General features: G+C 70.5%; 56 protein-coding genes, 1 pseudogene and 1 riboswitch (2 of these 58 only partly in view). Of the genes and pseudogenes, 31 read left to right on the top strand and 26 right to left on the bottom strand.

Annotated elements, in window-relative coordinates; translation table 11 throughout:
* From OOK40_RS31120 to OOK40_RS31130, 3 genes are all read left to right on the top strand, one after another.
* Positions 1-387, top strand: partial view of a 6-phosphofructokinase gene (locus OOK40_RS31120; protein WP_266488207.1) — the final stretch only. The gene continues 639 nt to the left of window position 1, outside the view; only the last 387 of its 1026 coding nucleotides appear in the window; the start codon falls outside the window, past its left edge; the stop codon is at positions 385-387.
* 97 nt (positions 388-484) lie between these two features.
* Complete coding sequence (locus OOK40_RS31125) at positions 485-1438, top strand: cytochrome c oxidase assembly protein (protein ID WP_266488209.1); 954 nt, start codon at positions 485-487, stop codon at positions 1436-1438.
* A gap of 74 nt (positions 1439-1512) precedes the next feature.
* Positions 1513-1671: a hypothetical protein gene (locus OOK40_RS31130; protein ID WP_266488210.1), complete on the top strand. Its 159-nt coding sequence runs from the start codon at positions 1513-1515 to the stop codon at positions 1669-1671.
* 430 nt (positions 1672-2101) lie between these two features.
* On the opposite strand, the gene OOK40_RS31135 is transcribed toward OOK40_RS31130, so the two are convergent.
* Complete coding sequence (locus tag OOK40_RS31135) at positions 2102-2644, bottom strand: ATP-binding protein (RefSeq protein WP_266488211.1); 543 nt, start codon at positions 2642-2644, stop codon at positions 2102-2104.
* A gap of 293 nt (positions 2645-2937) precedes the next feature.
* Between OOK40_RS31135 and OOK40_RS31140 the strand changes: the two genes are divergently transcribed.
* On the top strand, positions 2938-3645 hold the full coding sequence (locus OOK40_RS31140; RefSeq protein WP_266488213.1) for a 1-acyl-sn-glycerol-3-phosphate acyltransferase: 708 nt from the start codon (positions 2938-2940) through the stop codon (positions 3643-3645).
* A 283-nt stretch (positions 3646-3928) separates the two neighbouring features.
* Entirely contained in the window at positions 3929-4987 is a 1059-nt protein-coding gene (locus tag OOK40_RS31145) for an NAD(P)-dependent oxidoreductase (RefSeq protein ID WP_266488214.1), read from the top strand.
* Positions 4988-5070: 83 nt separating this feature from the next.
* Here the strand turns inward: OOK40_RS31145 and OOK40_RS31150 are convergent, their stop codons facing one another.
* The 8 genes from OOK40_RS31150 to OOK40_RS31185 all read right to left on the bottom strand — a co-directional run bounded on the left by OOK40_RS31150 (position 5071) and on the right by OOK40_RS31185 (position 11965).
* The gene (locus OOK40_RS31150) at positions 5071-6648 is read right to left on the bottom strand and encodes an alpha/beta hydrolase (protein WP_266488217.1); all 1578 of its coding nucleotides are present in this window, start codon (positions 6646-6648) and stop codon (positions 5071-5073) included.
* Positions 6649-6797: 149 nt separating this feature from the next.
* Complete coding sequence (locus tag OOK40_RS31155; RefSeq protein WP_266488220.1) at positions 6798-7538, bottom strand: urease accessory protein UreD; 741 nt, start codon at positions 7536-7538, stop codon at positions 6798-6800.
* The gene (gene ureG / locus OOK40_RS31160; protein ID WP_266488222.1) at positions 7535-8212 is read right to left on the bottom strand and encodes an urease accessory protein UreG; all 678 of its coding nucleotides are present in this window, start codon (positions 8210-8212) and stop codon (positions 7535-7537) included. Before ureG ends, OOK40_RS31155 begins: the two co-directional genes overlap by 4 nt.
* A gap of 19 nt (positions 8213-8231) precedes the next feature.
* Positions 8232-9005, bottom strand: coding sequence for an urease accessory protein UreF (locus OOK40_RS31165; RefSeq protein ID WP_266488223.1), 774 nt, complete (start codon positions 9003-9005; stop codon positions 8232-8234).
* Positions 9006-9007: 2 nt separating this feature from the next.
* Positions 9008-10729 (bottom strand): urease subunit alpha, encoded by a 1722-nt coding sequence (locus OOK40_RS31170; protein WP_266488225.1) that lies wholly within the window; start codon positions 10727-10729, stop codon positions 9008-9010.
* Positions 10722-11033 (bottom strand): urease subunit beta, encoded by a 312-nt coding sequence (locus OOK40_RS31175; protein ID WP_266488227.1) that lies wholly within the window; start codon positions 11031-11033, stop codon positions 10722-10724. Before OOK40_RS31175 ends, OOK40_RS31170 begins: the two co-directional genes overlap by 8 nt.
* Before the next feature lie 14 nt (positions 11034-11047).
* Positions 11048-11350 carry an urease subunit gamma gene (locus tag OOK40_RS31180; RefSeq protein ID WP_266488229.1) on the bottom strand — a complete coding sequence of 101 codons (303 nt, stop codon included), beginning with the start codon at positions 11348-11350 and terminating at the stop codon, positions 11048-11050.
* A 333-nt stretch (positions 11351-11683) separates the two neighbouring features.
* Positions 11684-11965, bottom strand: a complete 282-nt coding sequence (locus OOK40_RS31185; protein ID WP_266488231.1) for a type II toxin-antitoxin system Phd/YefM family antitoxin — start codon at positions 11963-11965, stop codon at positions 11684-11686.
* A gap of 72 nt (positions 11966-12037) precedes the next feature.
* Between OOK40_RS31185 and OOK40_RS31190 the strand changes: the two genes are divergently transcribed.
* The 3 genes from OOK40_RS31190 to OOK40_RS31200 all read left to right on the top strand — a co-directional run bounded on the left by OOK40_RS31190 (position 12038) and on the right by OOK40_RS31200 (position 13967).
* Complete coding sequence (locus OOK40_RS31190; RefSeq protein ID WP_266488233.1) at positions 12038-12673, top strand: ATP-dependent Clp protease proteolytic subunit; 636 nt, start codon at positions 12038-12040, stop codon at positions 12671-12673.
* Positions 12674-12680: 7 nt separating this feature from the next.
* A complete protein-coding gene (locus OOK40_RS31195; protein ID WP_266488236.1) occupies positions 12681-12989 on the top strand; it encodes a hypothetical protein in 309 nt (102 codons plus the stop codon).
* Positions 12990-13303: 314 nt separating this feature from the next.
* A riboswitch (cyclic di-AMP (ydaO/yuaA leader) is annotated at positions 13304-13487 on the top strand.
* A 3-nt stretch (positions 13488-13490) separates the two neighbouring features.
* Positions 13491-13967: a C40 family peptidase gene (locus OOK40_RS31200; RefSeq protein WP_266488238.1), complete on the top strand. Its 477-nt coding sequence runs from the start codon at positions 13491-13493 to the stop codon at positions 13965-13967.
* A gap of 77 nt (positions 13968-14044) precedes the next feature.
* On the opposite strand, the gene OOK40_RS31205 is transcribed toward OOK40_RS31200, so the two are convergent.
* Positions 14045-14674: a LysE family translocator gene (locus tag OOK40_RS31205; protein ID WP_266488240.1), complete on the bottom strand. Its 630-nt coding sequence runs from the start codon at positions 14672-14674 to the stop codon at positions 14045-14047.
* Between the two features lie 84 nt (positions 14675-14758).
* Between OOK40_RS31205 and OOK40_RS31210 the strand changes: the two genes are divergently transcribed.
* The gene (locus tag OOK40_RS31210; protein ID WP_266488245.1) at positions 14759-15664 is read left to right on the top strand and encodes a LysR family transcriptional regulator; all 906 of its coding nucleotides are present in this window, start codon (positions 14759-14761) and stop codon (positions 15662-15664) included.
* 53 nt (positions 15665-15717) lie between these two features.
* On the opposite strand, the gene OOK40_RS31215 is transcribed toward OOK40_RS31210, so the two are convergent.
* Positions 15718-16149: an ATP-binding protein gene (locus OOK40_RS31215; RefSeq protein WP_266488247.1), complete on the bottom strand. Its 432-nt coding sequence runs from the start codon at positions 16147-16149 to the stop codon at positions 15718-15720.
* Between the two features lie 225 nt (positions 16150-16374).
* Entirely contained in the window at positions 16375-17520 is a 1146-nt protein-coding gene (locus OOK40_RS31220; RefSeq protein ID WP_266488249.1) for an 8-amino-7-oxononanoate synthase, read from the bottom strand.
* Positions 17521-17665: 145 nt separating this feature from the next.
* Here OOK40_RS31220 and bioB point away from each other — a divergent pair, with 145 nt between their 5' ends.
* From bioB to OOK40_RS31245, 5 genes are all read left to right on the top strand, one after another.
* Positions 17666-18847: a biotin synthase BioB gene (gene bioB, locus OOK40_RS31225; RefSeq protein WP_266488250.1), complete on the top strand. Its 1182-nt coding sequence runs from the start codon at positions 17666-17668 to the stop codon at positions 18845-18847.
* Positions 18840-20135, top strand: a complete 1296-nt coding sequence (locus OOK40_RS31230) for an adenosylmethionine--8-amino-7-oxononanoate transaminase (protein ID WP_266488252.1) — start codon at positions 18840-18842, stop codon at positions 20133-20135. Before bioB ends, OOK40_RS31230 begins: the two co-directional genes overlap by 8 nt.
* Positions 20136-20382: 247 nt before the next feature.
* Positions 20383-21096 carry a dethiobiotin synthase gene (bioD, locus tag OOK40_RS31235; RefSeq protein WP_266488255.1) on the top strand — a complete coding sequence of 238 codons (714 nt, stop codon included), beginning with the start codon at positions 20383-20385 and terminating at the stop codon, positions 21094-21096.
* A 5-nt stretch (positions 21097-21101) separates the two neighbouring features.
* A complete protein-coding gene (locus OOK40_RS31240) occupies positions 21102-21440 on the top strand; it encodes a VOC family protein (protein WP_266488257.1) in 339 nt (112 codons plus the stop codon).
* Between the two features lie 50 nt (positions 21441-21490).
* Positions 21491-22177, top strand: coding sequence for a class I SAM-dependent methyltransferase (locus tag OOK40_RS31245; protein ID WP_266488259.1), 687 nt, complete (start codon positions 21491-21493; stop codon positions 22175-22177).
* Here OOK40_RS31245 and OOK40_RS31250 read toward each other — a convergent pair whose 3' ends face one another.
* Positions 22178-22549, bottom strand: a complete 372-nt coding sequence (locus OOK40_RS31250) for a fic family toxin-antitoxin system, toxin component (protein ID WP_266488261.1) — start codon at positions 22547-22549, stop codon at positions 22178-22180.
* 34 nt (positions 22550-22583) lie between these two features.
* Complete coding sequence (locus tag OOK40_RS31255; RefSeq protein ID WP_266488262.1) at positions 22584-22838, bottom strand: antitoxin; 255 nt, start codon at positions 22836-22838, stop codon at positions 22584-22586.
* Positions 22839-23001: 163 nt separating this feature from the next.
* Here OOK40_RS31255 and OOK40_RS31260 point away from each other — a divergent pair, with 163 nt between their 5' ends.
* From OOK40_RS31260 to OOK40_RS31280, 5 genes are all read left to right on the top strand, one after another.
* The gene (locus OOK40_RS31260) at positions 23002-23784 is read left to right on the top strand and encodes an ABC transporter ATP-binding protein (RefSeq protein ID WP_266488264.1); all 783 of its coding nucleotides are present in this window, start codon (positions 23002-23004) and stop codon (positions 23782-23784) included.
* Between the two features lie 7 nt (positions 23785-23791).
* A complete protein-coding gene (locus OOK40_RS31265) occupies positions 23792-26356 on the top strand; it encodes an ABC transporter permease (RefSeq protein WP_266488266.1) in 2565 nt (854 codons plus the stop codon).
* Positions 26357-26468: 112 nt separating this feature from the next.
* Positions 26469-26897, top strand: coding sequence for a GNAT family N-acetyltransferase (locus OOK40_RS31270; RefSeq protein WP_266488268.1), 429 nt, complete (start codon positions 26469-26471; stop codon positions 26895-26897).
* A gap of 168 nt (positions 26898-27065) precedes the next feature.
* Positions 27066-28403 carry a hemolysin family protein gene (locus OOK40_RS31275; protein WP_266488270.1) on the top strand — a complete coding sequence of 446 codons (1338 nt, stop codon included), beginning with the start codon at positions 27066-27068 and terminating at the stop codon, positions 28401-28403.
* A complete protein-coding gene (locus OOK40_RS31280; RefSeq protein WP_266488272.1) occupies positions 28400-29413 on the top strand; it encodes a hemolysin family protein in 1014 nt (337 codons plus the stop codon). Before OOK40_RS31275 ends, OOK40_RS31280 begins: the two co-directional genes overlap by 4 nt.
* Here the strand turns inward: OOK40_RS31280 and OOK40_RS31285 are convergent.
* Positions 29410-29679: a holin gene (locus OOK40_RS31285; protein WP_266488275.1), complete on the bottom strand. Its 270-nt coding sequence runs from the start codon at positions 29677-29679 to the stop codon at positions 29410-29412. The two genes, OOK40_RS31280 and OOK40_RS31285, sit on opposite strands and share 4 nt — an antisense overlap.
* Positions 29680-29763: 84 nt before the next feature.
* Positions 29764-30768 (bottom strand): maleylpyruvate isomerase family mycothiol-dependent enzyme, encoded by a 1005-nt coding sequence (locus tag OOK40_RS31290; protein ID WP_266488277.1) that lies wholly within the window; start codon positions 30766-30768, stop codon positions 29764-29766.
* Between the two features lie 59 nt (positions 30769-30827).
* Between OOK40_RS31290 and OOK40_RS31295 the strand changes: the two genes are divergently transcribed.
* The 3 genes from OOK40_RS31295 to mug are packed head-to-tail and all read left to right on the top strand — an operon-like array spanning position 30828 to position 33642.
* Positions 30828-31607, top strand: coding sequence for an SGNH/GDSL hydrolase family protein (locus OOK40_RS31295; RefSeq protein ID WP_266488279.1), 780 nt, complete (start codon positions 30828-30830; stop codon positions 31605-31607).
* Between the two features lie 59 nt (positions 31608-31666).
* A complete protein-coding gene (purB, locus tag OOK40_RS31300; RefSeq protein ID WP_266488281.1) occupies positions 31667-33100 on the top strand; it encodes an adenylosuccinate lyase in 1434 nt (477 codons plus the stop codon).
* Positions 33097-33642: a G/U mismatch-specific DNA glycosylase gene (gene mug / locus OOK40_RS31305; protein ID WP_266488544.1), complete on the top strand. Its 546-nt coding sequence runs from the start codon at positions 33097-33099 to the stop codon at positions 33640-33642. Before purB ends, mug begins: the two co-directional genes overlap by 4 nt.
* Before the next feature lie 45 nt (positions 33643-33687).
* On the opposite strand, the gene OOK40_RS31310 is transcribed toward mug, so the two are convergent.
* Positions 33688-34107 carry a hypothetical protein gene (locus OOK40_RS31310; protein WP_266488289.1) on the bottom strand — a complete coding sequence of 140 codons (420 nt, stop codon included), beginning with the start codon at positions 34105-34107 and terminating at the stop codon, positions 33688-33690.
* A gap of 153 nt (positions 34108-34260) precedes the next feature.
* On the opposite strand from OOK40_RS31310, the gene OOK40_RS31315 reads away from it, so the two are divergent.
* Positions 34261-35418: an ROK family transcriptional regulator gene (locus OOK40_RS31315; RefSeq protein ID WP_266488290.1), complete on the top strand. Its 1158-nt coding sequence runs from the start codon at positions 34261-34263 to the stop codon at positions 35416-35418.
* A gap of 64 nt (positions 35419-35482) precedes the next feature.
* Here OOK40_RS31315 and OOK40_RS31320 read toward each other — a convergent pair whose 3' ends face one another.
* Positions 35483-36247, bottom strand: a complete 765-nt coding sequence (locus OOK40_RS31320; RefSeq protein WP_266488292.1) for a GntR family transcriptional regulator — start codon at positions 36245-36247, stop codon at positions 35483-35485.
* A 248-nt stretch (positions 36248-36495) separates the two neighbouring features.
* Positions 36496-37380 carry an RNA polymerase sigma-70 factor gene (locus OOK40_RS31325; RefSeq protein ID WP_266488295.1) on the bottom strand — a complete coding sequence of 295 codons (885 nt, stop codon included), beginning with the start codon at positions 37378-37380 and terminating at the stop codon, positions 36496-36498.
* 174 nt (positions 37381-37554) lie between these two features.
* On the opposite strand from OOK40_RS31325, the gene OOK40_RS31330 reads away from it, so the two are divergent.
* Positions 37555-38385 carry an alpha/beta fold hydrolase gene (locus tag OOK40_RS31330; protein ID WP_266488297.1) on the top strand — a complete coding sequence of 277 codons (831 nt, stop codon included), beginning with the start codon at positions 37555-37557 and terminating at the stop codon, positions 38383-38385.
* A gap of 36 nt (positions 38386-38421) precedes the next feature.
* On the opposite strand, the pseudogene OOK40_RS31335 reads toward OOK40_RS31330, so the two are convergent.
* Positions 38422-39261 (bottom strand): annotated as a pseudogene (locus OOK40_RS31335) (DMT family transporter); the annotation flags it as partial.
* 46 nt (positions 39262-39307) lie between these two features.
* On the opposite strand from OOK40_RS31335, the gene OOK40_RS31340 reads away from it, so the two are divergent.
* The 3 genes from OOK40_RS31340 to OOK40_RS31350 all read left to right on the top strand — a co-directional run bounded on the left by OOK40_RS31340 (position 39308) and on the right by OOK40_RS31350 (position 43971).
* Positions 39308-40756 (top strand): PLP-dependent aminotransferase family protein, encoded by a 1449-nt coding sequence (locus OOK40_RS31340; protein WP_266488302.1) that lies wholly within the window; start codon positions 39308-39310, stop codon positions 40754-40756.
* Between the two features lie 94 nt (positions 40757-40850).
* Positions 40851-42428: an alkaline phosphatase gene (locus OOK40_RS31345; protein ID WP_266488306.1), complete on the top strand. Its 1578-nt coding sequence runs from the start codon at positions 40851-40853 to the stop codon at positions 42426-42428.
* 145 nt (positions 42429-42573) lie between these two features.
* Positions 42574-43971, top strand: coding sequence for a GNAT family N-acetyltransferase (locus tag OOK40_RS31350; RefSeq protein WP_266488308.1), 1398 nt, complete (start codon positions 42574-42576; stop codon positions 43969-43971).
* Here OOK40_RS31350 and OOK40_RS31355 read toward each other — a convergent pair.
* Positions 43907-45106, bottom strand: coding sequence for a PLP-dependent aspartate aminotransferase family protein (locus tag OOK40_RS31355; RefSeq protein ID WP_266488315.1), 1200 nt, complete (start codon positions 45104-45106; stop codon positions 43907-43909). The genes OOK40_RS31350 and OOK40_RS31355 overlap by 65 nt on opposite strands.
* 59 nt (positions 45107-45165) lie before the next feature.
* On the opposite strand from OOK40_RS31355, the gene OOK40_RS31360 reads away from it, so the two are divergent.
* Together OOK40_RS31360 and OOK40_RS31365 are read left to right on the top strand one after the other, a co-directional pair.
* Positions 45166-45648, top strand: coding sequence for an Lrp/AsnC family transcriptional regulator (locus tag OOK40_RS31360; RefSeq protein ID WP_266488317.1), 483 nt, complete (start codon positions 45166-45168; stop codon positions 45646-45648).
* A 59-nt stretch (positions 45649-45707) separates the two neighbouring features.
* A complete protein-coding gene (locus tag OOK40_RS31365) occupies positions 45708-47390 on the top strand; it encodes a DUF885 domain-containing protein (protein WP_266488318.1) in 1683 nt (560 codons plus the stop codon).
* A 126-nt stretch (positions 47391-47516) separates the two neighbouring features.
* On the opposite strand, the gene OOK40_RS31370 is transcribed toward OOK40_RS31365, so the two are convergent.
* The 3 genes from OOK40_RS31370 to OOK40_RS31380 are packed head-to-tail and all read right to left on the bottom strand — an operon-like array spanning position 47517 to position 52453.
* Positions 47517-50621 carry an SMC family ATPase gene (locus tag OOK40_RS31370; protein WP_266488320.1) on the bottom strand — a complete coding sequence of 1035 codons (3105 nt, stop codon included), beginning with the start codon at positions 50619-50621 and terminating at the stop codon, positions 47517-47519.
* Positions 50618-51784 carry an exonuclease SbcCD subunit D gene (locus tag OOK40_RS31375; protein ID WP_266488322.1) on the bottom strand — a complete coding sequence of 389 codons (1167 nt, stop codon included), beginning with the start codon at positions 51782-51784 and terminating at the stop codon, positions 50618-50620. The genes OOK40_RS31370 and OOK40_RS31375 overlap by 4 nt, the downstream gene beginning before the upstream one ends.
* A 42-nt stretch (positions 51785-51826) precedes the next feature.
* Positions 51827-52453: a YigZ family protein gene (locus tag OOK40_RS31380; RefSeq protein ID WP_266488324.1), complete on the bottom strand. Its 627-nt coding sequence runs from the start codon at positions 52451-52453 to the stop codon at positions 51827-51829.
* 101 nt (positions 52454-52554) lie between these two features.
* Between OOK40_RS31380 and OOK40_RS31385 the strand changes: the two genes are divergently transcribed.
* Positions 52555-52962: a CoA-binding protein gene (locus OOK40_RS31385; RefSeq protein ID WP_266488326.1), complete on the top strand. Its 408-nt coding sequence runs from the start codon at positions 52555-52557 to the stop codon at positions 52960-52962.
* Positions 52963-53485: 523 nt separating this feature from the next.
* Positions 53486-54379 carry a hypothetical protein gene (locus tag OOK40_RS31390; protein WP_266488329.1) on the top strand — a complete coding sequence of 298 codons (894 nt, stop codon included), beginning with the start codon at positions 53486-53488 and terminating at the stop codon, positions 54377-54379.
* Positions 54380-54382: 3 nt separating this feature from the next.
* Here the strand turns inward: OOK40_RS31390 and OOK40_RS31395 are convergent, their stop codons facing one another.
* Together OOK40_RS31395 and OOK40_RS31400 are read right to left on the bottom strand one after the other, a co-directional pair.
* Positions 54383-54571, bottom strand: coding sequence for a hypothetical protein (locus OOK40_RS31395; RefSeq protein WP_266488331.1), 189 nt, complete (start codon positions 54569-54571; stop codon positions 54383-54385).
* Positions 54559-54983: the final stretch of a radical SAM protein gene (locus OOK40_RS31400; protein ID WP_266488333.1), read on the bottom strand. 691 nt of this gene lie beyond the right edge of the window; the window shows 425 of its 1116 coding nt (coding positions 692-1116); its start codon lies off the right edge, out of view; the stop codon is at positions 54559-54561. The genes OOK40_RS31395 and OOK40_RS31400 overlap by 13 nt, the downstream gene beginning before the upstream one ends.

Consider the following 54983-nt stretch of genomic DNA (forward strand, 5'->3'; position numbering starts at 1 on the left):
AAGTTCGCGATCGTCGTGGTGGCGGAGGGCGCCAAGCCGCGCGAGGGCTCGATGAAGTTCAACGAGGGCGGCAAGGACATCTACGGGCACGAGCGCTTCGCAGGCGTGGCCCAGCAGCTCGCTGTCGAGCTGGAGCAGCGGCTCGGCAAGGAGGCTCGTGCGGTGATCCTCGGCCATGTCCAGCGCGGCGGAACCCCGACCGCGTACGACCGAGTGCTCGCCACGCGCTTCGGCTGGCATGCCGTGGAGGCCGCGCACCGCGGTGAGTTCGGCATGATGACGGCGCTGCGCGGCACGGACATCACGATGGTGCCGCTGGCCGAGGCCGTGGAGACGCTGAAGACCGTCCCGGCCGAGCGTTATGCCGAGGCGGAGTGCGTGCTCTGACTCGGTAGCAAACGACTGGAACCGCCCCCGGCCGCAGCAACGGCCGGGGGCGGTTCTAGTCTGGTCCGGACAACAAGCGCGAATCGGGAGCGAGCGGATGGATCACAGCGGGCACGGCATGACGATGGATCTGCCGCCGTTCACGCTGGGGCGGGGGCTCGAGTTCTCACCGGACCCGTTCTTTCTCGTCGGCTGTCTGCTGGCACTCGGCCTGTACGGCTGGGGCGTGCTGCGGCTGCGCAGGCGCGGGGACAGCTGGCCGGTCGGCCGGACCGTCTGCTTCACGGTCGGCGTGCTGAGCGTGGCCCTGGTGATGTGCACCAAGCTCAATGACTACGGCATGGTCATGTTCAGCGTGCACATGGTGCAGCACATGGTGATCAGCATGCTCTCCCCCATCGTGCTGCTGCTCGGGGCGCCGGTGACGCTGGCGCTGCGCGCGCTGCCGGTCGCCAGCCGTCGCGGCAGCAAGGGGCCGCGCGAGCTGCTGCTGGCCCTGCTGCACAGCCGCTACATGCGGATCGTCACGCACCCGGCCTTCACGATCCCGCTGTTCATCGCGAGCCTGTACGGGCTCTATTTCAGCCCCCTCTTCGACTTCCTGATGGAGTCCAGGCCGGGGCATGTGGCGATGATGGTGCACTTCCTCGCGGTCGGCCTCGTATTCTTCTGGCCGATCATGGGCATTGACCCGGGGCCGCACCGGCCGGGCTATGTGATCCGGATGCTGGAGCTCTTCGCGGGCATGCCGTTCCACGCGTTCTTCGGCATCGCCCTGATGATGGCGACCGAGCCGATGATCAGCGCGTACAGGAATCCGCCGGCCTCGCTCGGCATCGACGCGCTCACCGACCAGAACGCGGCAGGCGGTATCGCCTGGGCCTTCAGCGAGATCCCGTCCGTGCTGGTGCTGATCGCGCTGGTCTTCCAGTGGTACGGCTCCGAACAACGCCAGGCCAAGCGCATGGACCGGGCCGCGGACCGGGACGGCGACAAGGATCTCGCGGCGTACAACGCGTATCTCGCCTCGCTCCAGGCACGCGGACGGTAACCGGGCAGTAGCGCGAGGCCCACTTCACGGGTGACCATGAGGTCGACGGCCGCAGCCGTCGGAGGAGGGCGCGCATGTCCGGATCCACGAAGGCGATGGGAGTGCTCACCGTCGGGACCCTGGTGGTCGTGACGGCGTACACAGCGGCACTCGGAAGCAATGGCTGGCTCTGGTTCGGCTGGGTGGTGCTCGGCCTGGTGACGATCGGAGTGATCGCTTCGCGCGGCAACTGACGGGGAGCACCGGGGACGGAGCCGCTCAGAAGCGGTGGACGTCCCCGGTCGCCGCGTCGAATTCGCAGCCGTTGGCGAAGGTCTTGTGCCAGGCAGTGGGGCGGCCGCGCCAGGTGCCGGTGCGTGCTGGGGCGTGTTTGAGAAGTAGCGCCGTCCGCCCGAAGGGCGGGCCCCGCGGCGTCTGGTGCGTGCAATCGCAAGGCGGTGGGGGCACCCCCGGACGAAGTCTGGGGGAGATCGCCCTCGTACTGGACGTACTTGGGCGACTCCGACAACACCGCGAGTGCGCATGCCAGGCGTCGCGGGGTGGGGGTACCTCCCAGGCGTCTGGGGGAGCGACTTCTCAAACACGCCCCAGGCGCCGCGCGGCCGGACCGCGCGTACGGGCGGTGCGAATCGCCCGTACGGCTCCCGCGCGTGGCCCCTGCCGTCATCCGACCCCGGCGGGCGCGACGGCGCGGTCCGGCTCGCGGACCTTCGCCGGCACCGCGGGCACCTCGTCCTCGGGGAACGCCAGGCTCCTCGGCAGCGGCTTGAACTCGCGGACGGGCGGCATCGAGACCGGCGCGGTACGAAGGACACGCTGGACTTCCTTGACACGACGGCTGAACCAGATCACCTTGCCGGTGGCTGTGCCGCACGTGCCCCAGCTGTCGCTGAGCACGGCGACCGTGGCCAGTCCGCCCTTCTTGGGGGAGGAACTGGTCACCCGCGGCATCCTGCGGTCCTTGTCCGCGACGGATGCGATCAGATGCCTGCCCGTCCAGCGCAGCTCCACCACGCAGGTCTTGTCGCCCTTCACATGGTGGACGACGTTGCCGACGAGTTCGTCGACCGCGCGGCATACCGGTGCAATGTGGTCCTCGAGACTCCAGTACCGAAGATGCGCTGCGAGAATGCGCCGGATCTGGGGAATCCGTTCTGTCGATGCCTGCACTTCCAAGGTGTAGCGGCAGGCGGCCGTGACATGCATGACCGTTACTCCTCACCGCGACCTGGTCAGCTCTTCGGCTAGGGACCCCCGAGTGCGAAGAGTGAGCAAGTGTCGCTTCTGGGTCACCAACAAGATTGACCTCGGGTGGCCGAGACCGCAACACATCGCCCATGCGGAGCAAGCGACAGCGGTGGGCGTCCAGTCGTCACCATTCCGGCCCCGGACGCTTACGCCCGGTAAGACGTGCACCTAGACTGACCCCCCGGCGTGCCCGATGACCTGGCACAACGCAGCCCTGAAGCCGATCCGGACCAAGTGAGGAGCACCCTCAATTGTTCTATTACGTGCTCAAATACGTCATTCTGGGGCCGCTGTTGCGGTTGCTGTTCCGGCCCAGGATCGAGGGACTCGAGCACATCCCCGCAGAGGGCGCGGCCATCGTCGCGGGCAATCACCTGTCGTTCTCGGACCACTTCCTGATGCCCGCGATCATCAAGCGGCGCATCACCTTCCTCGCGAAGGCGGAGTACTTCACCGGGCCGGGCCTGAAGGGCCGGCTGACCGCCGCCTTCTTCCACAGCGCCGGGCAGATCCCGGTCGACCGCTCCGGCAAGGAGGCGGGCCAGGCGGCGATCCGTGAGGGGCTCGGGGTGCTGAGCAAGGGCGAGCTGCTGGGGATCTACCCCGAGGGCACGCGTTCGCACGACGGCAGGCTCTACAAGGGCAAGGTCGGCGTCGCCGTGATGGCACTGCGGGCCGGGGTACCGGTCGTGCCGTGCGCCATGGTGGGCACCTTCGAGATCCAGCCGCCCGGGCAGGTCCTGCCGAAGATCAAGCGGGTCACCGTGCGGTTCGGGGAGCCACTGGAGTTCTCCCGGTACGCGGGCATGGAGAACGAGAAGGCCGCCATCCGCGCGATCACCGACGAGATCATGTACGCGATCCTCGAACTGTCCGGCCAGGAGTACGTGGACCGCTACGCGGCCGAGGTCAAGGCGGAGCTGGAGCCGGTGAAGAAGTTCCCGCGGCGAAGAAGCTGAGAGCGGATCCGCGCTCGGTGAACCGCTCTGGGCCCGGTGTCCGCCCCGCGCCTAGGGCCTGTCGTTTGGATCAGGCCGGATCAGTGAGCGGCCCGCCGCGGAGCGGCTGATGTCACTGTGGTGCGTGCGATCGCAAGGCGGAGGAAGGAGCCGACGCGGAGCGTCGGCGACTGACGCAACGCAGCATGGGGGCACCTCCCGTGCCCGAAGGGCTACGGGGGAGTGCGTGCCAGGGGCACGCGAACCCGGCAAGATCCGAACGACAGGCCCTAGCGTGCCTCGTATGACCAAGGGAAGCGCAGTTGTACTGGGAGCGACAGGACAGGTGGGGCGGGCCGCGGTGCGCGCCCTCGCCGCGGACGGCTGGGAGGTACGGGCGCTCTCGCGCGGCGGCGGCCGGGACGGGAGCTGGCCGGAGGGGGTGCGCGCGGTGCGCGCCGACCGGGAGGACGACGCGGCGCTGGCCGCGGCGCTCGGCGACGGCTGCGACGTGCTGGTGGACATGGTCGCCTACGGGAGCGGCCACGGACGGCAGTTGAAGGGTTTCGCGGACCGGATCGGTTCGGCGGTCGTGATCTCCAGTGGCGCGGTGTACGCGGACGACGAGGGACGCAGCTTCGACACCCAGGGCGAGCCGGGCGGCTTTCCCCGCTACCCGGTGCCGATCCCGGAGACCCAGCCCATCGTCCCGGCCGGGGAAGCGAGTTACAGCACCCGCAAGGTGGCCCTGGAGCAGGAGCTGCTGGCGGCGGGCGCGGCTCTGCCGACGACGCTGCTGCGCGCGGGCGCGATCCATGGACCGTACTGCCGCACCCCGCGTGAGCTGTACTTCGTGAAGCGGGCACTGGACGGCCGCCCGGTACGGGTGCTGGCGTACGGCGGCCGCAGCCGGTTCCATCCGGTGCATGTCGCCAATCTCGCCGAGCTGATCCGGCTCGCGGCCCGGACGCCGGGCTCGCGGGTGCTCAACGCCGGTGATCCCGAGTCGCCGACGGTCGCCGAGATCGGCGCGGCCATCGACCGGGTGCTCGGCCACCGGAGCGAGAGCGTACTGCTGGAGGGCGGCCCGCCCAGCGACTCCGTCGGCAAGACGCCCTGGACGGCAGAGCATTCGGTCGTGTACGACATGGCGGCAGCCGAACTCGAGCTGGGCTACCGGGCCGTGACGAGCTACGAAGACTCCCTGCCCGCGACCGTCGAGTGGCTCGCCGGGCAGCTGAGCGGCAGGGAATGGACGGACGCCTTCCCGAAGATGGCCGCGCAGTACGCTCCGCACGGCGACCTCTTCGCGTATGCGGAGGAGGACGCGTGGCTGGGGGAACACGGCCGGGGAGCGAACTGATCGCGTAGCACCACGCCTTGGGCAGGTCGATCGAAAGGAGGGGCGGCCGGAACCGGCCGCCCCTCCTCCGTATCGGCTGTGACCTACGGCTTCGGCGTGGCGTGCGGGGTGCACGTCACGTCGCTGCTGTCCAGCGTGCCGCTGACCAGGTAGGCGTCCACCCGCTGGTTGATGCACGGGTTGACCAGACCGGTCACACCGTGCGAACCGGCGTCCTTCTCGATGATCAGACGCGAGCCCTTGAGCCGCTTGTGCAGCTCGACGGCGCCCTCGAAGGGAGTGGCGGCGTCACGGGTCGACTGCACGATGAGCACCGGCGGCAGACCCTTGCCCGTCTTCACGTGCAGCGGGTTCTGCTGCTTGGACGACCACGTGGCGCACGGAAGGTTCATCCAGGCGTTGGCCCACGTCATGAACGGGTAGTCCTTGTGGAGCCGGGTGTTGTCCCGGTCCCACTTCTTCCAGCTGGTCGGCCACTTGGCGTCCGCGCACTCGACGGCCGTGTAGACGGCGTTGCCGTTCTCCGAGGCGATGTTGCCCTTGGTGTCGGACAGGTCGGGCGCCGCGGCGTCGACCAGTGCCTGGGTGTCACCCGCGAGGTACTTGCTCCAGGTCTGGGTGACGGGCACCCAGGAGGAGTCGTAGTACGGCGCGCTCTGGAAGAAGCTGATGAGCTCCGCCGGTCCGACGACCCCGCCGAGGGGGCTCTTCTTGGCGGTGGCCCGCAGCTTCAGCCACTGCTGCTCGACCTTCTCGGGGGTGTCCCCGATGTGGAAGGTCGCGTCATTCTTGGCGACCCAGGCCTTCCAGTCGTTCCAGCGCATCTGGAAGGCGACGTCCTGGTCGAGGTTGGCCTCGTACCAGATCTTCTCCCGCGAGGGGTTGACGACGCTGTCGACGATCATCCGGCGCACATGGCCCGGGAAGAGCGTCGCGTAGACCGCGCCGATGTAGGTGCCGTAGGAGACGCCCAGGAAGTTGAGCTTCTTCTCACCGAGGGCGGCCCGGACAACGTCCAGGTCGCGCGCGGTGTTCGGCGTGGTCATGTGCGGCAGCATCCAGCCGCTGCGCTCGGCGCACCCGTCCGCGTACTCAGCGGCAAGCTTGCGCTGGGCGCGCTTGTCGGCCTCGCTGTCGGGCACCGGGTCGGCCTTCGGCGCCTTCACGAACTCCTGCGGGTCGACGCAGGAGATGGGGGCCGAGTGGCCCACACCCCGAGGGTCGAAGCCGACGAAGTCGTACGCCTTGGACGCGTTGACCCAGAGCGGGTTCTTGTTGGTGACCCGGGTCGGGAAGCGCATGCCCGAGCCGCCGGGGCCGCCCGGGTTGTAGATCAGGGCTCCCTGGCGCTCGGCCTTGGTGCCGGTGTTGCCTATTCGGTCGACGGCAATCTTGATCTGCTTGCCGTTGGGGCGTGCGTAGTCGAGCGGCACGCTCACCCATCCGCACTGGATGGGTTTGGCAAATCCCCAGTCCGCCGGGCAGTCCGCCCAGTCGATCCCCTTCTTCGCAGCCCGCTCCGCGGCGACCTGAACACCACGTGCCTCGGACCAACCGCTGTGACTGCCGGTGGCGTTGGCTGCCGGAGCGGTGATCGCGCCCGTGATGAGGGTGCCCGCGATCAGAGTGCCGGCCGAGCCGAGCACTGCTGTGCGTCTCACGTAGAACTCCCCCTTCTGTTGTCGAGTTCTCCGGGGGATCCTTTCGTCTGTGGGGCTGCCGGGAACAGGTCGTACTGGTGTTTCTTTACCGAACCAATACCGGTAAGTAGTGTCCCGTTCAGCGGTACAGCGAAATCACCTGGTTCGCCCTACTCGGGCAGCACCGTGCTCAGCACTTCGTCGAGTACGGACCGGAGTTGGCGGGCGTCCGGCGCGACGGCCGTGACCAGGTAGGCCGGACCGGCAAGCGGTGTGAGCACCGCGCTCTCGCCCAACAGCCGCCGCTGGGCGGGCTTCTCATCGAACTCGGGGTCCACGACGAGGAGTTGGCCCACGGCGCGGTGTCCCGCCAGGACCGCGCCACCGTCCCAGCCACCAGGCGCGCCGGGACCGTAGGCCAATTCCTGGTCCAGCAGCGGACGTCCGGCGCGGTGGACGGTGAGGCGGGTCGCGAGGGTGCCGGGCTCTTCGCCGTGGCGGCCGAGGATCTGTTCCTCGCGCAGCACCAGCCGTGCGCTCGCCGCCAGTTCGACGCGCGTACGCATCCGCAGATCGCTGCCGGACGCGGAGATGAGCTGCTCCGGCAGCCAGCGCAGTTCGGCGTCCTCGCCGACCGTCAACGACACGTCGTAGTGGGCCTGTTCGGGGGTGCGGCCGGGCAGGGCGATGGTCGCGGCGGCGGAGTCGACGCGGAGCCGTGCCCCGTCGGCCGCCTCCGCCTCGACGGCCAGCCGGTCGCCGCCGAGCGGTGCGCTCATCGCGCCGACGACGGTGACACGGATATAGGGGCCGGCGGCGCGCGTGCGGCGCAGGGCGAGCGGTCCGTCGCTCGTCAGTACCGGCAGGCCGTCGCGGGTGGCGACGATGCGGGCCGTGGCCTCGATGCTCATGCGTTCCAGGCGGCCAGCTGGGCGCGCACCCAGTCGGCGACCGGGCGCACGCCGTCCTCGCCCCTCAGCGAGGTGAAGGCGACGGGGAGTTCACCGCGCTGTTCCTTGGCGTCGCGTGCCATCCGGCCGAGGTCGGAGCCGACATGGGGCGCGAGGTCGGTCTTGTTGACGACGAGCAGATCGGCGGTGGTGACACCGGGGCCGCCCTTGCGCGGGATGTCGTCGCCGCCCGCGACGTCGATGACGAAGATCTGTGCGTCGACGAGGCCCTTGGAGAAGGTCGCGGTGAGATTGTCGCCGCCGGACTCGACCAGGATCAGATCGAGCGGACCGACGCTCTCCTCCAGGTCTTCGACGGCTTCGAGGTTGGCGGAGATGTCGTCGCGGATCGCGGTGTGCGGGCAGGCTCCGGTCTCGACTGCCTGAATGCGCTCGGGCGGCAGTACGGCGTTGCGGAGCAGGAATTCGGCGTCTTCGCGGGTGTAGATGTCGTTGGTGACGACGGCGATGGACAGCTGGTCGCGCAGGGCTCCGCAGAGTGCGGCGACGGTTGCGGTCTTGCCGGAGCCGACGGGGCCGCCGAGGCCGATGCGCAGTGCGCGCCGGGTGCCGTCGGGGCGTACGGCGTCGGCGCTGACGGCCCCCGGGCCGGAGTGCGAGTGGTCGAGATGCATGGTGCGGCTCCTTGATGTCTTACGAGGCGAAGAGGCGTACGGGCCAGGCGGCGTGCGCCTCCGCCGTGATGTCGAGCATCGGGGCGGACGCGGCGGGCAGCGCGTCGACACCCTCGCGCGCCGCGCGTGCGGCCTGTGCGGCGACTTCGTCCATGGCGGGCGCGAGGCGGGCGAGGACGGCGGTGGCCTCGAAGGGGTCCAGGCTGAGGAGGCGTACCGCTGCGGTGGCCGGTCCGCCGACCGACTCGTACACGGCGCAGTGCGCGGCGTCCTCGGGGCCGAGTCCGGCGGAGCGTGCGGCGAGCCCGAGGACGATCGGCTGGTGGGTGCCGCGCGGGAACGCCGCGGCGAGCGCGTCCAGTTCGGGACTCGGCCAGGTGGAGCGGGCGGCGCGCATCATCTGGCGGCCGAGCTTGCGAGCGGTGGCCCGCAGGGCGGGTGAGGGGGTACGGGCGTCGGCGGCGGCATCGAGCGCGAGGGGGTCGAGGCCGAGGGCGGCCGCGGCGGCGAGCCCCGCCGAGGTGAGACCGGTGGTGTGCAGCCGTCCCCGGCAGAAGGCCTCCAGGTCCCGGGCACCGCGGATGCGGCCCGCCTTGACGGCCGGTTCGGCCCCGCCGGAGTGGGCGTGCCCACCGGCGGGGAACCGGCCGTCGGCGAGAACGAGCAGCGCGGCGCGGGCCGCGGGCGCGGCCGGACCGCCGATCGGACCTGGGTCCGGGACGGCAGCGCGGCCGTCGGCCGTGTTCGTGGCGCCGGGTCCTGCGAAGGCCCGCACGCGGGAGTGATCGTCCATGGTCAGAACAGGAAGTAGCGCTGGGCCATGGGCAACTCCGCCGCTGGGGCCGGTTCGACCGGCTCGCCGTCGATCGTCACCGTGAACGTGTCGGCGTCGACCTCGACGCGCGGGAGCGCGTCGTTCTCCCGCATATCGGCCTTGGTGACCCGGCGCGTGCTGGTGATCGGCACGAATTTCTTGCCCAGGCCGAGGCGTTCGGGCAGATCGTCCTCGATCGCCGCCCGGGAGACGAAGTTGAACGAGTTCGCCGCGGGCGCCTTGCCGAGAGCGCCGAACATCGGCCGCGGCATGACCGGCTGGGGGGTGGGGATGGAGGCGTTCGCGTCGCCCATCTGTGCGTACGCGATCTGGCCGCCCTTGATGACCAGCTGCGGCTTGACGCCGAAGAAGGCCGGATCCCAGAGCACCAGGTCCGCGAGCTTGCCGGTCTCGACCGAGCCGATCTCGTGGTCGAGGCCCTGCGCGACAGCGGGGTTGATCGTGTATTTGGCGACATAGCGACGTGCCCGGTGGTTGTCGGCGCGGCCGTCTCCGGGCAGTGCTCCCCGCCGCTTCTTCATCACATGGGCCGTCTGCCAGGTACGCATGATCACCTCGCCGACGCGCCCCATGGCCTGGGCGTCGGAGGAGATGATCGAGATGGCGCCGAGGTCGTGCAGGATGTCCTCGGCCGCGATCGTGGAGGGCCGGATCCGGGACTCCGCGAAGGCGAGGTCCTCGGGCACGGCCGGGTTGAGGTGGTGGCAGACCATCAGCATGTCGAGGTGTTCCTCGATGGTGTTGACGGTGTGCGGCCGGGTCGGGTTGGTGGAGCTGGGCAGGATGTGCGGCTCGCCGACGACCGTGATGATGTCCGGTGCGTGCCCGCCCCCGGCGCCCTCGGTGTGGTACGCGTGGATGGTGCGGCCCGCGATCGCGGCGAGGGTGTCCTGGACGAAGCCCGCCTCGTTCAGGGTGTCCGTGTGGATGGCGAGCTGGGCGCCTGTGTCCTCGCACACGCTCAAGCAGGCGTCGGTGACGGCGGGGGTCGCCCCCCAGTCCTCATGGATCTTGAACCCGAGCGCCCCGCCGCGCAGTTGGGAGTGCATGGCCTCGCGGGACATCGTGTTGCCCTTGCCGAGCAGGCCGATGTTCACGGGGAAGGAGTCCATCGCCTCGAACATCCGGGCAAGGTGCCAGGGCCCGGGGGTGATGGTGGTGGCCTTGGTGCCCTCGGCCGGTCCCGTGCCGCCGCCGACGAGCGTGGTGACGCCGGTCGCGAGGGCCTGGTCGATGATGGTCGGCGAGATGAAGTGGACGTGCGCGTCGATGGCGCCCGCGGTCACGATCCTGCCGTTGCCCGCGATGATCTCGGTCTCGGGCCCGATGACGAGATCGGGGTGCACGCCGTCCATGGTGTCGGGGTTGCCGGCCTTGCCGATGCCGGTGATGCGCCCGTCGCGGATGCCGATGTCGGCCTTGACGATGCCCCAGTGGTCGATGACGACCGCTCCGGTGATGACGGTGTCGGGTGCGCCTTCGGCACGTGTCGTACGGGACTGGCCCATCGACTCGCGGATCACCTTGCCGCCGCCGAACACGGCCTCGTCGCCCGCGAGTCCGGGCCCGCCGCAACGGTCCTGCTCGATCTCCACGAGAAGGTCGGTGTCGGCGAGCCGGATCCGGTCGCCGGTGGTGGGGCCGAAGAGATCGGCGTAGACGGCGCGATTCAGCTCAGGCATCGAGAGCGCCTCCGACCTCGCCGCGCAGGCCCGCGATGACGCGTCGGCCGGCGAAGGGGACGAGTTCGACATCGACGGGGATGCCGGGCTCGAAGCGCACGGCGGTGCCCGCGGCAATGTTCAGCCGCAGGCCGCGCGCGGCGGCACGGTCGAACTCCAGGCCGGGGTTGGCCTCGGCGAAGTGGTAGTGGGAGCCGACCTGGACGGGCCGGTCGGCGGCGTTGACGACGGGGAGGCGGGTGACCTCACGGCCCTGGTTGAGGGACACGCGGCCCTCGGCGAGCAGGATCTCTCCGGGAATCATCGGCGGCCTTCCCTTCAGACGATCGGGTCGTGGACGGTGACGAGCTTGGTGCCGTCCGGGAAGGTCGCCTCGACCTGAACGTCATGGATCATCTCGGGGATGCCCTCCATGACATCGGCGCGGGTGAGGACCTTGCGGCCCGAGGCCATGAGTTCGGCGACGGTGCGGCCGTCCCTGGCGCCTTCGAGGATGTGCGAAGTGATCAGGGCGACCGATTCGGGGTGATTGAGCCGCACCCCGCGCGCTCGGCGCTTCTCCGCCACGTCGGCGGCCACATGGATGAGCAGTCGTTCCTGCTCGTGCGGGGAGAGTTGCACGCGTCCACCTCACAGTCGTCCGGCCCGCCCGGGTGCAGCGCGAAGCCGACCCACGTCAACACTCTGTTGACCAAAGCGCGGGTGTCTCACGGCGAGCGGTTGAACGTTAGGCGGAGAGTTTTTCCGGCGCGTTAACTGATCTCGGTCTCACGCCGGGACGCACACGGACACGTAGGGACATCAGCGCCTGCGCAGAGGCGATGAGCCCCGCTGCGGTAGTGCTCACCTGCTGGGCTTTCACCCGGCCCATTGGCCCGTAAGGACGAGGACCGAGGTCGTATACGGGCGGGGGCAGTCCGGGGGCGCGCGGCCCTTCTGTGCGCCGGCTCGTGGTCAGCGGCGCTCGTCGGGGCGCCGGTGCTCGGCCGCGAGACCGAAGCGCCCCCGTTCGCCGGTAGCGGATGCGGCCGAGCCGAGCGACGAGACCGAGCTGATCACCTGCTCCTCAGCGGCCTCCTGATCCCGCTCAAGTCGTTGCAGGTCAGCGGCGGACACCAGCGCCACGAGCGGCTTTCCGTGGCGGGTCACGACGACGCGCTCCCCGCCGTAGACGACGCGGTTGATCAGTTCGGCGAGCTCTGCGCGGGCTTGCGTCACCGGAATCTCGTAGGCCATGCTCCCCATCATAACGGCCTGTACATCCTGTACATTTTTTACAGATGGGCCGTGCGAGAGGAGACGTACGTCATGAACCGACCCGCCGCCCGCTACGTCCTGCCCCATTTCACCGAGCGCACCAGCACGGGCAACCGCACTCTCGATCCGTACTCGAAGCTGCTCGACGAGCGGATCATCTTCCTCGGCACCGCCGTCGACGACACCGCCGCCAACGATGTGATCGCGCAGTTCCTGCACCTCGAGTACGCGGCACCGGACCGCGACATCTCCCTCTACATCAACTCCCCCGGCGGCTCGCTCAGCGCCATGTCCGCGATCTACGACACGATGCAGGTCATCACGTGCGATGTGGAGACGACCTGCCTGGGGCAGGCCGCCTCCACCGCCGCGCTGCTGCTCTGCGCCGGAGCCCCCGGCAAGCGGATGGCACTGCCCGGCGCCCGGATCGTCCTTCAGCAGCCCGCGTTCGAGGAGCCGTTGCAGGGCCAGCCATCCGATCTGGAGATCCAGGCGCAGGAGTTGCTGCGGCTGCGGACCCAACTCGCCGGAATGCTCGTACGCCACACCGGCCAGACCTCCGAGCGGATCGACGCCGATCTGGAGCGCGACAAGATCTTCGATGCCGAGGACGCCAGGGCATACGGACTGGTGGACCATGTGATCAAGAACCGCAAGACTTCGCTCTCCGCCGCCGGTTCGAGGTGAGCGCCGGATGCTGCCACCCGAACAGCCGCCACTGCCCGCGCTGACCCGCGCCGAATGCGAGTTCGTCGACAGCTATCTCGAAGTCCTCGACCTGCTGGGGCGGATCAACCCGGCCCGTGGCACGCACACCTATGGCGCACTCCGCGCGGCACAGGCGCTGGTCGGACGGGCCGAGGCGCTCAAGGACGCCCTGACGCTGATGCATATGCGCGGCGAGAGCGAAGTGCATGCGGCGACGCTCGCAGAAGCACTCAGAGTGCTCGACGGCGAGCGGCGGGCGCGCCGGCTGACGATGCCGCCCGCGGCCATGAGTTGACGAAGCAGCGGCTTCCGTACGCCATCAGGGTACCGGGGTGCATCCCCCATTCGATGGACTCGACGACCCTTCAGCGACTACGGACAACTTGCGCGCCATGACTACCGATCTGGCGGAATGACTTGTTCCGGTGCTGGTGCGAGACTCCTCAACTGTCACGTACCCGTCCGCAAATCCGTTCTGTCCACCCGAACAGGTCAGGGGTGGCGAAGCTCACAAACGGCCGTTTCAACTCGGAAATTCGGCACAGAGTGGGTCAAGATCCCTGGGACGACAAGCCCCCGCCACCTCGGCGGGGCGGTCCGGGCGGACGCCGAGTCCTGCCGCCGCACCGGATGTCTGGTCGACAGGAGTGCATCGGCAGGAGTGGAGGACCCAAGCAGAACGGGACAGCCGGACGGCCCGGCGGTCCTCGGGGTGAAGCCGCATCCGCGGCCGGGCATCTTCGTCCGTCCGAACCCGACAGGTCATCCTTCACAGGCGGCTGACGAAGGGTTGCGCATGACTGCGCAGATTCATGTCCCGTACTTGATGACCAGGGCGGGCGCCGTGTCGGCCCTGACCCTCGCCGCCGTCGGCGGCTCGCTGCTGGCACCTGGCGCCGTTCCCGAGGCCTACGCGGCAGCGACCCACGCGAAAACGGCACTCAAGGTGGCCGCCTCGAAGAAAGGGGCGCCCTACAGGTTCGGCGCCGCGGGTCCCTCCCGGTTCGACTGCTCAGGGCTGACGCTCTACTCGTACAAGAAGGCCGGCAAAAAGCTCCCGCGTACCGCCCAGCAGCAGTTCAACAGGACCCGTCATGTCCCGGCCTCCTCCCGGCAGAAGGGAGACCTGGTGTTCTTCCACTACGGCAGCCGGGTCTACCACGTCGGCATCTACGCCGGCCGCGGCAAGATCTGGCACTCGCCGAAGACCGGCTCCTGGGTGAAGCTGGAGAAGATCTGGACCAAGAAAGTCTGGTACGGCCGGGTGCGCTGACGGCGGTGGCTCATCGCGCGCCGATCGCCGCGTTTCGCCGCGGCGATCGGTGCGCGGGATCCCTCCGGCGCGCCGGTTCATTGCGCCAGCGGCTCGGCAAGCAGGGTCACTCCGAGAGCCGTGAGCGCTCCGCCGGTGACGCCTTCGACGGCCCGCGTGGTGCGCGGCCTGCGCAGCCACGTCCCGAGACGGTCCACGAGCAGGGCCACCGCCGGGAACCAGACCAGAGCCAGTGCGACCACGATCGTCGCGAGCAGCAGAGTGCGCGGCAGGACCGCTGCACCGTCCGGGACGAACTGCGGGAGCAGGCTGAGGAAGAGGACGGGAGCCTTCGGGTTGAGGACGTTAGTGAGGAAGCCCTGGCGCAGGCTGCGGCCGATGCCCTGCGTGGCCGGGCCCTGCGGATCCTCCACCGCGAGAGCCGGGCGCAGGGCGGAGCGTACGGCCCGTACGCCCAGGTAGAGCACATAGGCACCGCCCAGAATCTGCAGCGTGCGGAACAGCACCGGCACGGCGACCAGGACGGCCGCGAGTCCGGCGACAGCCAGCGCGGTGTGCACGAGCAGTCCCCCGGCGACGCCGACAGCGCAGGCCACGCCCGCGCGCCGGGAGGCGAGCGCATTGCGCACGACGACGGTGAAGTCCGCGCCCGGCATGGCCACCATGCCCGCGGCGACCCCGATGAAGGCGACCAGTTGTGCGTCCATGGCCACCATCGTGGACCGGCCATGGCCTTAACGTGTACTTGTAATCTTCTGGGTCTGCCTAAAGAAATGCTTAAGGGAAGTGGCATGTACGACCCGACACGGCTGGCGGCGCTCGTGGCGGTCGCCGAGGCCGGTTCGATCACCCGGGCCGCCGCCCGTCTGGGCTACACCGCGCCCGCGCTCTCCCAGCAGCTGGCCAAGCTGGAGCGCGAGGCGGGGGCGGCCCTGCTGGTGCGGAGCCATCGCGGGGCGCGGCTGACCGCCGCGGGCGAGCTGCTGGCGGCGCGGGCCCGCCGGGTGCTGGACGAGATGGACCGGGCGCGGCACGAGCTGGCGCGGCTGTCCGGGCTGTCCGGCGGGCGGCTGCGGGTGGGGACCTTCACCACGGTGGGCGTCCATCTGCTGCCGCCGGTGCTGAGCTCGTTCCGCCGGGCGCATCCGGACGTGGAACTGACCGTCGCCGAGTACGAGCCGCCCGGCGGGGTCCTGGCGGTGGCGGCCGGCGAGGTGGATCTTGCGCTGACGCACACGTACGAACCGGCCGAACCGGCGCCGCCGCCCGCGGGTGTGGTCCTGGAACCCCTGCTGGTGGAGGAGTTGGTCCTGGTGACGGCGCCCGGCCATGCGCTCGCGGGTGGCTCGGGGCGGCTGCCGGTGGCCGCTCTCGCCGGACAGCCGCTGATCAGCAGCGCGCCCTCGCATCCGCCGCGCAAGGGGGTCGAGACGGCGCTCGCCCGGGCCGGGGCGACGCCTGCGGTGGTGTGCGAGTCGCCGGGCTACGCGCTGGTGTGCGCACTGGTCAGCGCGGGGATCGGGGTCGCGGTGGTGCCGGAGATGGTCGCGGCGATGTCGGCGACGCCGCTCGGCGTACGGCAGTTGGACCCGGCGGACTTCCGGCGGACGATCTCGGTGGCGCACCGGGGCGAGGAGTCGGGACCGGCGGCGGAGTCTCTTCGGGCGCTGCTACGGGGCGCGTTCGGCCGCGCGTGAAGTGCAGGGCGGACAGGGGCAGGTGCCGTCGGGCCGAGGCCTTCCGGGCGACGTCAGTTCTGGACGGGGGCCGTCCACGGGAGGGCGATCCAGACCGTTTTGCCGCCTTCCGGGGTCGGTGTGACCGAGAGCTGTCCGCCGTACTCCGCGGTGAGGCTGCGAATGATGACCATGCCGCGGCCGTTGTCCTGCCGGACCGCGGCAGGCAGCCGCTGGGGCCAGCGGGGATGACTGTCGGTGACGCCGATGCGCAGTTCCTCGTCTCGCTCGAGACGCAGGTCCACGGTGAATGTCGGCGACTGGCCGAAGGTGTGCTGAACGGCGTTCGTGGCGAGTTCGGAGACGATCAGCCGGACGGTGTCGACGGCTTCGGTCTCGACGGGCAGACCCCACTCGGAGACAACACGTGCGGCGTATCTCCGGGCGGCGGAGACCGAGGCGGGATCGCTCGGCAGGGTTACGGAGGCTTCCTGATGGTCTGCCATGGCGAGCTGTCCCTTTCCCACCGTGGCCGCAGTCCGACTCGTAGCGGAATTGCAAGGACGGCCACGGATTGTGCTTCGCGCCAGAGTGCCACCTCACGTGCTTCCCCAGGTGGCGATCCACCAAGATATGCGTATACCTGTCGCTCAAAGCGGTGAACTCTGCTACGCGAGACCGTATTTGGGCGCACAATCGCCTGTTGACCGCTGCCGGAGGCCGCGACGCCGTCAACCGGCCGGCGCGACCTCGATGATGGTCTTCGTGGCCTGCTCGATCTGCTGATCCGTCAGGTCTGCGCGCGCCGTGAGCCGGAGCCTGGAGATACCGTCCGGCACCGACGGAGGGCGGAAGCAGCCGACCACAAGCCCAGCGGCGCGGCAGTCCGCGGCCCAGCGCAGCGCCGCCTCGGGCGACGGAGCCTGTACGGAGACCACGGCGGCGTCGGGGCGTGCGGCGGTGAGTCCCGCGTCCGTGAGCCGCCGGTGCAGCATCGCGGCGACAGTGCGGGCCCGGTCCGCCAGAGCCGGTTCGCGGCGCAGCAGCCGCAGGCTCGCCAGGGCCGCTCCCGCTGCCGCGGGAGCCAGGCCGGTGTCGAAGATGAACGTACGGGCCGCGTTGACCAGGTGGTCGATCACCCGGGCCGGGCCAAGGACCGCTCCGCCCTGGCTGCCCAGGGACTTGGAGAGCGTGAGGGTTGCGACGACGCCGTCGGCGCCCGCGATGCCGGCGGCGTTCAGGGCACCCCGGCCGCCTTCGCCCAGTACGCCGAGCCCGTGCGCGTCGTCGACGAGCAGGGCAGCTCCGTACTCACCGCAGGCCTCCGCCAGGCCCGCCAGCGGTGCCGCGTCGCCGTCCACCGAGAAGACCGAGTCGCTGACCACGAGTGCCCGCTGCCCCGGGTGCGCCTCCAGCGTCTTGCGTACGGCGTCGACGTCCGCGTGCGGGACGACCGCGGTCTCCGCCCGGGAGAGCCGGCAGCCGTCGACGATCGAGGCGTGGTTGCCCGCGTCGGAGACGATCAGCGAGCCGAGGCCGCTCAGCGCGGTCACCCCGGCGAGGTTCGCGGCATAGCCGGAAGAGAACACCAGAGCCGCCTCGAAGCCGCAGAAGGCGGCCAGCTCCCGCTCAAGATCGGCGTGGAGGGCGGTACTGCCCGTGACGAGCCGGGAGCCGGTGGCCCCCGCGCCCCAGCGGCCGGCCGCCTCGGCCGCGGCGCCGGTGATCTCCGGGTGGCGGGTGAGGCCCAGATAGTCGTTGCTGGCGAGATCCAGCAGCTCGGACTCGGCGGTGCGCGGCCGGAGCGTACGGACGAGACCTGCGCGCTCGCGGCGGCGCGACTCGTCGTCGATCCAGGCGAAAGGATCCTGGTGCATGGTGGTCCGGTCCTTTTGTAGGCAGCGCACAGACCCTAACCGGGGTCGCTGGAGGAGCGGATGTGGCCATGCACACACCTCAAACATGCTCTGTTGTGGAGTTCCTCCTTGGCCCTGGCGCATGCCGTACGTAAGGATCAGCGCCATGGACCTGCTGACCACGCTGGTGGACAAGGGGCTGCGGCGCGAGCTGCCGACCCGTGAAGAAGCGCTCGCCGTGCTGGCGACCTCCGACGACGATGTGCTCGAAGTGGTGGCCGCGGCCGGCAAGGTGCGCCGCCAGTGGTTCGGGCGACGGGTGAAGCTGAACTATCTCGTCAACCTGAAGTCCGGGCTCTGCCCCGAGGACTGCTCGTACTGCTCGCAGCGGCTCGGCTCCAAGGCCGAGATTCTCAAGTACACCTGGCTGAAGCCGGACGAGGCCTCGCAGGCGGCGGCCGCCGGTGTCGCGGGTGGCGCCAAGCGGGTCTGCCTGGTGGCCAGCGGTCGCGGTCCGACGGACCGGGACGTGGAACGCGTCGGCAAGACCATCGAGGCGATCAAGGACCAGAACGAGGGCGTCGAGGTCTGCGCCTGCCTCGGGCTGCTTTCGGACGGCCAGGCGGAGCGGCTGCGGGACGCGGGCGCCGACGCGTACAACCACAACCTGAACACGTCCGAGGCTACGTACGGGGAGATCACCAAGACCCACACGTACGCCGATCGCGTGGACACCGTGCAGAAGGCGCACGCCGCGGGGCTCTCCGCCTGCTCCGGGCTGATCGCGGGCATGGGCGAGAGCGACGAGGACCTGGTCGATGTCGTCTTCTCGCTGCGCGAGCTCGACCCGGACTCGGTGCCGGTCAACTTCCTGATCCCCTTCGAGGGCACCCCGCTGGCGAAGGAGTGGAACCTCACCCCTCAGCGCTGCCTGCGGATTCTCGCCATGGTGCGGTTCGTCTGCCCCGACGTGGAGGTACGGATCGCGGGCGGCCGCGAGGTGCATCTGCGCTCGATGCAGCCGCTCGCGCTGAACCTGGCCAACTCGATCTTCCTCGGCGACTACCTGACCAGCGAGGGCCAGGCGGGCAAGGACGACCTCGACATGATCGCGGACGCGGGCTTCGAGGTGGAGGGCACGGACACGACGACGCTGCCGGAGCACCGTGCGGACGCCTTGGCCGGTGGCGGCTGCGGTTCGCACTCCGGCTCCGGGGGCTGCGGACCGTGCGGTGACGGCGAGCCCGCCGCGGCCGAGGCGCCCGTCGCCGAGGTACCCGCGGCGCGCACGGATCTGGTGGCCGTACGCCGCCGTGGAACGGGCACGGATCTCGCGCCCAATGCCTGAGTCCGTGTACAGCCCCGGCGAGCTGCTCGACCTGGACCGGGCACACGTCTGGCATCCGTACGGCCCGATGCCGGGCCGCACGGACCCGCTGATCGTGGAGTCCGCGTCCGGAGTACGGCTGCGGCTCGCCGAACCGGTCCACGGACAGCGCGAGTTGATCGACGGCATGTCGTCCTGGTGGTCGGCGATCCACGGCTACAACCACCCGGTCCTCAACGAGGCCGCGCACGAGCAGCTGGGGCGGATGAGCCATGTGATGTTCGGCGGGCTCACCCACGAGCCCGCCGTCCGGCTGGCCGCAAAGCTGGTCGAGATCACGCCCGAGCCGCTGCAGCACGTCTTCCTGTGCGACTCGGGCTCGGTTTCGGTCGAGGTCGCGGTGAAGATGTGCCTGCAGTACTGGCGCTCGGTGGGGCGGCCGCAGAAGCAGCGGCTGCTGACCTGGCGCGGCGGGTACCACGGGGACACCTGGCAGCCGATGTCGGTGTGCGACCCCGAGGGCGGGATGCACGAGCTGTGGTCGGGGGTGCTGCCGCGGCAGATCTTCGTGGGTGCGCCGCCGATGGAGTTCGAGGAGTCGTACGCGCAGGAGCTGCGCGAGGCCGTCGCGCGGCACGCGGACGAGCTGGCCGCGGTGATCGTGGAGCCGGTGGTGCAGGGTGCGGGCGGGATGCGGTTCCACTCGCCCTCGTATCTGCGGGTGCTGCGGGAGGCGTGCGACGAGCACGGGGTGCTGCTGGTCTTCGACGAGATCGCGACGGGATTCGGCCGTACGGGCAGTCTGTTCGCTGCCGAGCAGGCCGGGGTCTCGCCCGATGTGATGTGCCTGGGCAAGGCGCTGACCGGCGGCTACCTGTCGATGGCGGCGACGCTGTGTACGACACGGGTGGCCGAGGGCATCTCGCGCGGCAAGGTGCCCGTGCTGGCACACGGCCCGACGTTCATGGGGAATCCACTGGCGTCGGCGGTGGCGTGCGCCTCGATCGATCTGCTGCTCGCGCAGGACTGGCAGCAGGAAGTCAAACGCCTGGAGGCGGGCCTGCGGGACGGCCTCGCGGCGGCGGCCGGGCTGCCCGGTGTACGGGATGTCCGCGTGCTGGGCGGGATCGGCGTCGTGCAGCTGGACCACGAGGTGAACATGGCGGCGGCGACGGAGGCGGCGGTGCGGCAGGGGGTGTGGATGAGACCGTTCCGGGACCTCATCTACACGATGCCGCCCTATGTGACGGGCGACGAGGATCTCGGGCGCGTGTGCGGCGCGGTCATCGCGGCGGCGGCCGCGGGCTGAGGCTGACGCCTGTGCCCCGGGCACGCCGGGGTTCGCTTCGGCGTCCGAACCGCACCGTCGGCGTACGGTCTTCGCGACGCGCACCGTGGGCGGGGCGCCGCAACCTGGCGCGGGGTCGCGGCTTCGCGCAGCGCGGCACGGAGCGCCTGGCTCGCGGCGCGAGGCGGCGCGGGCAGACTGGCACGCGGCGCAGGCCGGGGTAGGGCCTCCCGCCGTACAACCGAAATCAGAAAGGCAGCGCACAGCCATGGCAGTCATCGTCGTCACCGGGACCGGGACCGAGGTCGGGAAGACCGTCGTCACCGCCGCCGTCGCCGCGGCGTTTCGGGCGCACGGTCGGTCCGTCGCCGTGGTGAAGCCCGCGCAGACCGGGATTGCCGTCGGGGAAGACGGTGATGTCGCGGAGGTGGTCCGGCTCGGCGGAGACGTCGTCGGGGTCGAGCTTGCGCGGTTTCCCGAGCCGCTCGCTCCCGCCACCGCCGCGCGGCGGGCCCAGATGGCGGCCGTGCGGCCCGCGGACGTGGTCGAGGCCGTGGAGAAGCTCGCCGCCGAACATGACCTCGTGCTCGTCGAGGGGGCAGGCGGCCTTCTCGTACGTCTCGACGAGGACGGGGCGACTCTCGCCGATGTCGCCCGGCTGCTGGCCGCTCCGGTGCTCGTCGTCGTGGCGGCCGGGCTCGGCACCCTCAACACGACCGCGCTGACTGCGGAGGCCCTGCGCGCACGGGAGTTGGAGCAGCTGGGTGTGGTCGTCGGGAGCTGGCCCGACGAGCCGGATCTGGCCGCGCGGTGCAATCTCGCGGACCTGCCCGAGGCCGCCGGAGCGCCGCTGCTCGGGGCCGTGCCTCAGGGAGCGGGTGCGCTGGCGCCCGCCGACTTCCGTGCCCGCGCCGGGAGTTGGCTCGCGCCCCGGCTCGGCGGCGTGTGGGACGCGGAGGCGTTCACCGCGGCCGTACGCTGATCCGCATGCGAGCCCGTATCGAGGAGATCGTCTTCGACTGCCACGACCCCGCCCGCCTGGTGCGTTTCTGGGCCGCCCTGCTCGGCGGCGACCCGGTCGACCGGAGCGAGGACTGGTCGTACATCGATCCGCCCGGCTTCGCACGCGTCGCCTTCCAGCGCGTGCCGGAGGGCAAGTCGGCCAAGAACCGGCTCCATCTCGATCTCGACGCGGGCGATGTCGACGCGGCCGCCGACGAGGCGGTCGCGCTCGGCGCCGTACGGCTGGGACCGGCCGTCACCGACGAGTACGGTCGCTTCCAGGTGCTGAGGGATCCCGAGGGCAACGAGTTCTGCTTCGTCTGACCGGGGGGACAATGGCGGTGAGCGCACCCGCCGTCCCGAGGAGGCCCGCCATGCCCCGGAGCAGCACCAAAGTGCCACAGGACGCAGTTCACCATCCTCTTTTCGCCCGTTTCTACGCCAGGTTCAGCGTGGCGGCCGACAAGAACGCGGGGATCGTGGCCTTCCGCGAGGAGCTGCTGTCCGGTCTCTCCGGCCGGGTCATCGAGATCGGCGCGGGCAACGGTCTCAACTTTGCGCACTATCCGGCGGCCGTCTCCGAGGTCGTGGCACTGGAACCCGAGCGCACGCTGCGGCACTTGGCGACACAGGCGGCTCGGCGCTCCGAGGTCCCGGTGGACGTGGTGCCGGGCGCGGCCGAGGCACTGCCGGTCAAGAGTGAGGCTTTCGACGCGGCCGTGGCATCGCTGGTGCTGTGTTCCGTACGGGATCTGCCGCGCGCACTCGGCGAGATCAAGCGGGTCCTGCGGCCGGGCGGAGAGCTCCGGTTCTTCGAGCACGGCCTGGCCGAGACGAAGGGCATGGCCCGAACGCAGCGCGCGCTGGACCGCACCGTCTGGCCGCTGCTGTTCGGCGGGTGTCACACCGCGCGGGACACGATCGCCGCGATCGAGGCGGCGGGCTTCGAACTCGGCGTGTACCGCAGGCTGCAGGTCCCCGAGCGGGGCCTGCGGCTGCCGACGTCGTCGTGTGTGCTGGGCGTGGCGCGGCGGCCGTTCGTCAGCGATCCGCAGGGGTGATCAGTGGGTCCACTGCCGCAGTTCGCCGGCGATGGTCTGCACGTCGGCCTTGCCCTCCTTGACCAGCCGTGCCAGATCCCGTACCTGCACGGGTGAGGTGACGACCTTCAGTCCGCAGGCGACGAGATAGCCGTAGGCGACGGCGGAGGCGAACATCGCGTTGGAGTGCTCCAGCGCCGGGACATGGAGGAGCAGCTGAAGCAGGGAGGCGGCGCGGGCGTGCGGGTCGCTGTAGACGGGGATGCCGAATATCTCCGCCTCGTGGCGGCTGACGGCGGCGACGAGCGCGCCCCAGTCGGTGACCTGTGGATCGCCGGGGGTCTTGTGCTCGGCGACCATGAGCAGCCAGGCGAGGTCGATCGAGAGGTTCATACGGTGCGCGGCCGCTCCGGTGTCGTCGTCCGGTTCACCGCCGGCCCTTGCCCTGCTCCTTGCCGTGGCCGGTGCCGTGCTCCGTGCCGAACTCCTCGGCGAACACTGACTCGTACTGCTTCATGAAGTCCGACGCCGCCTCGACGAAGGTGCGTCCCACCTCACCCGCGTCCTGCTTGACGAGTTCCTCGATATAGCGGTTCACGCTCATCCCGCGCTGCATCGCCCGCTGGCGGGCGGCCTCCGCAGTCGTCTCGTCCACTCTCACGTTCAGCTGAGTCTTCGCCACCCCATCAAGCTAGCGCGCCGACGCTAGCATCGACAAGGGGGCGGTCGCGTGTCCCTTACATCAACCCCGAGGACCGGACCTAGGATGGATGCCGACTCGCCCGTGCCCGCTCTACCCTCGCCTCCTGTACGGAGCCGGAGCGGCCACGACCCGGGAGGCGGCCTTGTCCACACCTGCCACTGCACCCACCTACGAGCAAGCCGCGGATGTGCCGCTCGCGGCCCGGGCGCGGGCTCTGACCAAGGCATACGGCACCGGCGAGACGACCGTACGCGCCCTGGACGCCGTCGATGTCGACATCGCGCGGGGGCGGTTCACCGCGGTCATGGGGCCCTCCGGCTCGGGCAAGTCCACGCTGATGCACTGCCTCGCCGGTCTCGACACGGTCTCCGCCGGACAGGTCTGGCTCGGCGACACGGAGATCACCGGACTCAAGGAACGCGAGCTGACCCGGCTGCGTCGGGACCGGATCGGCTTCATGTTCCAGGCGTTCAACCTGCTGCCCACCCTGACCGCCGCCGAGAACATCACGCTGCCGATGGACATCGCCGGGCGCAAGCCCGACCGCGAGTGGGTGGAGCAGGTCATCGACACGCTCGGACTGCGCGACCGCCTGAAGCACCGGCCGTCGGAACTGTCCGGCGGACAGCAGCAGCGCGTGGCCTGTGCCCGTGCGCTGGCCTCCCGGCCGGAGCTGATCTTCGCGGACGAGCCGACCGGAAATCTCGACTCGCGTGCCGGGGCGGAGGTGCTCGCCTTTCTGCGCGAGGCCGTCGACCGGCTGGAGCAGACGGTGGTGATGGTGACGCACGACCCGGGCGCCGCAGCCCACTCGGACGTGGTGCTGTTCCTCGCGGACGGAAGGATCGTCGACGTCATGCCGGACCCGACAGCAGAGGCGGTACTGGAACGCATGAAGCGTTTCGACGCCCTGCGCAAGAGCTGAGGACACTGTGCTCAAGGCAACGCTGCGGAGCTTCTTCGCACACAAGGGCCGACTGCTGCTCTCGGCGCTCGCCGTACTGCTGTCCGTGGCCTTCGTCAGCGGCAGTCTGATCTTCTCGGACACCGTCTCGCGTACCTTCGACCGGCTCTTCGCCTCCACGGCGGCGGATGTCACGATCTCGCCGAAGGAGGGCATCAGCGAGAGCGTGCCGACCGGAGTCGTACGGACGGTGCCCGCCTCGCTCGCGGACCGCGTCGCTTCGGTCAACGGCGTCAAGGCCGCCCATGTCGACGTGGCGGTGCAGAACGTCACGGTCGTCAACGACAAGAACGAGGCGGTCGGGCCGACGACCGGCGCACCCACCATCGCCCGCGACTGGCGTCTGTCCGACCGCAGTCCGGTTAAACTGACCAGCGGCCACGAGCCGAAGGGGCCGGGCGAGGCGCTGCTCGACAAGGACACCGCCGACAAGAAGAACCTGGGCATCGGGGACTCGCTCACGGTTCTCGCGCAGCCCGGCTCCTTCAAGGTCCGGATCGTCGGGATCGCGACCTTCACCACCACCAACCCCGGTGCCGCGCTGGTCTTCCTGGACACCCCGACCGCCCAGACCAAGCTGCTCGGCCGGACCGGTGTGGCCACCTCGGTGTCGGTCGACGCGGCCGAAGGCGTGAGCGACACGGCGCTCAAACAGCGGATCGCTGCCCAGCTGCGCAACACGTACGAACTGAAGACCGCGGACGAGCAGGCCGAGTCGGCCGCCGCCCAACTGGGCCCGTTCCTCGATGTCATCAAGTACGTGATGCTCGGCTTCGCGGGCGTCGCCGTACTCGTCGGCGTCTTCCTGATCGTCAACACCTTCTCGATGCTGATCGCCCAGCGCACCCGCGAGCTGGGGCTGTTGCGGGCGCTCGGCGCCGACCGGCGCCAGGTGCGCAATTCCGTGCTCACCGAGGCGCTGCTGCTGGGTCTGGTCGGCTCGACGCTGGGACTGGCCGCCGGTATCGGGCTCGCGGCCGGGCTGATCGAGCTGATGGGCCTGCTCGGGATGAATCTGAGCGCCGCCGAGATGGTGGTGGGGGTGGCGACTCCGGTATCGGCGTATGTGGTCGGGCTCGGCGTCACCTTCGTGGCCGCGTACCTGCCCGCCAGGCGGGCAGCCCGGGTGTCCCCCATGGCAGCGCTCTCGGATGCGGAAGTGGCCGGAGTGGGAAGGCCGTTGAAGATCCGGGCGATCGCCGGGGCCGTCGTGGGCGCGGCCGGTGCGGCCGCACTCGCCGGATGCGCGGTGAGCGAGAAGACCTCGTCGGCGGCCTCGCTGCTGGGACTCGGCGTGGTGCTGACGCTGATCGCGACAGTGGTGGCGGGACCGCTGCTGGTGCGCCCGGTGATCCGCGTGCTCGGCGGCTCCTTCCCCAAGCTGTTCGGCTCGGTCGGCCGGATGAGCCAGCGCAACGCGCTGCGCAATCCGCGGCGTACGGGCGCCACCGCGGCCGCCCTGATGGTGGGCCTGGCACTGGTCGGTGGTCTTTCGATCGCCAGCGCCTCGATGACCAAGTCCTTCGACAACCAGATCGACAAGACGCTGGGCGCCGACTTCGTCGTCCAGAACGCCAACTTCATGCCGTTCCCGCAGGAGATCACCGAGAAGGTGAAGGACGTCGACAGCGCGGGCACCGTCGTGCGGCAGCGCTTCGCGCCCCTCGCGCTGAACATGCCCGACGGCAAGCGGGTGGAGTCGACGGCTTCGGGCTATGACCCGCAGCTGGACCAGGCCGCGCACATCACCTACGCGAGCGGGAACACGGCGGCCGCGCTGGCGCCGGGCAGCATCGCGATGGACCGCGGTTTCGCCGAGGACCACAAGGTGCGCATCGGCTCTGTCCTGCCGGCCGAGTTCGCGGGCGGACAGAAGACCCGGCTGACGGTCGGGGCACTGACGAACATGGACCAGAGCGGCGGGCCCGGAATGCAGGGCGGCCTGTTCATGGGGCTGAGCACCGTCGAGAAGTATCTGCCGGGCGGGCAGGAGGCCGTGCTGTACGTCAACGCCGCGAGCGGCAGCGACGTCAAGGACCTGCGCAAGGCGCTGGAGACGACCCTCGACCCGTATCCGCAGGTGCAGGTACGCGACCAGGCCGACTACAAGGAGCTGATCCGCCAGCAGATCGCCGTGATGCTCTATCTCGTGTACGCGCTGCTGGGGCTCGCGATCGTCATCGCGGTGCTCGGAGTGGTCAACACCCTTGCCCTGTCGGTCGTCGAGCGGACCCGGGAAATCGGACTGCTGCGTGCCATCGGCCTCTCGCGGATCCAGCTGCGGCGCATGATCCGGCTGGAGTCGGTCGTGATCGCGGTCTTCGGGGCACTGCTGGGGCTGGCGCTGGGCATGGTCTGGGGTGTGGCGGTGCAGCAGGTGCTGGCGCTGGAGGGGCTCAAGGCCTTCGCGGTGCCGTGGGGCACGGTCATCGCGGTGGTCGTGGGCTCGGTGATCGTGGGGCTGGCGGCAGCGGTGCTCCCGGCCCTGCGCGCCTCGCGGATGAACGTGCTGGCCGCCATCGCGCACGAATAGCCGTCCGCGGGAGGCTATTTCATGGCCGAGCCGCAGCTGTTCGAGTAGGGCCCGTCTCGCAACGTGGGAAGTCGGTGGCGGGCCCACGCCCGACCGTGTTTGGCTCCGGGCCATGATCGACGTGCACATACGCCCCGCCACGGCGGACGAGGCGGAGGACATCCTCGCCTTCTGGAAGGAAGCGGCCGAGGGTACGAGCATCACGGACGACGTGGACGGGGTGACCCGCCTGATCGAGCGCGACCCGGAAGCGCTGATCCTGGCCGAGTCCGGCGGGCTGCTGGTGGGCTCGGTGATCGCGGGCTACGACGGGTGGCGGTGCTCGCTCTACCGTCTCGCCGTGCGTCCTTCGCACCGCAGGCAGGGGATCTCGACGGCGCTGCTCGACGCGGCCGAGCGACGCTTCCTGGCCGTGGGCGGCCGGCGCGGCGACGCCATGGTGCTGGAGGCCAACGAGCGGGCCCAGCGTGCGTGGGCCTCGGCCGGGTACCACCGCGAGGACCACTGGCGCCGCTGGGTGAAGCCCTTTCCTCCTGCGTAGGGGCTCCATTCGCCGCGGCACCCAGCCCTTTGCCGGTCCTTTACCATAGGTGGACCCCTTCACTCCCCCGTACGAAAGGTGTGAGCGTCCGCCCATGGGCGAGCCTCCCAGTAGCCGACATCGAGCACTCCTCCTGCCCCTGCCCGATCATGGGACGGAGGTGACCCGATGACCGAAGTGCTCCTGCTCGTCGTGGCGGTGCTGCTCTCGCTCGCTTGTGGCGGCTTCGTCGCGGCGGAGTTCTCCCTCACCACCGTCGAGCGCGGGGACCTCGAAGCGGCCGTCGAGCGCGGTGAGCGCGGGGCGGCGAGTGCCCTCAAGGCCGTACGCAGCCTCACCTTCCAGCTCTCCGGCGCCCAGCTCGGCATCACCGTCACCAATCTGGTGGTCGGCATGCTGTCCGAACCGTCGATCGCGAAGCTGATCCGCGGCCCGATGGAGGCGCTCGGGCTCTCCCCCTCGGCGGCCTCCTCGGCCGCCCTGGTCATCGGTACCGGGCTGTCGACGATCGTGCTGATGGTCGTCGGCGAGCTGGTCCCCAAGAACTGGGCGATCTCCTCGCCGCTGGCCGTGGCGAAGGTGGTGGCGCCCCCTCAGCGGGTCTTCACCGCCGCCTTCAAGCCGTTCATCAGCCATCTCAACAACACGGCCAATCGCATCCTGCGCCGGCTCGGCCTGGAGCCGACCGAGGAGCTGGCCTCCGCCCGCAGCCCCCAGGAACTCGTCGCCCTCGCCCGCCACTCCGCCAAGGAGGGCGCGCTGGAGGCGGACACCGCAGAGCTGTTCGTCCGCACCCTCAAGCTGGCCGAGCTCACCGCGGAGAACGTGATGACCCCGCGGGTCCAGGTCACCGCCCTCGACGTGCTGGCCACCGCCGAGGACGTCGCCAACGCCACGCGCGCGACCGGCCTGTCCCGCTTCCCCGTCTACCAGGGCAGCCTGGACTCCGTCGTCGGCATCGCCCACATCAAGGACGTCCTCGCCGTCCCGGCCGCCCGCCGTCCCCGCCACCGCGTCTCCGAGCTGCTGCGCGAGCCCCTGCTCGTACCCGAGACGCTGACCGTGGACCGGCTGCTCGACCGGCTGTCCGGCAAGAACACCATGGCCGTCGTCATCGACGAGTACGGCGGTACGGCCGGCGTGGTGACGCTGGAGGACATCGTGGAGGAGGTCGTCGGCGAGGTGCGCGACGAGCACGATCCGCACGAGACCCCGGACCTGGCCCCGGCGGGCGAGGACGCCGACGGGCGCTCGCTCTGGTCGGCGGACGGTGCGGCGCGGACCGACCAGCTGGAGCGGGTCGGACTGCGGGTGCCCGACGGCCCTTACGAGACACTCGCGGGCCTCATCGCCACCACCCTGGGGCGCATCCCCGCCGAAGGCGACCGGATCGAGCTGGCGGACTGGCGGCTCGATGTCGTAGACGCGTCCGGACGGCGGGCGGCCCGGGTGCTGATGCACGCGCCGCTCCCCTCGGACGACGACGCCGAGGAGGCCGGACGATGATCGCGATCCAGCTCCTCGTCGGCCTGCTGACCCTGGTGGTCAACGCCTTCTTCGTCGGCGCGGAGTTCGCCATGATCTCCGTACGCCGCAGTCAGATCGAGCCGGCGGCGGAAACCGGGAACCGCAGTGCGCGCAGCGTCCTGTGGGGCCTGGAACACGTCTCGGCACTGCTTGCCGCCGCTCAGCTCGGCATCACCCTGTGCACTCTGGTGCTCGGCATCGTCGCCGAGCCCGCCATCGCGCATCTGCTCGAGCCGGTGTTCGACGCGCTGGGTGTCGCGCACGGCCTGATCCACCCGATCTCGTTCGTGATCGCGCTGTCGCTCGCGACGTATCTGCACATGCTGCTCGGCGAGATGGTGCCCAAGAACATCGCGCTGGCCGACCCCGCGCGCAGTGCGCTGCTGCTCGGCCCGCCGCTGGTCACGCTGGCGCGGGCGCTGCGGCCGGTGATCTTCACGGTCAACGCCCTCGCCAACGGGCTGCTGAAACTGCTGCGGGTGGAGACCAGGGACGAGGTGGCCGCGACCTACTCGGACGACGAGCTGGCCCGGCTGGTGCGGGACGCGGGTGACGCCGGTCTGCTCGACGACCGCTCGGCCGAGCGCCTGCGCGACGCACTGGAGCTGGGGCGCCGACCGGTGCGCGATGTCGTGATGCCGGTCGAGCGGGTGGTGTACGCGCAGGCCGGGACGACGCCCGAGCAGCTGGAGCTGCTGTCGGCCGAGTCCGGGTTCTCCCGCTTCCCGGTGGTGGACTCGGGCAGCCAGATCCTCGGCTATCTCCATGTGAAGGACGCGCTGGACGCGGCTCCGCGCGATGTGCCGTTCCCCGTCACCGCCCTGCGCCCGATTGCGCGGGTACGGGCCGCGACGCCGCTCGACGACGTACTGACCGCGATGCGGCGCAGCCGTACTCATCTGGCGGCGGTGCTGGACGAGGACGGCACACCGGAGGGCCTGGTGACGATGGAGGACGTCCTGCGGGAGCTGGTGGGCAGGCCCGGCTAGCTCGTCCCGGTGGCCGGTGCGGTGGTTGGCGCCGTGGCGGCCCGTTCCGTGGTCTCGGTGAGACCCGGGCCGGGCCGTCCGGCTTTGGCCGCGCCGATCGCGGTGAGTACGGCGAGGAGGGTGGCCATGCCCGCGGTGGCGAGTGCGGCCTGCCAGTCGACGTCGAAGAGGTTCGTCGCGCCGGCCGTCAGGACGGCGATCAGGGACTGGGCGAAGGTGCGCACGGCGCGCTCCGCGGTGGCTTTCCAGAAGTCTGCGGTGAACATGCTCTGGACATACTGCGGAACGCGCCGTAGCGACAGACCCGGCGGCAGAACTGGAGCGCCCACCTACCTGGAGCGCCCGTCGGGCTAGAGCGCCGTCGCCGCCAGCCAGGCGTCCAGAGCGGCACGGTCGCCGCTGATGCCGAAGCGGGCGTCGTCCGCTCGGTGGCGTCCGTACACGAGCAGCAGCAGATCGCCCGCCGTGGCCTCGACTCCGGCGGCGGCGTCCTCGGCGCTCTTCGTCCAGGAGTAGCCGCCGCCCCCGAAGCTGATCGTCCAGGCGGCACCGGTGTCCCTGGCCGTCAGCCGGACCGAGCCCCTCGCGAGGGCGGCGACCGGCTCGGCGATCCAGGAGTAGTACGGGAGGTTCTCCAGGAACTCCTCGATGCCGTCGGCGGCCGTGCCCGCTGCGATACGCGGTTCCACGCCCAGCGCGAGTTCGGCGTCGGCGAGATGAACGACGGCCTCGAAGAGCAGCCGTCGCGGGAAGAAACGCACTCGCTGATCGGCTCCGTGGGACCACATCGGCGTATCCGGGTCGACGCCGCGCAGCGTCCTCAGCGTGGTTTCGGCGCTGCGGGCGAGCCACTGCGGATACGCCCTGGAGTCGTCGGGGAGTTCGAGGGGGACGTCCCGCGACCAGACGCGCTCGGCGGCCCGGGTCCGCACGAGATGTTCCATCCAGCGGTGCGTGGCGCCGTGGTGCTTGACGAGATCGGCGAAGGTCCAGCCGGGGCAGCTGGGAACGGGCGTGGCCGGGTCCACGTCCCGTACGGTCTCGACGAACCGGCGCTCCAGATGCTCGACCGAGTCGCAGTACAGCTCGTGCTCGTCGTCGTCGAGACCGAAGCTCTCGGGGATCCGCAGCAGATCGTCGCGCCAGGCTCCGTCGGGCTCGCGGGCGGCCGCCCGGCGGATCAGTGCGGAGAGGGCCCGGCGGTCCCTGGGCGAGAGGCGCCCGAGCAGATAGCCGGTGTTCTCCAGCCATTTGACGGCGGTGTCGGGGTCCAGGAGATCGTCGTCACAGGTGTCGATCGTGGTCACCAGATCGGCCAGCGTTTCGGCCAGCGCGTTCAGCAGCGCGTCACTCACGGAGCTCCCCTCCCGGTACGGAACCGACGGACCTTACCGCGCGGTAGGATCGCTCCGCCATGGAGATGAATGCTAATTACACTAGTTTTGTCGCGGTGGGCGATTCCTTTACCGAAGGCATGTCCGACCTTCTGCCGGACGGCTCCTACCGCGGCTGGGCGGATCTGCTCGCAGGCCGAATGGCCGCGCGCACTCCGGGATTCCGCTACGCCAATCTCGCCGTCCGCGGAAAGCTCATCGGCCAGATCGTCGACGAGCAGGTGCACGTGGCGGCGGCCATGCAGGCCGATGTGATCACGCTGGTGGGCGGGCTCAATGACACCCTGCGGCCCAAGTGCGACATGGGCAGGGTGCGCGGGCTCCTGGAGGAGGCCGTGGAAAAACTGGCGCCGTCCTGCCGTCAGCTGGTCCTGATGCGCAGCCCCGGCCGCAACGGTCCGGTGATGGAACGCTTCCGCCCCCGCATGGAGGAGCTGTTCGGTTACGTCGACGAACTGGCCGCCCGGCACGGTGCCCTGGTGGTGGACCTGTACGGCTCCGAAGTGCTCGGCGACCAGCGGATGTGGGACGTCGACCGGCTGCATCTGACGGCCGAGGGGCACCGGCGCGTCGCCGAGGCGGTCTGGCAGACCCTCGGGCACGCCGCGGAGGAGGACTGGCGAGCATTGCTGCCGCCCGCGGTGCTGCCGGGCTGGGCGGTGCGGCGGGTCGGCGACCTGCGGTTCGCACGCCAGTATCTGGGCCCGTGGGTCGCGCGACGGCTGACGGGGCGCTCATCGGGCGACGGCCGTCCGGCGAAGCGGCCCGAGCTGCTGCCGTACGAGGATCCGCGTTCGTAGTAAGCCACAAACCGGACCGGGGCGCTGGCCTGCGCAAACCGCCAGTAGAATCCGTACACGTGACAGCCAAGCCCCGCATCCCCAATGTCCTGGCCGGCCGCTACGCCTCCGCGGAGCTGGCCGTCCTGTGGTCCCCCGAGCAGAAGGTGAAGCTGGAGCGTCAGCTCTGGCTCGCGGTGCTGCGCGCCCAGAAGGACCTCGGCATCGAGGTGCCCGAGGCCGCCATCGCCGACTACGAGCGGGTGCTCGACCAGGTCGACCTGGCATCGATCGCCGCACGCGAGAAGATCACCCGCCACGATGTGAAAGCGCGCATCGAGGAGTTCAACGCGCTGGCGGGCCACGAGCAGGTCCACAAGGGCATGACGTCCCGCGATCTGACCGAGAACGTCGAGCAGCTGCAGATCCGGCTCTCGCTGGAGCTGATGCGCGACCGCACGGTCGCGGTTCTCGCCCGGCTCGGCAAGCTCTCCGGTGAGTACGCCGAGCTGGTGATGGCCGGACGCTCGCACAATGTCGCGGCGCAGGCCACGACCCTGGGCAAGCGTTTCGCCACCGCGGCCGACGAGCTGCTCGTGGCGTACGGACGCCTCGAAGATCTGCTGGGCCGCTACCCACTGCGCGGCATCAAGGGCCCGGTCGGCACGGCGCAGGACATGCTCGACCTCCTCGGCGGCGACGCCGCGAAGCTCGCCGAGCTCGAGCAGCGCATCGCCGGGCATCTGGGCTTCGCGCACGCCTTCACCTCGGTCGGTCAGGTCTACCCCCGTTCGCTCGACTACGACGTGGTCTCCGCGCTGGTGCAGCTGGCCGCCGCGCCGTCCTCCGTCGCCAAGACGATCCGGCTGATGGCCGGTCACGAGCTGGTCACCGAGGGCTTCAAGCCCGGCCAGGTCGGCTCCTCCGCGATGCCGCACAAGATGAACACCCGCTCCTGCGAGCGCGTCAACGGCCTGATGGTCATCCTGCGCGGCTATGCCTCGATGACCGGCGAGCTGGCGGGCGACCAGTGGAACGAGGGCGATGTCTCCTGCTCCGTGGTGCGCCGGGTCGCGCTGCCGGACGCGTTCTTCGCCTTCGACGGTCTCCTGGAGACCTTCCTGACCGTGCTCGACGAGTTCGGCGCCTTCCCCGCCGTCGTCGCCCGCGAGCTGGACCGCTACCTCCCCTTCCTCGCCACCACCAAGGTGCTGATGGGTGCCGTACGGGCCGGGGTCGGCCGTGAGCTCGCGCACGAGGCCATCAAGGAGAACGCGGTCGCGTCGGCGCTGGCGATGCGGGAGCAGGGCGCCGAGCGCAATGAGCTGCTCGACAAGCTGGCCGCGGACGAGCGGATTCCGCTGGACCGGGCGCAGTTGGACGCGCTGATGGCCGACAAGCTGTCGTTCACGGGCGCAGCCGCCGACCAGGTGGCTGCCGTGGTCTCCCGGATCGAGGAGATCGTCAAGCAGCACCCGGAGGCCGCCGGTTACACCCCGGGGTCGATCCTCTGACCCCCGAGGAGCTGGAGGCCGCCCGCGATCGCATCGTTCCGGATGTGGTCGCGGGCGGGCTTTCCGTACTGTTCTGCGGTATCAACCCGGGCCTGATGACCGCGGCGACGGGCCATCACTTCGCCCGGCCCGGCAACCGCTTCTGGCCGGTGCTGCATCTGTCGGGCTTCACACCACGGCAGTTCAGGCCCGCCGAGCAGGAAGAACTGCTCGGGCATCGGCTGGGCATCACCAATGTGGTGGCCAGGGCGACGGCTCGCGCCGACGAACTGCGCGACGAGGAGTTCCGCGAGGGCGGACGGCTCCTGACGGCCAAGGTCGAGCGGCTGCGTCCACGATGGCTGGCGGTCGTCGGTGTCACCGCGTACCGAACGGCCTTCGGCGAGAAGAAGGCCAGGATCGGGCCTCAGGAGCGCACGATCGGCGGGACGAGGATCTGGGCGCTGCCCAATCCGAGCGGGCTCAACGCACACTGGACCGCGCAGACGATGGCTGAGGAATTCGGGCGGCTACGCAAAGCCGCGGAAGCGGACCGTTCGTAGCAGGAGAGTTCGCCGGACGCCGGTTCGCTCGGGGACGGCTTCTTTCTAGAGCGGGTCTATCTCGGTGACCACGGCCAGCAGCTGGAACCTGGACAGTCCCACCGCTATCCACCGGTCCTCGTTCCGCCACAGATGCAGCCATTCCATCTGCTCGCTGAGCCGGCGCCACGGGTCGGGCACCTCTTCGTCCCTCTCGACGCGCAGCCGCGTACTGGCGAGGCTGAACAGGTCCGGCTCGCCCCAGCGTCGTTCGAGTACGTTCAGCAGGGCGCCGTGCTCCTCGGCACGCTGGTCGGCCGCTGCGTCCCCGCCCTCGTCATCGTCCGCTCCGTCGCCGAACTGCCCGTTCAGCTCCGCTATGTGAAATCCGGGGCCTTCCGAGCCGACGTCCGACGGGCCGGGCTCCGCGGGGAACTCCCGGGAGCGCAGCAAGTCGATCGTGTCGAGGTGCTGTGCCGTGGTCATGCCCCCAGTAAACCGGCCCGCACTGACATTTGGCTGTCCGTCAGGCATCCCGGCGGCAAGGGCCCACCGCCACGCGCCCCAAGATTGCTCGCCGCCGTCGCGGCCAGCGAGTACGATCCGGGCACACACGCGCTCGGGCTGGGAGGACACACGGTGGGGCGGCTGACCGGCGGAGACCCGTCGCTGCTGCGGCGGATCAACTCCGCGGTGGTACTCCATGCACTGCGGGGCGCTGACTCCCCCACGCTCACAGATCTGACCCGGATCACCGGTCTGTCCCGGCCGACCGTCGAGGGCGTGATCGAGGGGCTCATCGAGGGCGGCCTCGTCGTCGAGAGCATCCCCGAGGAGGGCGGCACCCGCCGTCAGGGGCGCCCCGCCCGGCGGTTCAGGTTCCGTGCCGAGGCCGGTCATCTGCTGGGTGTCGAGATCGGGGCCCACCGGATCGCCGCCCTGCTGTCCGGCCTGGACGGGCGGATCATCGGCGCCGGATCCAGAGAGGTCTCGGAGACGGCCTCGGCGGACGAGCGACTTGAGCGGGTGCGGCAGGTCGTCGCCGACATCCTGCGCAGGACCGGCGTCGCCCGCAGCAGCCTGCGGGCCGTCGGGGTCGGCTCCCCCGGCATCGTGGAGGCCGACGGAACCGTACGGCTCGGGACCGCGCTGCCCGGCTGGACCGGTCTGGCGCTCGGCGAGCGGCTGCGCAGATCGTTCCGCTGCCCCGTGCTGGTCGAGAACGATGCCAACGCCGCAGCGGTGGCCGAGCATTGGAAGGGCGCGGCGACCGAGTCCGACGACATCGTCTTCGTACTGGCCGGGCTCAGCCCGGGTGCGGGCTCGCTGATCGGCGGACGGCTGCACCGCGGTTTCGGGGGTGCGGCGGGCGAGATCGGGGCGCTGCATCTGCTCGGCCGTGAAGTGACTCCCGAGAAGCTGCTGTCGACGACCGACGAGCCGCTGCATCCGCTGGACGAGCAGGCGGTCGCCGATGTCTTCACCCACGCCAAGCAGGGTGATCCGAGAGCGCAGGAGGCCGTCGAGCGGTTCATCCAGCGACTGGTTCACGATGTGGCGGCGCTGGTGCTGGCGCTCGATCCGGAGCTGGTGGTCATCGGCGGCTGGGCCGCGGGCCTCGACGGCGTACTCGATCCGCTGCGCGACGAGTTGTCCCGGTATTGTCTGCGCCCGCCGCGGGTGGCGCTGTCGCTGCTCGGCGAGGCGGCCGTGGCCACCGGTGCACTGCGTCTGGCGCTCGACCATGTCGAGGAGCAGCTCTTCGCCGTCGAGGGAACAGTGACGGCCCGCCGCTGAGCGCGAGCTCGGTGCGACGGGCCGTACGGGCCTTAGGTGCCCTGCGTAGCGCGAAGGGCGAGACTCAGGAGGCGCGGCGCTCCTGGTCGTGGTGGCTGATCTCCAGATCGCCGGAGTCCCCGAAGGTCAGCCGGCAGGTGTCGGCGCGGTAGGTGGCCACCGAGACGGCGGCGGTCCTGCCCTCGGAGAAGTAGCGCGTGGTGACGACCAGGACGGGCGCGCCCGGCAGCCGGTCGAGCTCCTTGGCATCGTCGGCGCGGGCCGAGCCCAGCTCCACCGCGCGGTCCTGCCCCTCGAACTCGAGGTGCTGTAGCTCACGCAGTACGGCGCGGGCCCTCGCGGGGCCGGACGGAGCGTCGATCGCGGACAGTTCGGGCACGGCGGAGGCCGGGATGTACAGGAGCTCGGCGGCGACCGGCTGACCGTGGGAGACGCGCAGCCTGCGGACGGAGTGCGTCTGTTCGTCGGCCTCGGTCTCCAGCAGTCGCGCGACCGCGGCCGGCGGGACGACCGTCTGGCAGTCGACGGACTGCCAGGAGTCCTGCCCGGCGCCCGGCCAGGCCTGCTCGGTGGTGGAGACGTCGACGCCCATGCGGGGCGGCGCGACGGTGGTGCCGACGCCGCGACGGCGCTGCAACCGGCCTTCCAGCTCCAGCTGTTCGAGGGCCTGACGGAGTGTGGCGCGGGCGACTCCGAAGCGAGCGGCGAGATCTCGCTCGTTGGGCAGGATCTCCCCCACCGAGAAATCGGAGTCGAGTGCTTCGCCGATCACGGTCTTGAGGTGCCAGTACTTAGGTTCCGGCACCGATTCGAGCTGCGTGGTCCCCACCCTGATCCTCCGCAATCGCCGTTCCAGCGGCGGCTATTCCGCGCCCTTGTTTATTAAAGGTTCCTGCACTAACTCTGCGACCATAGGACGGTACAACTACTTGGTCAAGACCAATCCTGCGGCCGTTACGCAGCGGAACCAGCTGGATTCGCAGGGCGTTCACAGGACGTTCGTACCGCGTGACACACCCGCAGCAACAGACCCCGTGGCCAGATCTGGACACGGGGTCTGACGTGCGAAAGGACGCTCTACTGCGGGGCCAGCGAAGTGAGCTTGTCGGGGTTGCGGATGATGTAGACGCACTGAATCCGACCGTCCAGCACCTCCACCTGGAAGACGGTGTCCGGCTTTCCCGCGGAGAGCACGAGGAGCGCGGGCGCACCATTGAGCTCGATGAAGCGGAAGTCCATCTCCGGGATCGGCTGCTGCGTCACGGCGAACAGGAAGCGTCCGACCTTGTCCGCGCTCTCCATGACCCGCAGCGGCGCCTTGGCCTTGCCGCCGCTGTCGCCCACCAGGCGCACGTCCGGCGCCAGCAGGTTCAGAAGCGACTCCAGGTCACCGCCGGTGGCGGCGGCCAGGAAACGCTCGGTGAGGTCGCGGCGTTCGGTGGGGTCGACGTCGTAGCGGGGCTTGCGCTCCTCGATATGGCGGCGGGCCCGGCCCGCGAGCTGCCGAACGGCCGCCTCGGACCGGTCGAGGGTGGTTGCGATCTCCGCGTACGGGAATCCGAAAGCCTCGCGCAGCACGAACACCGCGCGCTCCAGCGGCGACAGCGCCTCCAGCACGACCAGGACGGCGAGGCTGACGGATTCGGCGAGAACGGCCTGTTCGGCGGTGTCCGGGACGGTGTAACCGAAGTCGGTGGCGAGCGGTTCGGGCAGCCAGGGGCCGACATACGCCTCGCGCCGCGACTGTGCCTGGCGCAGCCGGTCGATGGCGAGGCGGGTGGTGATCCGTACGAGGTAGCCGCGCGGTTCGCGGACCTCGCTGCGGTCCGCGGCCGACCAGCGCAGCCAGGCCTCCTGCACCACGTCCTCGGCGTCGGCCACCCGGCCGAGCATGCGGTAGGCCACGCCGGTCAGGACGGGCCGGTGCTCTTCGAAGACGTCTGTCACGGTGTCGGTTGCCACGCCTCCATCCCAACCCACCGCGCAGTGCCTGTCCAGCCGGTCGGGGTGCGGTGCGCGACACAGCGTGCGGCCGCGTAGGCTCGCCCCCTTGAACTGGAAGCTACCGAACGGTAATTGTTACTGACAAGCCGTCTAAAACGTCTTCACGCGGGCGACACCAGGGAGCAGCAAGCAATGGCCGAGAAGATCGCGTTCTCCATCGAGTCCGCCCGCGGCAGCCGGGCGCTGTCCGTCACCTACGAGCGCGCGGGCAAGGGCGAGCCGCTGCTGCTGCTCCATGGAATCGGGCACCACTGGCAGGCCTGGGAGCCGGTCATGGGAATCCTGGCGGCGGAGCGCGATGTCATCGCCGTCGACCTGCCCGGCTTCGGCACGTCCCCCGCGCTGCCGGACGGTGTTTCGTACGACCTCGCCACCGTCGGCTCGGTCCTCGGCGCGCTGTGCGAGTCGCTGGCGATCGAACGCCCCCATGTCGCGGGGAACTCCCTGGGAGGACTGCTCGCCCTGGAGCTGGGCCGGGAAAAGCTCGTCCGGTCGGTCACGGCCCTGTCGCCCGCCGGCTTCTGGTCGCCGGGCGAGCGCCAGTACGCCTTCGGGATGCTGCTCACCATGCGACGGGCGGCCCAGGTGATGCCGCTGCCGCTGATCGAGGGGCTGTCCCGGTCGACCGCCGGTCGGGCGGCGCTGACCAGCAGCATCTACGCCCGGCCCGGGCGGCGATCACCTGAGGCGGCGGTCGCGGAGACCCTCGCCCTCCGCGAGGCCACCGGTTTCCACCAGACGCTCGCCGCCGGCCGCGACGTCCTGTTCACCGATGATGTGCCCGATGTGCCGGTCACCATCGGCTGGGGCACGCGGGACCGGCTGCTGCTGCGCCGCCAGGGCATCCGCGCCAAGCACGTCATCCCCGCTGCCCGGCTGGTGCGACTGCCCGGCTGCGGCCATGTCCCCATGAACGACGATCCCGCGCTGGTCGCCCGCGTGATCCTGGACGGCAGCCGCTGACCGTCTGTTGAACACGCCCGAGCCGAGTGCCGCGCCCACCCCGACCAGCACACCGCCCGCCGCCTGGGGCGCGCCGAACGAGCCCGTCCCGACGAGCGGCGCGCTCAGGGCGGCGGCGACGGGGATCAGTCCGGAGAACAGCGTGGCGCGCTCGGCGCCGATGCGCTGAACACCCATGTACCAGGTGACGAATCCGACGACCGTGACGACGGCCGCCTGCCACAGCAGTGCGAGCGTCTCCGTCTGCCCCGGCGCGCGCACAAAGCCCGCGCCGTCGAGGACGAGGCCGATGACCGTGGATTCGACGGCGGCGATGCCGCAGACCGTGGCGGTGAGCAGTTTGGGGCCGAGCGGGCGCAGCACCGGAGTGGCCAGTACGGCGAAGCCGACCTCACCCGCCAGCGCCCCCACCGACCACACCATGCCGAGCAGGTCGGTACGGCCCCACCCCTGGACGGTGAAGGCCCCGGCCGCCACCAGCAGCGCTCCGTACAGAACGGGCCGGGCGGGCCGTCGGCCGTCCAGCAGCGGTACGAGCACGGCGACGATGACGGGCGCGCAGCCGACGAACACGCCCGGCACAGCAGGCTCCGAGGTGCGTTCCGCGGCCAGGATCGCCAGATTGAATCCGACCATGCCGACGGCGGCGAGCACGGCCAGACGTACCCACTGCGACCGGCCGAGGGCCCGCAGCGGCGCGAGCGCGGCCCGGCCGCCGAGCAGCGGCAGCAGGAGCAGACAGGCCAGGGCGTAGCGCAGCGCCTGACCACCCGCGTACGGATAGTCCCCGAGGACGCTGTTGGCGGTGAAGGAGGCGCCGACGAGGACGTAGGCGAAGCTGACGAGCAGCGCCCCGCGCAGGGAATTCGCGTTCATGTGGCGACGCTATGGATCGGGGCGGTCCCGGTTAAGGTCCACTTCCATGACGTCATCGGGGACCACTTCGGCCGCGGGCGGATCTTCACGCGGTGAGGCCTGGAACACCGCATGGGAACTGCTGCTGCCCGCGGCCGCCGCCCCGGCACGGCAGCGCGGGCGGGCCCTGCAGTCGGCGCTGCGCGACGCCGTGCGGTCCGGACGGCTCGCGGCGGGCACCCGGCTGCCGTCGAGCCGCGAGCTCGCCGCGGATCTGGGCGTCTCCCGTGGCCTGGTCACCGAGGCGTACGAGCAACTGACCGCCGAGGGGTATCTGCGCAGCGACCGGGGCTCGGGCACCTGGGTCGGCGACGCCACGCGCCCGGCTGTGCGCGGGGCGCGGGACCTGGCACCGCGTGCGCCCGGCGCTCTGGTGGACTTCCGTCCAGGGACGCCGGATCTCTCGCTCTTCCCGCGCGCCGCGTGGGCCGCCACGCACAAGTCGGTGCTCGCGCGGCTGCCGCACCGGGCCCTGGGCTATCCCGATCCGCGCGGACTGCCTGAACTGCGCACCGCGCTGGCCTCGTTGCTCACCCGGCGGCGCGGCGTGGTGGCCGATCCGGAGTCTCTGGTGGTGTGTTCGGGTGTCGCGCAGGCGATGACGCTGCTCGGATTCGTCCTGCACGGCCACGGCCTGCGGACGGTGGGTGTCGAGGACCCGGGCAGTCCCGACCACGGGTCGCTGTTCGCTGCGGCCGGGCTGAGCACGACGGCGCTGCCGCTGGACGGCGAAGGGCTCACCACCGGGCCGCTGGAACGGTCCGGTGTCCGTGCCGTGGTGACCACTCCGGCCCACCAGTTCCCGACCGGAATCGCCTACTCCGCGAGGCGTCGCACCGAACTCCTCGACTGGGCACGGTCGGTGGACGGCCTGATCGTCGAGGACGACTACGACGGCGACTTCCGCTACGACCGCGCACCTGTCGGAGCTCTGCAGGGGCTCGACCCCGACCGCGTCGCCTACACGGGCTCGGTCAGCAAGTCACTGGCTCCGGGGCTTCGGCTCGGCTGGCTGGTGGTGCCCGGCCGCCTGGTGGACGAGGTGGTCGAGCGCAAACGCACCATGGATCTCGGCAACCCCGCCCTCGACCAGGCGCTCCTTGCGGACTTCGTCGACCGCGGCGGCTACGACCGGCAGTTGCGCCGCTGTCAGCGCGCCTACCGGGAGCGGCGGGACACCCTTGTCGCGGCGCTCGCGGAGCAGTTTGCGGGCTCGGAGGTCAGCGGCATCGCGGCCGGGCTGCACATCATCGCGACGCTCCCGGAGCGCTATGGCCCCGGCCCCCGGTTTGTTGATCGCGCGGCCGCGGCCGGTGTCGCGGTGCGCCCGCTGGCCGACTACCGGGTGGCGAGCGCCGAGGACAGGGGCGTACGTCTGGTCATCGGGTACGCGCAACTGTCGCCGTCCGACATCGTGCGCGGGGTGCGCCTGATGGCCGAAGCGGCAATGCCGTAGGGCGCGTTGTTCACTCGGGGTTCGCGTTGCGGCCGTGGCCGGGCGCTAGGCATGGCTCGGAACACCCGCCCGACCTGCCCCAGGAGGCCCAGCGATGTCGCACAGCCCGCGGAGTTCGTCCCCCGACCGCCGTTCCGTACTGCGTGGCACGGTCGCCGCGTCGGCGGCGCTGGCACTGCCCACGCTGGCAGCCGCCCCCGCACTGGCGCTCTCCGGCCGCCCCGGCGCCGCCTGGGGTGTGCAGACCGGCGATGTCACCTCCTCGTCCGGCCTGGTGTGGGTCCGCTCGGACCGGCCCGCCCGGATGATCGTCGAGACCTCGGCCACGGACTCCTTCCGGCACACGCACCGCTGGCACGGCCCCCTGCTCGGGCCCGGCACGGACTTCACCGGTACGACGTCGCTGCGCGGCCTGCCCGCGGGCGAGCAGGTGCACTACCGGGTGACGCTGGCCGACCCCGACGACCCGCGGCGCACGGGCGAGCCGGTGTACGGAACGTTCCGTACGGCTCCCTCGAAGCGCCGAGAGGGTGTCCGTTTTCTGTGGTCGGGCGACATCGCGGGCCAGGGATGGGGCATCAACCCGGACGTCGGCGGCTTCCGCGCGTACGAGGAAATGCGGCGCCTGGACCCGGACTTCTTCCTGTGCAGCGGTGACACGGTCTACGCGGACGGTGTGATCCAGCCGAGCGTGACCCTGCCGGACGGGCGGATCTGGCGCAACATCACCACCGAGGAGAAGTCCAAGGTGGCGCAGAGGCTGGCCGACTTCCGCGGCAACTTCCGCTACAACCTGCTCGACGAGAACGTCCGGCGCTTCAACGCACAGGTCCCCACCGTCGTGCAGTGGGACGACCACGAGGTGCGCAACAACTGGTACCCGGGCCAGATCCTCGACGATGTGCGCTACACCGAGAAGAACGTGGATGTGCTCGCCGAGCGCTCGATGCAGGCCTTCAGCGAGTACTTCCCGATCTCCACGCTCCCCTCGCAGGGCCGCGACGGCCGTGTCCACCGAGTGGTGCGCTACGGCCCGCTGCTCGACGTCTTCGTCCTCGACATGCGTTCGTACCGCAATGCCAACTCACCCGGCCGGCAGGCCGACGACACCCAGGGCATCCTCGGCGCCGAGCAGCTCGCCTGGCTGAAGCGTGAGCTGTCGCGCTCGCGTGCGGTGTGGAAGGTGATCGCCGCCGACATGCCGCTCGGCCTGGTCGTGCAGGACGGCGCGACGGACTTCGAGGCCGTGGCGCAGGGCGATCCCGGCGTGCCTCTCGGCCGTGAGCTGCAGATCGCCGAGCTGCTTCGTTTCATCAAGCACTGCCGGATCACGGGCACGCTCTGGCTCACGGCGGATGTCCACTACACCTCGGCGCAGCACTACGCGCCCGAGCGGGCGGCCTTCAAGGACTTCGCGCCGTTCTGGGAGTTCGTCTCGGGTCCGCTGGCCGCGGGCGGCTTCCCGGCCAACGCCCTCGACGGCACCTTCGGGCCCGAGCGTGTCTTCGTGCGGGCGCCGGAGCGCGCCAATGTCTCGCCGATGGAGTCCCCGCAGTACTTCGGGGAGGTCGACATCGACGGCGGCAGCGGCGAGCTGACGGTGCGGCTGCGGGCCGAGGGCGGGACGGTTCTGTTCAGCAAGGTGCTCCAGCCGGGGCGGGTGGGGCAGTAGTACGCGCGCGCTGCCTTGAATCAGGGAGCCGAACAGTCCACGCCAGAAACGGAGAAAACCAGCCGATAGCGACCCAGATCCGGGCTTAACCCATCAGTCACAAAGCGTTCGTGATCACGCAACACCATTCGGTCACAGTGATGCCATGACTGATGTGACTTCTGCGAAGACCGCCCGCCGTCCACACCACTGGCGTCGGGATCTCGTCGAGTTGGCGGCCATGTTCACCGCCGTGGCCGTCGCCGATGCCATCGCCAACATGGTCGGGCACGGGCCCGACGGCCCGTTCCTGCTCATCGCCTCGGCCGTGGTGCTCATCGCCACGGCCGCCTTCCACACATGGTGGGCACGACGCCACAGCCACGCCCCTCCGGCGCTCACGTCCGATACCGCCGGAGGGGCGCAGGAAGGCGGCGTGACCGAGCTCGGGGCTCGGGGCGGCGAGCTGCTGGAGACCTCGCTGTGGCGGATGCGTACCACCGTGCGGGACACCCCCGGCAGCCTCGCCGCGCTGTGCACCGCCCTCGCCCGGCACCGGGTGGACATCCTGACCCTGCAGACGCACCCGCTCGCCGAGGGCACGGTGGACGAGTTCCTGCTGCGTGCCCCCACGTCCCTCCAGGCCCAGCAGCTGACCCGGGAGATCTCGGCGGCGGGCGGCAGCAGCACCTGGATCGAGCGCGCCGACGCCCACGATCTCGTCGACACCCCGACCCGGGTGCTCGGCCTCGCCACCCGTACCGCTCTGGACGCGGCCGAACTGCCGCTTGCGCTGCGCCAGTTGCTCGGCCGCTGCACGATCCACTCGCTGCCCGCCGTCAGCCTGTCCGGCCGGCCCACGGGCGAGACGCCTCCCGTCGAGGGCGTGCTGGAGGAGACGGTGATGCGGCTGCGCGACCCGAACGGCGGCGCGATCACCGTCGAGCGGCCCTATCTCCCCTTCACGCCCACGGAGTTCGCCCGGGCGCGGGCCCTGGTCGAGCTGGACGCCCGCCTCGGCCCCCGCGTCCCGCGCAGCGAGGACGTCCTCACCCTCCCCGAGGGCAATGAGATCACCGTGCGCCGCGTCGACCAGGGCGATGTCCCGGCAGCGAGGGCCATGCACGACCGCTGCTCCGACCGCACCCTGAGCCTGCGCTACCACGGCCCGATCGGCGACGCCGACCGCTATCTCAACCATCTGCTCAGCCCGCGCTTCGGCCGCACACTCGCCGTGCAGACGACCTCCGGCAAGCTCGTCGCCCTCGGTCATCTGCTGTGGGACGGCGACGAGACCGAGGTCGCCCTGCTCGTCGAGGACGCCTGGCAGCGCCGGGGCATCGGCGCGGAGCTGCTCGGCCGACTGGTCGACCTTGCCGTCGAAGCAGGCTGCGAGAGCGTCTACGCCGTGACCCAGTCGTCCAACACCGGCATGGTCGCGGCCATGCGCGGCCTCGGGCTGCCGCTCGACTTCCAGATCGAGGAGGGCACCCTGGTGATCACCGCCCGACTGGACGCGACTGCCGTACGCCCCCGCGCTCGCTTCGAACAGGCTGAGCGCTGAGGGCCTCGGTCAGATCGCGCCACAGATCCTCGACGTCCTCGAGCCCGACCGACAGCCGCAGCAGCCGGTCGCTGACGCCCGCCGAGCGCCGGTCTCCCTCAGCCACGATGCGGTGGCTGATGGAGGCGGGGTGCTGGATCAGGGTGTCGACGCTGCCGAGACTGACGGCCGGGGTGATCAGCCGTACGCCCGCGATCACCGCGTGCGGGTCGCCGTACACCTCGAAGGAGACCATTGCACCGCCGATCCGCGGATAGTGGACGCGGGCGACGCGCGGGTCGGCCGCCAGGCGGCAGGCCAGGTCGGCGGCGGTGGTGGAGGCGGCCCGCACCCGTACCGGCAGGGTCGACAGTCCCCGAAGCAGCAGATATCCGGCCATCGGGTGCAGAACACCTCCGGTCGCAAAGCGCACCTGGCGCAGCTTGCCCGCGAACTCCTCGTCGCAGGCCACCACTCCGCCCATCACATCGCCGTGCCCGCCCAGATACTTCGTGGCACTGTGCAGCACGAGCCGGGCGCCGTGCTCGACCGGCCGCTGGAGCACGGGCGTGGCGAAGGTGTTGTCGACGAGCAGCGGCACGGAGCCGCAGGCGTGGCGCACGGCCCGCAGATCGACCTCCGCCAGCGTCGGGTTCGCGGGCGTCTCCACCATCACCAGGCCGGTGTCCGGCCGGATCGCCTCGGCGATGCCCGCCGGGTCGGTCCAGGTCACCTCGGTGCCCAGCAGCCCGGCACCGAGCAGATGGTCGCTGCAGCCGTACAGCGGACGCACCGCGACCACATGGCGCAGGCCCATGCTCGCCCGTACCAGCAGTACGGCGGTGAGGGCCGCCATGCCGCTGGCGAAGGCGACCGCGCTCTCGGTCCCCTCGAGCCTGGCCAGGGCGGTCTCGAAGCGGGCGTTGGTCGGGTTGTCCAGCCTGGCGTAGACGGGCGGCCCCTCCAGGCGCGCTCCGGTGGCGGCGAACTCGTCGATCCGTTCCGCTTCGCCTGCGGCGTCGTAGGAGGGGTAGGTGGTCGACAGATCCAGCGGCGGGGCATGCAGACCGAGCTGCGCGAGATCCTCGCGTCCGGCGTGGACTGCTTCGGTGGCCAGCGCCCGGGGTGGGTGGGCGGCGAAGGCTGCGTTCTCCATGCCCGCACTGTGAACACCCACCGGCAGGTCTTGGCCATGGCCCGTGTTACGTTCGGCAAATGGCTGAAACTGTCGCTCTCGACCCGGTGGATCTTCACATACTCCGGCTCCTGCAGAACGACGCCCGGACCACCTACCGCGATCTGGCGGCGGAGGTCGGAGTCGCTCCTTCCACGTGCCTTGACCGGGTGGCGAGGCTGCGCCGCTCCGGTGTGATCCTCGGGCACCGGCTGGCCCTGGACCCGGCCCGGCTGGGGCGGGGACTGGAGGCGCTGCTCTCCGTACAGGTCCGTCCGCACCGGCGTGAACTGATCGGTCCGTTCGTCGAGCGCATCCGGGCTCTGCCCGAGTCCCGCGCGCTGTTCCATCTCACGGGCCCGGACGACTACTTGGTGCATGTGGCCGTGGCGGACACCGCGGATCTGCAGCGACTTGTGGTGGACGAGTTCACCTCCCGGCGCGAGGTCGCCCGGGTCGAAACACGGTTGATCTTCCAGCAGTGGGACTGCGGCCCGCTGCTGCCTCCTCAGACAGGTGGCTGACAGGCCGCTGGGACTCGATGATGGTGACGCGGAGGCCCCACTCGTATGAGGATGTGCCCATGTCAGTCACCCTCAGCAGCCAGCTGCCCCGCCAGGTCGCCGACGCCTACGTCGACGCACTCATCGAACTCGATCCGACGATTGGCACATATCTCGGGGTCAAGGAGAGCTCGGGTCTCCTTCCCGACTACTCCCCCGCAGGTCAGGAGGCATTCGCCGGGCTCGCACGCGAGACGCTGGCCAGGCTCGACCAGGCGGAGAAGCTGCCGGGTGCCGAGAACGACGCCGAGCGGCGCTGCGGGCGGCTGCTGCGGGAGCGTCTGACGGCCGAACTCGCTGTTCACGAGGCTGATGAGGGTCTGCGTACGGTGAGCAATCTGCGCTCACCGGTGCATACGGTGCGCGAGGTGTTCACCGTGACGCCCACGGAAACCGATGAGGACTGGGCAGCAATCGCGCGGCGGCTTCGTGCGGTGCCGCACGCGCTGGAGGGTTACCGGGCCTCGCTGGAACTGGGTCTGGAGCGCAAGCTCCTGGGCGGCCCACGTGCCACGCAGACGAATATCGGCCAAATCACGGAGTGGATCGGCACGGACCGGAGCTGGTTCGACGACTTCGTCGCGGACGGCCCCGCCACGCTCCGCACCGAACTCGACGCCGCGGCCCGCTCGGCGACCGAAGCCCTGACCGAGCTGCGCGACTGGATGCGCGATGTGTACGCACCTGCCGTGGCGGACGCGCCCGACACGGTCGGGCGCGAGCGCTACGCCCGCTGGTCGCGCTACTTCAACGGCACGGACCTCGATCTCGACGAGGCGTACGCATACGGCTGGTCCGAATACCACCGGCTGCTGGCCGAGATGAAGACCGAGGCCGACAAGATCCTTCCGGGCGCGGGCCCCTGGGAGGCGCTCGCGCACCTCGATGTGCACGGCGAGCACATCGAAGGCGTCGAGGAGGTACGGGTCTGGCTGCAGAAGCTGATGGACGAGGCGATCGAGGCGCTGGACGGCACACACTTCGAACTCGCCGAGCGGGTACGGAAGGTGGAGTCCCGGATCGCTCCCCCGGGCGGTGCGGCGGCGCCCTACTACACCGGTCCCTCGGAGGACTTCACCCGGCCCGGACGCACCTGGCTGCCGACCATGGGCGAGACGCGCTTCCCGGTGTACGACCTGGTGTCGACCTGGTACCACGAGGGCGTGCCCGGCCACCATCTGCAGATCGCGCAGTGGGTGCATGTCGCGGACCAGCTCTCCCGCTATCAGGCGACGATCGGCGGCGTCAGCGCCAACGCCGAGGGCTGGGCGCTGTACGCGGAGCGGCTGATGGACGAGCTCGGGTTCCTGCCCGACCCGGAGCGCAGGCTCGGCTATCTGGACGCGCAGATGATGCGGGCGTGCCGGGTGATCGTGGACATCGGCATGCATCTGGAGCTGGAGATTCCGGCGGAGTCGCCCTTCCACCCGGGCGAGGTCTGGACTCCGGAGCTGGCGCAGGAGTTCTTCGGCGGTCACAGCGGGCGGCCGGCCGACTTCGTGGAGAGCGAGCTGACGCGCTACTTGTCGGTGCCGGCGCAGGCGATCGGCTACAAGCTGGGCGAGCGGGCCTGGCTGCTGGGCCGGGAGAACGCCCGCAAGGCGCACGGCGACGCGTTCGACGCGAAGGCGTGGCACATGGCGGCGCTGTCGCAGGGGTCGCTGGGGCTGGACGATCTGGTCGACGAACTGTCCAAGCTCTGACGACCCGTTCACATGGGCGGGTGAGGCGGCGGCCGGGCTCGGGGGCGAGACACCCCGCTGAGCCCGGCCGCCGGGTCGTCGTCGGGGTCATCTCCTTGACCTGGTAGCCCAGTTCGGCGAGAGCGATCAGCCGCTGAGAGGAGCCGAACGGAGCCGAACGACGGAGCCGTGCCGCTCCTTGACGATCTCCAGCTGGGCGGGGATACGGCGGCGCAGATCGGCGACATGGCTGACGATGCCGACGCTGCGGTCCCGTTCGCGCAGCGAGTCGAGGACGTCGAGTACCTCGTCCAGGGTCTGGTCGTCCAGGCTGCCGAAGCCCTCGTCGATGAAGAGGGTGTCGAGCCGTACGCCCCCGGCCTCGTCGGTGACGACATCGGCGAGGCCGAGCGCGAGGGCGAGTGAGGCGAAGAAAGTCTCACCGCCGGAGAGCGTCGCGGTGTCGCGTTCGCTTCCCGTCCAGGCGTCCACGACGTGCAGACCGAGCCCGGCGCGCTTGCCACCCGCTTTGGTGTCGCTGTGCACCAGGGTGTAGCGGCCGGACGACATGCGCTGCAGCCGGGCGGTGGCCGCGGCCGCGACCTGTTCGAGGCGGGCCGCGAGCACGTACGACTCGAGACGCATCTTGCGTTCGTTGTCGGCGGATGTGCCTGCGGTGAGCGCGGCGAGCCGGGCGATCCGGTCGTACTCCTCGCGCAGCGGGCCCAGCCGGAGTACTTCCGCCGCGGCCTGGCGGGACAGTCTCGCGAGCTCGGCGCACCGGTCGCGGGCGGCGGCGAGCGCGGACGCGGCGTCGCGCAGTGCCCGCTCGGCGTTGTCGTGGGCGGCGCGGGCGGCTTCCGGATCGGCGGGCGGATGCTCAGCGGCGCTACGGGTGTCCGCCTCGGCCAGCCGGTCGGCGACTGCGGCCGCCTCGGTCTGCCAGGCGTCGATGCGGTGCTGCAGGCCGCGCTGCTCAGCAACTGAGAGCAGCGCGGCGGCAGCGGCGCGCGGTGTGTCGAACCCGGCCCGGAACGCGGCGTCGGCCAGCCGGTCGTCGGCCTCCTTCAGCCGCTGCGCGGTGAGGTCGAAGGACCGCACGGACTCGGCTGCCCCGGCGAGCAGCCGCACCCTGCGCTCCAGCAGCGTGGCATGCTCGGCGACACTGGCCGCGCCACCCCGGGCCCGGACCAACTCGTTTTCCAGCGCCGCCTGTTCCCGGTCGAGACCTTCCCGCTGCGAGGTTCGCGCCGCGACCCGCCGCTCGGCCTGCTGCTGAGCGGCGAGCCGCCCTTCGTGCTCGCGCTCGGCGCGGTCGAGCGCCTCGCGCGCGTCGTGCATGCCGGAGGCGACGTGGTGCGCGTGACGGTACTCGCGCTCCAACTCCTCGACGAGGGTGAACAGTTCGGCGGCGTCAGGATCGGCGCCAGTGCCGGTGCCGGTCTCGTCCGGCGCCTCACCCGGACGACCAGCCGCAGCACCCTCGCCCCCTGCAGGTTCCGAACCCGGCGCCGGCGTCCGCGCCTCGTCCCTCGCCGTCGTGAACGTCTCGCGCACTACCGCCAGTTCGCGTTCCGTGTCCGTCTTGGCGGCGTCCGCTCGCCTGTAGTCCCGGTACGCCGCGTCCTCGGCCGCGCGGTCGACGTGTCCCGCGCCCGCCCGGGCCGGGGCCGGGTGGTCGGCCGAACCGCAGACCGCGCAGGCTTCGCCGGGGACCAGACCTGTGGCCAACTCCGCCGCGATGCCCCTCAGCCGGCGTTCCTTGAGGTCGAGCCAGCTCTCGCGGGCCGCGTTCGCGCGTTCGCGAGCCGTACGCAGCCGCTCCTTCATCTGCGCGGTGCGTGCCGCCAGTTCGTCCCGTTCGCGGGCTGCCCGCGCCCTGCGGCGCGCCGGTTCGAGCTTCCCCGCCAGGTGTTCCGCGCGCGTCGCCGCTTCCTGCGCGGCCGCGATCCGTTCCTGGCCGGTCCGCCGGACCCTGTCCCAGTCCGCCAGCCAGCTCGCCGCGTCCTGGAGCAGGTCTTCGTCCGCCCGAGCCTGACGGTCGAGGTCCGCCCGCTCGCGGGTGATCTCCGCGCTGCGCTGCTCCGCGCGCCGGGCGGCTTCCAGGCCGCCCAGGTCCTGGCGCAACTTCCGCTCCAGGGCGGACAGCTGCTCCGCTCCCGCGTCCTTGAGCTCGGGCGGCAGCCCGCCGCGCGCCCGGTCGCGGTCGGCGTGCGCGGCGCGGTGTTCTCGCTCGGCGTCGTCCCGCAGCCTCAGCGCGGGTTCGACGAGCTCCGCCTTGCGGGCCCGTTCCAGCGTGGCCTGGTTCTGGTCCCGCTCGGGGCGCCGCGCCTCCACGGCCTCGCGCCGCTGCCGTGCGTCCGCGTATCTCGTCTGCAGCCTGGCCAGTTCGCGCTCGGCGTCCAGGGCGTGGCGGGCGGCCGCCTGCCGGCTTTCCGCCGCGGCCAACGCGCAGTCGCCGATGCCCAGAGTCTCCCGGGCACCCGCGCGGGCGACGGCCGCCCACTCCAGGACGGCCGTGGCGAGTCCGGGATCCCCCGGCTGCTGCCGGGGCGGCGGCCAGTCCCCCGCCGTCGCGCCCGCGGCCTGCTCCATCCGGTGGGCGATCGCGAGCAGCCGCTCGTCACCGGCCCGCACCTGCTGTTCGGCTCCGCGCCGCCTGTCGGCCAGGCGCTCCTCGACCGCGGCGAAGCGGCGGGTGTCGAAGAGCCGCCCGAGCAGCCTGCCGCGCGCCTCCGCGTCGGCGCGCAGGAAGCGGGCGAAGTCCCCCTGCGGCAGCAGCACCACCTGGCAGAACTGGTCGCGGCTCATCCCCAGAAGCTGCGCGATCTCCTCGCCGATCTCCTGGTGGGAACGGCTCAGCGCCTTCCACGCGCCTTCCTTGGCGTCGTATTCGCGCAGCCAGCTCTGGGCCCGTTCGGTCGTGAAGCCCTGCCCGTTCTTCTTGGGGCGGGGCTGGGCGGGCCGCCGCCGGATCTCCAACCGCCGTCCCGCCACGGTCAGTTCGAGGCAGACTTCGGTGAAGGTCCCGGCCGTCGCATGGTCGCTGCGCAGCGAGGCGCCCGGACTCTGCCGCGCGCCCGGCACCGCCCCGTACAGCGCGAAGCAGACGGCGTCGAGGACGGATGTCTTGCCCGCTCCGGTCGGGCCGTGCAGCAGAAAGATCCCGGCCTCGGAGAGCTCGTCGAAGTCGACTTCCTGGGCGGCTGCGAAGGGACCGAAGGCGGTGAGGCTCAGCCTGTGCAGTCTCACCTGGCCACCTCGCGCACGCCGTCGTCCACCCGTACGTCGTCGAAAGCACCGCGCAGGACGGTGCGCTCAAGTCCGTCGGGCCCGCTGCCGCCGCGCACATGGGCCACGAAGTCCTCGGCGATCTGCTGGTCGTCGCGTCCCTTCAGCCGCTGTGCGTACGAGAGGATCTCCTCCTTGTCGGAGCGCTCGGGCTCGAAGACCAGGCTGAGGGTGTACGGGAACCGCTCGGCCAGGCGCGCCATCGGCTCGGCCGGGCGGACGGCGTCGGTAATGGTGGCCTCGACGAACGACTGCTCGTGCGCTGCGAGGGCCGGGTCGTCGAGCAGTTCACCGAGCGGTCCGCGCAGCCGGGCGAGCGGCCGCGGCACGGGGCAGTCGATGCGCTCGGCCTCTATCTCGCCGTGCGCGCCGAGATCGATGAGCCACATCGTCTTGCGGTGGCTCGTCTCCGAGAAGGAGTAGGCGAGCGGCGATCCGGAGTAGCGCACGCGCTCGGTGATGGTCTGGCAGCCGTGCAGATGGCCGAGGGCGGCATAGTCGACGCCGTCGAAGACCCCGGCGGGCACGGCACATACGCCTCCCACGGTGATGTCCCGCTCGCTGTCGCTCTCCTCGCCGCCCGCCACGAAGGCGTGGGCGAGGACCACGGACCTGGTCCCCGGCTCCCGGGTCGCGAGGTCGGCGCGCACCCGCTCCATGGCCGCGCCGATGACGGACTCGTGGCCCGCCTTCTCCGTCCTGAACTCGTCCTTCACCAGGGCCGGTTCGAGATACGGCAGTCCGTAGCAGGCCACCTCGCCGTGCGCGTCACTCAGCAGCACCGGTGTCGCGCACCCGGCCGGGTCGGTCCGCAGATGGATCCCGGCGCGCTCGATCAGCCCCGCCCCGACACCGAGCCGGCGCGCCGAGTCGTGGTTTCCGGAGATCATCACGGTCGGCACTCCGGCTGCGGAGAGCTGGTGCAGCGCGCGGTCGAACAGCTCGACGGCGGCGAGCGGCGGCACCGCCCGGTCGTACACATCTCCCGCGACCAGTACCGCGTCCACGTCGCGATCGCGCACCGTCGCCACCAGGTGGTCGAGGAACGCCGCCTGGGCGTCGAGCATGCTCACCCGGTGGAGCGAACGCCCCAGGTGCCAGTCCGACGTATGCAGGAATCTCATGATCCCCGAGAGTATCGGTGGGGTCTGACATCACGGGCGGCTTCAGGCGTCTCCATACGCCTCGCCCCTCAGCTCCAGTCCCGCCGTCCCCGCCGTGGCGTCGGCCAGCCAGCCGCGGAAGGCGTCCACATCGGCGTCCGGCAGCCCGATCTCGATCGTCACTGCCTCCCCGTACCGCACCTCGCGCACCGTGCGTCCGGTCGCCCGCAGATCGTTCTCCAGCTTGCCTGCCCGCTGGTGGTCGACGGTGACGGTGGCCAGCCGGAACCGCTGCCGGGTGATGGTGCCCAGCGCGTCCAGGGCCTCGCCCACGACTGAGCCGTACGCCCTGATCAGCCCGCCCGCGCCGAGTTTCACACCGCCGTAGTACCGGGTCACGACGGCGACGGCATAGCGGACATCACGCCGCATCAGCATCTGCAGCATGGGCACACCCGCCGTGCCGCCGGGTTCGCCGTCGTCGCTCGCCTTCTGTACGGAGGCATCGGCGCCGATGACGTACGCGAAGCAGTTGTGCGTGGCGGTCGGGTGCTCCTTGCGGATGCGTGCGACGAAGGCCTGCGCCTCCTGTTCGGTCGCGGCGGGCGCGAGCGCGCAGATGAAGCGCGATCTGTTGATCTCGGTCTCGTGCACGCCCGCGCGGGCGACCGTCCGGTACTGCTCCTGCATCCGGCCACCCTATGCGCCTGCGAAGGACAAGAGCGCGCAGGGAAGCGGAGGCGAGGGAGGCGGAGGGGAATGCTCCGCGCGGGCCGCCCGTTGTCAGATGCATGTACGCAGACGCAGAGACGATCCGCAGGATCCTTACCTCCACGGGCGACACCTGGGCGGTCGTCGGCCTGTCGAACAACCAGTCACGGGCGGCGTACGGGGTCGCCGACGTCCTCCAGCGCTACGGCAAGCGCATCGTCCCGGTGCACCCCAAGGCCGAGACGGTGCACGGCGAGCAGGGGTACGCGACGCTCGCGGACATCCCCTTCGACGTCGACGTGGTCGATGTCTTCGTCAATTCGGGCCTCGCGGGACCGGTCGCGGACGAGGCGGCGGCGATCGGCGCGAAGGCGATCTGGTTCCAGCTGGGCGTGATCGACGAGGACGCCTATGAGCGCACCCGCGCGAGCGGCCTGGACATGGTGATGGACCGCTGCCCGGCGATCGAGATCCCCCGGCTGGGCTGACGAGGGCGCGGCCCGACACCGGACCCGGCAAGGGAGAACGTGGGAAAGCACGGGGACTCTTGGGAGCACACGGGTTGTGCGGGTATGTGCCGAGCCTGGGCACGCGCCGATACGGGAATCCATCTCCGGGAGGCACCAGTTGGGGTAACTGTTTCGGACCCAGGACAGCCGGGATCTGGCCGTCGAATTGCACGGGTTAAGGTCAGACCGGTGCTTGTCGAACGCCTCACCATCGCGACCGGCTTCCAACGCGCGCACGGCGGGGTCGATGCCGGTACACGCGGGTATATCCCGAGTGCTCGTCCTGGATCCGGCGGGCGAGCGAGCTCCTGCCGAGGGCAGAGTGCGTGCCGCTGAGGTAGAGCAGAGGAAGCGGCGCCACCGGATGTCGAAGGCGTCGTCGCTCGGGCTGGGTGGCATCCGGTCGTAAACGTTGCGGGCCTTGCGGATGCGGCGGCGCGTTTCCACCGCATCCGACAGAATGCTCATCACATCGCCACCCTGCCGACTGCGAGGACGATGTATGGAAACGGACTCCATGGACACCCGGCTGACGAATTTATGCGTCGACGACAGGTCGATCAGACTCGACTGCACGAGTGAATGGCTGCGGACGCACCGGAACCGTCTGTCGGTATGCGGAATCCATTTGGCGACTCCTGAGGAGGTGGCGCACGGAGGGTTCCCTGAGCACGCGATCGTCCCAGATGCTCCTATCCCTTTGGCAACCGAGCACCTCGAGGCCATCATGCAGTTCGTGGCGGCTCCCGAAACACCTGCCGGCTTGTGCCTTGGCTTCGGGAGGCTGCCCTGCTCTGACCGGCTGGTGAGAGATGCCGCGGAAGAGGCCGCCCAACTGGACTTTCTCCCGCACCACGGCTCCCGGTATGCACTGGGGCCGCATTCGGGACGACTGGTGGATGTCCTCACGGCCCGGCCCGGCACGCGGACGACCACGGTGGCCGACCCTCGCATCGAACGGTACTCGGAGTCCATCCGGACCCGCCGTGTCGGCATGCATTACGACAACGCATGGACAAGCGGCGGCGAGGGCGAACGTTATGCGCGCAGCGTTCGCGTCGCATCGGCCGATCGGCGCATCATTCACAACATGGGGCCCGGCACCCGCTCAATTGTTGTGGCACTGAACATGTCGTGCCTGCATCTGTCTGACCGGGTGAGTCCTGGCAACGGCGAGGACATACCAACTTCCAAGAATCTCCGAGACTTCCTGGTCGAGCACCCGGACGAGGCGTCAAGGATCGTTTGCCTCGTCTGGACGATCGAAGTCGGAGAACTCGTGGTCCTGCCCGCCGGAATCGCAATGCACGACGGATCGATGGAAGGGCATCGGGACACGTCTCGTGCCCTTGTTTTCGCAGGGAAGTTTCCCCGTCGCGCATTCTCCGACATGTGAGGATCAGGCACCTGCCCGGCTCCAGGTCTGGTTCATCGACTGGAACTTGTGAAAGACGAGGCCACCGACGGGGAGGGCATTGGCACCGCTCCTGCATATCGGCCGCAGCAGCCACTCGAGACGTTCCGCGTGGGCCAGGATGGTCTCTTCGAGGCTCATGTCCGGATCGGGTTCAGAGATCATGGTCGACATAACAGCGCTCCTTCGATCTTCGCCTGATGAAGATTTCGACAGTAGGACGTCTCGGTGCCATCGAGTCGACCCAGCTCGAAGTACTTGTTCGCCGGCCAACTTCCGCCGCAGACCGCGGCGTAGCGGCACTTCCGACGGCACGCGTCCACACCGGCGAGCGCCTCACGGACCCACTCCACGGCACCGGCCCGGGTGAGCAGATCCTCGAGGGGGTGCTTCAGCACGTTGCCAATGGTGAACAACCCGTGCCGTGGATGGCCGAAGCCCGCGAGGTCCGGAGACATGACGGCCACCTCCCCGTCGTAAGAGATGGTCGGAATGGGCTCTACAGGAATGTCCAGGATTCCTGCTGCAGTGATGCCTGATCGCACCGCGTCATAGCAGTTCGCCACCGATTCGAGCTCCCGCAGCC

The sequence above is a fragment of the Streptomyces sp. NBC_01481 genome, from assembly GCF_026339995.1.
GTDB lineage: Bacteria > Actinomycetota > Actinomycetes > Streptomycetales > Streptomycetaceae > Streptomyces.

What these genes read in the sequence shown, in the direction of transcription:
- OOK40_RS31125 (WP_266488209.1), top strand. Translation starts at nt 485, where the DNA reads ATGGATCACAGCGGGCACGGCATGACGATGGATCTGCCGCCGTTCACG.
- OOK40_RS31130 (WP_266488210.1), top strand. Translation starts at nt 1,513, where the DNA reads ATGTCCGGATCCACGAAGGCGATGGGAGTGCTCACCGTCGGGACCCTG.
- OOK40_RS31135 (WP_266488211.1), bottom strand. Translation starts at nt 2,644, where the DNA reads ATGCATGTCACGGCCGCCTGCCGCTACACCTTGGAAGTGCAGGCATCG.
- OOK40_RS31145 (WP_266488214.1), top strand. Translation starts at nt 3,929, where the DNA reads ATGACCAAGGGAAGCGCAGTTGTACTGGGAGCGACAGGACAGGTGGGG.
- OOK40_RS31155 (WP_266488220.1), bottom strand. Translation starts at nt 7,538, where the DNA reads ATGAGCATCGAGGCCACGGCCCGCATCGTCGCCACCCGCGACGGCCTG.
- ureG (WP_266488222.1), bottom strand. Translation starts at nt 8,212, where the DNA reads ATGCATCTCGACCACTCGCACTCCGGCCCGGGGGCCGTCAGCGCCGAC.
- OOK40_RS31165 (WP_266488223.1), bottom strand. Translation starts at nt 9,005, where the DNA reads ATGGACGATCACTCCCGCGTGCGGGCCTTCGCAGGACCCGGCGCCACG.
- OOK40_RS31170 (WP_266488225.1), bottom strand. Translation starts at nt 10,729, where the DNA reads ATGCCTGAGCTGAATCGCGCCGTCTACGCCGATCTCTTCGGCCCCACC.
- OOK40_RS31175 (WP_266488227.1), bottom strand. Translation starts at nt 11,033, where the DNA reads ATGATTCCCGGAGAGATCCTGCTCGCCGAGGGCCGCGTGTCCCTCAAC.
- OOK40_RS31185 (WP_266488231.1), bottom strand. Translation starts at nt 11,965, where the DNA reads ATGGCCTACGAGATTCCGGTGACGCAAGCCCGCGCAGAGCTCGCCGAA.
- OOK40_RS31190 (WP_266488233.1), top strand. Translation starts at nt 12,038, where the DNA reads ATGAACCGACCCGCCGCCCGCTACGTCCTGCCCCATTTCACCGAGCGC.
- OOK40_RS31195 (WP_266488236.1), top strand. Translation starts at nt 12,681, where the DNA reads ATGCTGCCACCCGAACAGCCGCCACTGCCCGCGCTGACCCGCGCCGAA.
- OOK40_RS31200 (WP_266488238.1), top strand. Translation starts at nt 13,491, where the DNA reads ATGACTGCGCAGATTCATGTCCCGTACTTGATGACCAGGGCGGGCGCC.
- OOK40_RS31205 (WP_266488240.1), bottom strand. Translation starts at nt 14,674, where the DNA reads ATGGACGCACAACTGGTCGCCTTCATCGGGGTCGCCGCGGGCATGGTG.
- OOK40_RS31210 (WP_266488245.1), top strand. Translation starts at nt 14,759, where the DNA reads ATGTACGACCCGACACGGCTGGCGGCGCTCGTGGCGGTCGCCGAGGCC.
- OOK40_RS31215 (WP_266488247.1), bottom strand. Translation starts at nt 16,149, where the DNA reads ATGGCAGACCATCAGGAAGCCTCCGTAACCCTGCCGAGCGATCCCGCC.
- OOK40_RS31220 (WP_266488249.1), bottom strand. Translation starts at nt 17,520, where the DNA reads ATGCACCAGGATCCTTTCGCCTGGATCGACGACGAGTCGCGCCGCCGC.
- bioB (WP_266488250.1), top strand. Translation starts at nt 17,666, where the DNA reads ATGGACCTGCTGACCACGCTGGTGGACAAGGGGCTGCGGCGCGAGCTG.
- OOK40_RS31230 (WP_266488252.1), top strand. Translation starts at nt 18,840, where the DNA reads ATGCCTGAGTCCGTGTACAGCCCCGGCGAGCTGCTCGACCTGGACCGG.
- bioD (WP_266488255.1), top strand. Translation starts at nt 20,383, where the DNA reads ATGGCAGTCATCGTCGTCACCGGGACCGGGACCGAGGTCGGGAAGACC.
- OOK40_RS31240 (WP_266488257.1), top strand. Translation starts at nt 21,102, where the DNA reads ATGCGAGCCCGTATCGAGGAGATCGTCTTCGACTGCCACGACCCCGCC.
- OOK40_RS31245 (WP_266488259.1), top strand. Translation starts at nt 21,491, where the DNA reads ATGCCCCGGAGCAGCACCAAAGTGCCACAGGACGCAGTTCACCATCCT.
- OOK40_RS31250 (WP_266488261.1), bottom strand. Translation starts at nt 22,549, where the DNA reads ATGAACCTCTCGATCGACCTCGCCTGGCTGCTCATGGTCGCCGAGCAC.
- OOK40_RS31270 (WP_266488268.1), top strand. Translation starts at nt 26,469, where the DNA reads ATGATCGACGTGCACATACGCCCCGCCACGGCGGACGAGGCGGAGGAC.
- OOK40_RS31275 (WP_266488270.1), top strand. Translation starts at nt 27,066, where the DNA reads ATGACCGAAGTGCTCCTGCTCGTCGTGGCGGTGCTGCTCTCGCTCGCT.
- OOK40_RS31280 (WP_266488272.1), top strand. Translation starts at nt 28,400, where the DNA reads ATGATCGCGATCCAGCTCCTCGTCGGCCTGCTGACCCTGGTGGTCAAC.
- OOK40_RS31285 (WP_266488275.1), bottom strand. Translation starts at nt 29,679, where the DNA reads ATGTTCACCGCAGACTTCTGGAAAGCCACCGCGGAGCGCGCCGTGCGC.
- OOK40_RS31295 (WP_266488279.1), top strand. Translation starts at nt 30,828, where the DNA reads ATGGAGATGAATGCTAATTACACTAGTTTTGTCGCGGTGGGCGATTCC.
- OOK40_RS31310 (WP_266488289.1), bottom strand. Translation starts at nt 34,107, where the DNA reads ATGACCACGGCACAGCACCTCGACACGATCGACTTGCTGCGCTCCCGG.
- OOK40_RS31330 (WP_266488297.1), top strand. Translation starts at nt 37,555, where the DNA reads ATGGCCGAGAAGATCGCGTTCTCCATCGAGTCCGCCCGCGGCAGCCGG.
- OOK40_RS31340 (WP_266488302.1), top strand. Translation starts at nt 39,308, where the DNA reads ATGACGTCATCGGGGACCACTTCGGCCGCGGGCGGATCTTCACGCGGT.
- OOK40_RS31345 (WP_266488306.1), top strand. Translation starts at nt 40,851, where the DNA reads ATGTCGCACAGCCCGCGGAGTTCGTCCCCCGACCGCCGTTCCGTACTG.
- OOK40_RS31350 (WP_266488308.1), top strand. Translation starts at nt 42,574, where the DNA reads ATGACTGATGTGACTTCTGCGAAGACCGCCCGCCGTCCACACCACTGG.
- OOK40_RS31355 (WP_266488315.1), bottom strand. Translation starts at nt 45,106, where the DNA reads ATGGAGAACGCAGCCTTCGCCGCCCACCCACCCCGGGCGCTGGCCACC.
- OOK40_RS31360 (WP_266488317.1), top strand. Translation starts at nt 45,166, where the DNA reads ATGGCTGAAACTGTCGCTCTCGACCCGGTGGATCTTCACATACTCCGG.
- OOK40_RS31365 (WP_266488318.1), top strand. Translation starts at nt 45,708, where the DNA reads ATGTCAGTCACCCTCAGCAGCCAGCTGCCCCGCCAGGTCGCCGACGCC.
- OOK40_RS31375 (WP_266488322.1), bottom strand. Translation starts at nt 51,784, where the DNA reads ATGAGATTCCTGCATACGTCGGACTGGCACCTGGGGCGTTCGCTCCAC.
- OOK40_RS31380 (WP_266488324.1), bottom strand. Translation starts at nt 52,453, where the DNA reads ATGCAGGAGCAGTACCGGACGGTCGCCCGCGCGGGCGTGCACGAGACC.
- OOK40_RS31385 (WP_266488326.1), top strand. Translation starts at nt 52,555, where the DNA reads ATGTACGCAGACGCAGAGACGATCCGCAGGATCCTTACCTCCACGGGC.
- OOK40_RS31390 (WP_266488329.1), top strand. Translation starts at nt 53,486, where the DNA reads ATGGAAACGGACTCCATGGACACCCGGCTGACGAATTTATGCGTCGAC.
- OOK40_RS31395 (WP_266488331.1), bottom strand. Translation starts at nt 54,571, where the DNA reads ATGTCGACCATGATCTCTGAACCCGATCCGGACATGAGCCTCGAAGAG.